Source organism: Streptococcus sp. Marseille-Q6504, from assembly GCF_965111625.1.
In genome coordinates this window covers 57,672-115,158 of sequence record NZ_CBCOON010000004.1, presented here as the reverse complement: position 1 = coordinate 115,158, position 57,487 = coordinate 57,672, and the positions used below count along the sequence as shown (strand labels likewise).

Below are 57,487 nucleotides of genomic sequence, written 5' to 3'. Positions count from 1 at the left end.
GAGGAATATTACAGCCGTTACTTGATAAAAAATATACTTATTGGCAATCTAATTTGATTGTAGGATCAATTTGGGGAATATGGCATCTGCCTTTATGGTTTATAGTTGGAGAAAGTCATCAAGGATTTCCTTTTATTCTATTTTTTATATATACATTATTTTTAAGTTTTGTTTTAGGGCTTCTTTACCGTCAAACGAAATCTGTGGGATACTGTCTATTATTTCATGCGTTCGCAAATTTGTTAAATCTCTATTTTGTGTTAAAAATTAATCTTATTTTTATTATCATTTTTATTGTTTATTTGATTTATACGATATTGGTTAGTAATAGAATTAGTAAGGAAAAGGATTTGTATTCAAAATAACTGGATATACTCTAGAAAATGAAGGTGATATTGTTCAAGGTAATAAAGTAGAAATAACGAACATTTATATGAAAGGTTTAGAGTAAACATGAGTCTCTTATTTAAAGAATTTAAAACCATTTGTTTCCATTTAAATCGAGTCGGAATTACACCGACACTGATGGGGTCTTTGGGATTGGAGTTTAGAACGAAAGAAAATTGGGGACCGTCTGACATTGACATTCATGTGCCTGGTGACCCTAGAGGTTGGGAAGCACCTGATTATCTCAGAATTTATGACTGGGACAAGATAATGAAAGTGATGAAAGACTTAGGCTACGTCTTAATAGATATTCATGAGCATGAATTCCAAAAGGATCGAGTGAGTGTTGAATTTGGAAGTATCGATTCCTTACTTGATTTTGCAGGAGTTTCGGAATCGGATATAGAGCTTATTCACATTGAAGACATCACTTTTCGTCTTCCAAGTCTGGAGCAGTATCTAAGTATTTACAAAGCTTCTTCTCAAGACTCCTATCGAAATGAACAAAATAACAATAAGGATTTTAAAAAGATCGAGTGGCTGGAAAAACATTTGTAAATTATCATATGAAAAGTAGTAAGTTGTAAGACTGGCTGCTATGTTATTTTTATTATCATTTTTATTATCATTTTTATTGGTTATATAATTTATACTATATTGGCGAGTACTAGAATTAGTAATGAAAAGGAAGTATTATCATGGGAATATTCGATGATTTTGAGTACAATGAAAAATGCAAAAATGAAGAAAAAGTAATTGAAGTACTTAAAAAGATTTTAAGAGCAATTCATCTAAATAATTATAGAGATATTATGGATTGTGTTGATGGTTCAGAAGCTGATGATGTAAGAGAGTTGCTTAAATATATTGACGATTCATTACAATTAAATGATTTTGATAAAATTGATGAATATGGTGTAGAATGTAATTTTCATCCGAATTATGAGTATTCTCAACTACAAGTTTATGAATTTAATGATCAAACTGGTTTTGCTGTTGAATATCAGATGACCTCTAATTCTGAATTAGTAGATTTAACCCTACAATTAGAATTTTTATACAATGAGGATGGTTACAAATTAACTTCCATAAATGTAGATCCTGGATAAACTATAGTTAAATATCTTTGTTATGAAATCTATGTGTATACTAAGGATAGATAATTAGGTTGTAAGTTGCTTAAATCTCGGTTGGTTTTTCAAATATTGGAAGGATTAATGATGTATCTATTAGAATTGTACCAAAACAATTATTCAAAGGATTTAGTCTTATTTGAGACTTTAGAAGAAGGACGAGCCTTTGTAGCGCAAATCCCGGGATATACTTTAGAAACAGAAGATGGGTTTGAAGTGGAGTATGTGAAACCCAAACAATTGCCGGATTATATGGAAATTGTCTTCAATGGAAATATTGTCCCTTTATCTAGATTTTCGTTTGACCCTGAGGAAAATGTTGAGATCATTTGGAAAGAGATTTCGAATCTGTCCCTTAAAAACGATAAAATGATCGAAGGAGCTACAAAAATCGATGCCTATGTCGTGAATAACGATGAAGTAAAAGCTTATGTCGAAGCATGGGAAGCAATCTTCCGCAAGGCAAAAGCATTCCTAGAAAACAAAGGATATGAAGTCGACAGAAGCTATTTCGGAAGTGAAGACGGCGAAGCGATTGTCTACAGAAAAAAAGGCGACCAAGATTGGCACTTTTTGTGTCACTTAGACCCGCTGTTTGTAGAGATTGAAGATATAGAGGGATATGTGAAAGAAGCGATGGAAGAAATGCAATAGTCAAATTAAATTTATTGTGAGTGAGTAGCTTTGCTGGTAAAAGAGTAAAGACCTTTTAAAGAAGAAAATCTTTTACGTCTTAAAGTAGCTTGGTGAGTTTAAACATAATTTCTAGTATAGCTAGTAGGGTTGGAGAAATAAAATGATTTGGGATAAAGAATATTTTTCAGACTTTCAAATTAATAGTTGTTTTATTGCTCAAGGTTTGATGGCTGGTGTACTTCCATTTTAGGCATAATAGAAAGGTTTAATAAATAGTGAAATCAAAAAAATTATTACTCATAAACGGAATTAGTGCCATAATTGGATTTTATGTGATAGTTTATGCCTCTTCTGATAGAGAGGGAGGAAAAATTTTCTATTTAATCTCTCGGTTTGTTGAAGTTCCTGATTTGAGAAATATGGTCTATTTCACTTGTTTTATATTGCTAATTTTGGCTTTTCTGGCATTTTTTCTCCATGATGAGAACTCAAAAGTCAATAATAAAACCTATCAGTTTCTGTTTACTGCATCCATTCTAGGATTTGTTCCTTTTTTTTCCTATTTTTCTAGTATATTAGCTTTAGTCTCAGGCGTTTTGTACCTGACAGACTATGTGACTTTATCTAAGAAAGATGTGTAGGAGTTAAACTATTGTCGCTTCAATCTTTTTAATGAGTTATTGAATGTGACCCTGCAAGCTTATAGATGGAGTTTCAATATCATAAATGATATAGTCAGTTACTAGAAATTTTGCAATATCTTTAAAGAGAATGATATATGAATAAAATAATGGTGATTATTAATCCAACATCTGGTGGTGAAAAAACCTTGGATTATGATGTGAGCATTCCACCTTCAGAGGTGCTTGCCTATGCTAAAGAACAGGAATACCAAACGGTCAAGATTTATCTGGAAGAAACTTAAGAAAAGGTAGTAGTATGTTTAATTTATTTAAGAAAGCAACACACAAAAAACTTGAAATCAATCTCCACAACAATTCAATGATTATTAACGGAACTAGCTTGTCTTTTCCTTTGTCATTGAAAGATATTGAAACTGTTTTGGGGAAGCCTAATCAGGTTGTCAAAAGAGAAAATAAGTTTATTAAATACATTTATGACAATATTGGTATTGTATTTGAACATTCTTTCTCGATTAAAAATCATTTAAAAAAATCTAAAACATACATTGATGAGGAACATTTGATTTCTACTGTTTTCCTCTACTATGGTGATGTTGTAAAATCTATGACTGGAGAGAAAGAATTGCCAAAGCAACCATGTCAAGCTGTGGTATTATCAGATGGAAAATCTCCTTATTTCTTTTCTGATAGGCATAGAGTAGGGGATTTTAACCTTATTTTATGGACTCCTTATGGAACTAATTTTAAAGGAATTGCAGAGACAATCACAGACACACTTTCTATTTCCTTCTTTCCAGAGATAAAACGTGAACGGGAAATTTACAAGTTAAAAGAAACTGATGAAGAAGTGCTTTCCTTTGAAAATATAAATTTGAAATTAGCCATTATCCAGGTTTTAATGTATGATTTAGAGGTTTTGAAACCTGTTTTTAATATTTTTGATTTTGCAGAGGAAGCCAGTGAGTTGAACATCGACACAGAAAGTATGGAGATTATTCAGCCAGCACTGGATTATATGATAAATCTTCCTATACCTAAGAAATATGCTGAACAAGTTCAAGAAATCGATATGGATGGAGGTAACGAGATTTATATGAATCTGATACCTCAGTGGGACGGTGAAGATGATAGTTTCGATCTAAATGAAGTTAGTCTTAAAGAACTGCAACAGTTTCCAAATCTGAAGAAAGCGACAATTATGACTAGTAATTTTGAACAAGTTAAGGATATTTTTAAGAGTCAAGGAATAAAAGTAGAACTACTATAAACGTCATTTTTAACTAGATTTAATAAGTTTTCTCAAGACGGAGTGTCAAAGGATACTAGTAGCAAGCATTCTACTCTACATGATTTTTAACATTGAAAACTTAAGAATTTTAAAATTTAATATTAAAGAATTATTAGGCGAGAGAACAATCTATTTAAATTCAGGACATCCAATTTTTAATTTTAAGAATTTAGTTATATAATGACATAGTATTAAAAAGCTATATTGAAACTTATTTTTTTATAGTTAGGTTGTAAGGAGAATAATAAATGAAAAAAATTATGGTAATCATCAATCCAACCTCTGGTGGCGAAAAAGCTTTGGATTATAAGGTGAAACTGGAGAATAAAGCTAGAGACTATTTTGAAGATGTGGAAATTAAAATTACGGAGAAAGCGCAAGATGCCACAAACTTTGCTGAAGAAGCTTCTCGTGAGCAATATGATGCTGTTCTTGTTTTTGGTGGAGATGGGACTGTCAATGAAGTAATCTCTGGTATCGCGGAAAAAGACTACATTCCTAAACTTGCGATCATCCCAGGAGGAACTGGAAATCTCATTACGAAACTATTAGAAATCAATCAAGATATTGATGGTGCCATTGACGAGCTTGATTTTAGTTCTACCAATAAGATTGATATCGGAAAATCAAATGGGCACTATTTCGGATACATTTTTAGTATTGGTTCATTACCAGAAGCTATCCACAACGTTGGGATAGAAGATAAAACGAAGTTTGGCGTGCTCGCCTATGCGATTAATACCATGAAGTCAGTGGTTACAGATCAAGCATTTAACATTACTGTTGAGACTGAAAATGGAAATTACATCGGCCCTGCCAGCCATGTCTTGGTTCTCCTTACCAATTATTTCGCTGACAAAAAAATCTTTGATGAAGACAAGGATGGTTATGCTAATATTTTGATTTTAAAAGATGCCTCAATCCTTACTAAATTGTCAGTTATCCCTGATTTATTAAAAGGGGATGTCGTCGTGAATGAGAATATCGAGTATATAAAAGCTCGTCATATAAAAATTTCTTCTGATTCTGAATTAGAAACAGATGTTGATGGTGACAAATCTGATGACCTACCAGTAGAAATCAAGGTGCTAGGTCAGCATATCGAAGTCTATTCTCAACCGAAAGAATAAGATTTTTAAACTTTGACAATTCTTTTTAACGATATTTTTTAATAAAGGAATGCCTATGAAATTTAAAAGATTAGCGACTATTGGTCTTTGCTCAACACTTCTTTTGACCTTAGTAGCTTGTAGTCAAACTCAAAAGACTTCTGATAGTACTGCTGAAACTTCAGTGACTCAATCACAGTCGAATCAACTTTCCTGGAAAGCAACTTATAGCAATTTGAACAATCAACCGAGCGAAGAAGAAGTTCGGAAATCCTTGGCTGCACATTTGGATAAAGATAGTGTCGATGCATTTTTCAACCTTGTAAATGATTACAACGCGACAGTCGGTTCAGTAGGCTTAACTGGAGATTTTTCTACATTTACCAAAACAGACTATGATGTTGAAAAGATAAGCAATCTTTGGACACCTAAAAAGGGTGATTTTGTCGGTACCAATTGTCGTATTAACAGTTATTGTTTATTAAAAAATTCTATCGAAATTCCTAAATTAGAGAAAGATGATTCTCTCTTGTTTGTCGATAATGATGCCATTGATAAAGGAAAGGTCTTTGGTGCAGAAGACAAGGATGCTTTTGATATTTTATTCTCAAGAGTCAAGACCGAAGCAACGACAGATGTCAAAGTTCATGCTGAAAAGATGGAAAAATTCCTTTCTCAATTCAAGTTTAATAAAAATGCAAGAATGCTCTCAGTAGTCGTCCATGATGACTTGGATGGTCAATCGCTCTTTATTGGCCATGTCGGGATACTTGTACCAAGCGAGGATGGCTATCTCTTTGTCGAAAAGCTGACCTTTGAAGAGCCTTATCAAGCCATCAAATTTGCGACCAAGGAAGATTGTTACAAATATCTAGATACAAAATACGAAAACTATACAGGAGAAGGTCTAGCTAAACCATTTATTATGGATAATGATAAGTGGGTTCAATTTTAAGGGAGTAGACATTATGGATGCATTGTTTGGACTGATAGTCATATTCCTAATTGGGGTATGGGCTGTTTGGGTTATCAAAGGAAACCAGCAGAGATCAAGAAAAAATGAAAGGTTTATTGGTTATATCAATCGATACGATGAAGATGGAGAACCCTACCAAGCAGAGATTTGGGAAGTCAATGAAGATGAGGAGTAGACATATGGAATTACAAGATTTTACGAAACAAGAACAAGAAATGATTAAAAAGGGATTAACTTTCTCTAAGCTGAACGATAAGGAAACTGCAGACAAAATTATCGCGCTGATTCCTCAAGAATATATTAAGCGTATCCCATTTTTTGTTAGAAAACATGCGATTACACGTACTGTTAAGAGAATATCTCTTGAGTATCCGGAATTATACGCTGTTGCTGAACAAGAAGGGCAACTTCCAGAAAAAGAAGCTCAAGAATTGCGACAAATTCTTACAGATATTTTCCAAGAGAAAATGAAAAAGCATAAAATCAATTAGGAGAGCCTAAACGCTCATCTATTTGATTATATGCTTACTAATGACTAAAGCTAACACTCCATCATTCCCACATGCTATGTTGGGCTCTGACTCCATAGCTATCAATCGAACCATCTGAATTGAACTTGGATTCAATACGGTAACTTTTCCAGAGGTCGTAATCTGCTGTTTGAATGGTTAGGATAAAGTTAGTATCTTTATCAGAGACGTTATAATCAGCTGGATTGACTTCAAAGATATCGATTAATTTTCGTGTTTGAAAGTCTTGGAGCTTGAGATTTGCTAGCTTGACATGATTGATGGAAATTTCTTCTAGTTGATTGTTATCCTTAGGTGTTCTGTAATAGGTGATGACACAATTCTTGAGTTGATCAGTATCTCTTCCCGTAGGAGTAAGGCTCATAAAGCCGTAGGACTGTTTATCCCGCTTGACTTCGAGAAGCTGACCGTAGTAGAAGTGGTTGTTTTTGGGATTGGTGATGGAACTCTCTGGATTTTTATCTTCGAAGCTAAAGCCTTGGTCCAAAAGCTCGGAAGCCTTGGTCTCACCGATAATGACAGTGGTATCTTGAATGGTTACTGAAACAGGTTGAGCTGGAAGTCCACTCATCATCATGCAAAACATAAAAACATAACTCGTTAAAAAAGCTGTCCCGATAAAAGCGTTGGTTGATGCATAGACATGACTGTTTTGAAAGTTTTTTCTTATAGCCAGTACAACAAATTTGCCAATACTTTTTAAAACCATACTAACAATTACGATAAAAAATTGTTTTTTCAAACATTCATAAATGGCTTGAGGAAAGCTATTACCATGATAGTAGAAGACAGACAATACGAGTAGATTTACGATTAAATAGATTAGCAAGAACCAATGAATCTCTTTAAGGGCATTAGCATCAGTGATTTCTTCATAGTCAACGTGAATTCTTCCTTGAACAGCATGGCCAAGTTTATAAATCCATTTGGGAATGTCTTTGCCTTTTTTAACCGCAACTACAAATCTAATATAGAGATAGATAGTAAAGCACAAGGATAGAAAGAAAAGAGCATAAAATCCTAAAACAATAGTGGTGAGCATGGCTACTTCCCCCGTTTTTCAATTGCTAGAGAACAATTTTGTTAGCTCCATTATAGCACTTTCTAGGGAAATAGAGCTAGAAATATCAGCAGTTTCCTTAAAGATAAAAAGATGAGAATTATTGCCATTTAAGCTTTACCGATTGTACTGATAGAAGGTGGTCCCTTCTTCTTGCTGGTTTTATTAGTTGGGAATTGGGAATTAAAGAGAAAGATAAGATTTGAGAGAGAACATAAAGGAGTAGAGAACCATGGGTAGAACGGTGATTATAGGTATTTTAATAGTTTATGCAATCTTTAATCTGCTACTCGGTCTGGGCTTTTATCTCTTTCTAAAAAAGAGGAAAGAGAATGGGCAGTCATTGTACGAAACTCCTGTAAATCAACAAACTCGAACAGAAAAACTGGGGCTAGGCGAGATTTTGGTCTACCTGTCCCTGATTGCAATTGCAGGGCTCTTTGCTTTTCAGACCTTAAATAAAGGTGGTGTTGGGAATTCTATTTTAGCTAAAATGATCCTCCTCCCAGCTATAATGGCTCTTTTCAATGCAAGAAAAAGGACTGGAAAGTCTTTACTTGCCCTCCTTATAACCTTTATGGTCTTTCTAGTAGGAGTTATGTTTCATATCACGATTGGTTTGCCACCTCAAGCACCGATTTTGCAAATTAATGAAAGTAAAATCATTTTAGCAGAAACAAAAGCAAGTGATCTGATGGAAGCTGGATTTGATATCTATGTCAGACAAGGTGATGGTGGTAGCGACTACGAAGACCTCCTGACAGATGGCAGTTTCCAGAAGTATTCGGGCAATAAAACAGTCACTATCGAAAAAGGCTTCAGACTTGATAGCAATGCTGTTCCTTACGCTCCCTATCTCCTGGCAAAAGATGGCATAGTACTGGGCAGTATTTCCTTTTACGGTGCTGAGGACCAGAATGTGGCTTTAGAAGATTCTAAGGTTATTCAGATTCGATTTAATAAGGACAGTATTGAAGAAGCAAAGAAACATTCTATCACTTTCAAGTTAGATGAACTCGACTTGACTAGTCGACTGGACCTTCCACTTGTTCAAGAAACTTTCAAAAAGCATCTATGGTCAATCCCCCCATCAAATACAAGTGATGTCACTCAATTGTGGTATGGATTACAGTGGTCAAGTAACAGCGACTCTCTATTTTGGAATGAGTATTATAGTCTTATCCGTCTAGATGAAAATTATTTGATGACTGATTTTGAACTAGCTGCCAAAGTAGCGCGTGATGAGTAAATACGATTTTGAATAGTTGAATTTGCTTATGCCTATCTAAAGGAATTAATCTATTTAGTTCCTTTTTTATTATTTAAAGGCAAATTTGAAATAGTTTTCAATTTTGGGGTATAGTAAAAATACGAACAAAAATGTAAATAATTTATAAAGTTCCCCCAAAATACTTTACAAACTTTTGTAAACATGATATAGTTATAAGGCTTAGAAAATGAGATGATGTTTTCTAGCAAATATAAACCCGAGTAAAAAATGCCTACGGACAGGCAGGGTTGAATGCCGAAGCGTGGTTGAAAAGCCGCATTATTGATAGGGTTAAAAGCCTACTTTTATAAGTTGATGTTAGGACATTAGTTCTAATTCGTATAGATTTGTTAGTGTGGTGAAAGCACACGTCATCTTGTGAAACGATCAATAAAGTACGTAATATTTGCTACTAGAGAGTTAGGAAACATCAGGAACAGACATACTCAAAAGAAACAAACATAAACACGTCAGTAGATTGTAGAGCAGGTGCCAACCTGCTCTTTTTTCATAAGTATCCTTTAGAACCTTGCATAAGGTGAAAATAACTATGATAAAGGAGTATGTCTCTAAAATGTTAAATCAAAACCAAGCTCCTATTTATGAGGGACTGGTCAAGTTACGAAAAAAAAGAATTGTACCTTTCGATGTACCAGGTCATAAGCGTGGCCGCGGGAATCCGGAATTAGTGGAACTTTTAGGGGAAAAATGCGTTGGTATTGATGTCAATTCTATGAAGCCCTTGGACAATCTAGGACATCCTATTTCGATTATTAGAGAAGCGGAAGAGCTAGCGGCAGAAGCTTTTGGTGCTGCTCATGCCTTTTTGATGATTGGTGGGACAACTTCATCCGTGCAGACCATGATTCTTTCTACCTGTAAATCAGGTGATAAAATCATCCTTCCTCGAAATGTCCATAAATCAGCTATTAATGCACTCGTTTTATGCGGTGCTATTCCTATCTATATCGAGATGAGTGTTGATCCAAAAATCGGTATTGCTTTGGGGCTTGAAAATGAGCGTGTGACGCGAGCTATTAAGGACCATCCGGACGCCAAGGCTATCCTAATAAACAATCCAACCTATTATGGGATTTGTTCAGATCTTAAGGGATTAACAGAGATGGCTCACGCCGCAGGAATGAAAGTCTTAGTAGATGAGGCGCACGGTGCTCATCTGCACTTTACAGATAAACTTCCTCTGTCTGCTATGGACGCAGGAGCAGATATGTCAGCTGTATCCATGCATAAGTCCGGTGGCAGCTTGACTCAAAGCTCGCTCCTTCTCGTTGGCAATCAGATGAATCCTGAGTACGTACGCCAGATTATTAATCTGACACAGTCAACATCAGCATCCTACTTGCTAATGGCTAGTCTAGATGTTTCTCGTAGAAACCTAGCCCTTCGTGGTAAGGAGTCCTTTGAGAAAGTTATTGAGCTATCTGAGTACGCACGTCGTGAAATCAATGCCATCGGTGGCTACTATGCCTATTCAAAAGAACTAGTAGATGGTGTCTCAGTTTGTGATTTTGATGTAACCAAGCTGTCAGTTTACACTCAGGGGATTGGTCTAACAGGTATTGAGGTTTATGACCTCTTACGAGATGAATATGACATTCAGATCGAGTTTGGTGATATCGGGAATATCTTGGCCTACATTTCAATTGGTGACCGTATCCAAGACATTGAACGCTTGGTCGGTGCTTTGGCTGATATCAAGAGACTATACTCACGAGATGGGAAGGACTTGATTGCTGGAGAATATATCCAACCAGAGTTGGTGCTATCTCCTCAGGAAGCCTTCTATGCAGAGAGAAGAAGTTTAACCTTAGACGAATCCGTTGGCCAGGTCTGTGGGGAATTTGTCATGTGCTATCCTCCAGGAATTCCAATTCTAGCGCCAGGTGAACGGATTACACGAGAAATTGTCGATTATATAAAATTCGCCAAAGAACGTGGTTGCTCCCTCCAAGGAACGGAAGATCCAGAGGTCAATCACATCAATGTTATTGAGAGAAAGGAGAACTAGATGGATTTATGGTTTTCTGAAGTTCATACTCCAGATGTCAAGTTAACAATGAGAACAGCCAAACAGCTTTATTCTGGTCAAAGTGAATGGCAGGATATCGAGGTTCTGGACACCCCAGCTTTTGGGAAAGTGTTAATTTTAAATGGGCATGTCTTGTTTTCAGATGCAGATGATTTTGTCTACAACGAAATGACAGTTCACGTTCCTATGGCTGTCCATCCAAATCCAAAGAAAGTCTTGGTTATTGGGGGTGGTGACGGTGGTGTTGCCCAAGTATTAACCCTCTATCCAGAATTGGAACAAATCGATATTGTAGAACCAGATGAGATGCTGGTTGAGGTTTGTCGAGAATACTTCCCAGATTTTGCTGCAGGACTTGATGACCCTCGTGTCACCATTTACTACCAAAATGGGCTTAGATTTTTGAGAAACTGTGAAGATGATTACGACATCATCATCAACGATGCGACAGATCCATTTGGCCATACGGAAGGGCTCTTTACCAAGGAATTTTACGGCAATAGCTATAGAGCCTTGAAAGAAGACGGAATCATGATTTATCAGCATGGTAGTCCTTTCTTTGACGAAGATGAGTCAGCATGCCGAAGCATGCACCGCAAGGTCAATCAAGCCTTTCCAATTAGCCGGGTTTACCAAGCACATATCCCAACTAGTCCTGCTGGCTATTGGTTGTTTGGATTTGCATCGAAAAAATATCACCCTGTCAAAGATTTTGACAAGGAAGGCTGGAAAAAACGCCAGTTATTTACGGAATATTACACTGCAAACTTACATGTGGGAGCCTTTATGTTGCCTAAGTATGTAGAAGACATTTTAGAAGAAGAGGAAGGAAAAAAATGAGTCGTTTATTAGTTATTGGATGTGGGGGAGTTGCCCAAGTTGCTATTTCAAAGATTTGCCAAGATAGCGAAACTTTTAAAGAAATTATGATTGCTAGCCGTACCAAGTCAAAATGCGATGACTTAAAGGCTAAATTAGAAGGCAAAACAAATACTAAGATTGAGACAGCTGCTCTTGATGCAGACAAGGTAGAAGAAGTGATTGCCTTGATTGAAAGCTACAAACCAGAAGCTGTTTTGAACGTAGCTTTGCCTTATCAAGACTTGACCATCATGGATGCTTGTTTGGCAACAGGTGTCCACTATATCGATACTGCCAACTATGAGGCTGAGGACACAGAAGATCCTGAATGGCGTGCTATTTATGAGAAACGTTGTAAGGAACTTGGTTTTACAGCCTACTTTGACTACTCATGGCAATGGGCTTATCAAGAAAAATTCAAGGAAGCAGGCCTAACAGCTCTTCTTGGTTCTGGTTTTGACCCAGGGGTAACCAGCGTCTTTTCAGCTTATGCACTCAAACATTACTTTGATGAAATCCACTATATCGATATTTTAGACTGTAATGGTGGTGACCACGGTTACCCATTTGCGACAAACTTTAACCCAGAAATCAATCTACGTGAGGTTTCTGCACCAGGTTCTTACTGGGAAGATGGAAAATGGGTAGAAGTCGAAGCTATGTCTATCAAACGTGAGTATGATTTCCCTCAAGTTGGTCAAAAAGACATGTATCTCCTCCACCATGAAGAAATCGAATCATTAGCAAAGAATATTCCAGGTGTTAAACGCATTCGTTTCTTTATGACTTTTGGCCAATCTTATCTAACGCACATGAAATGCTTGGAAAATGTTGGGCTTCTTCGTACAGATGCCATTAATTTTAACGGACAAGAAATTGTTCCAATCCAATTCTTGAAAGCCTTACTTCCAGATCCTGCAAGCCTTGGACCACGTACTGTCGGAAAAACAAATATCGGATGTATCTTTACAGGTATCAAAGATGGCGTTGAAAAGACAATCTACATCTACAATGTTTGCGACCATCAGGAATGCTATGCAGAGGTTGGTTCACAAGCCATTTCTTACACAACAGGTGTTCCAGCCATGATTGGAACAAAATTAGTGATGGATGACACTTGGAAACAACCAGGAGTTTATAACCTTGAAGAGTTGGATCCAGACCCATTCATGGAAGCTTTAAATAAATACGGTTTGCCATGGGTTGTGGTTGAAAATCCACAAATGGTGGACTAATGAAATTAGAACAAGTACCAACGCCTTCTTATATCATTGACTTAGGAAAATTAGAAGAGAATTGCCGCATTCTACTAGAGGTTCAGGAAAAGGCAGGTTGTAAGGTTTTGCTTGCTCAAAAGGCTTATTCTCTCTATAAAACCTATCCTTTAATTAGTCAATATTTGTCAGGTACGACAGCTAGTGGACTCTATGAAGCGAAGTTGGCTAGGGAAGAATTTCCAGGGGAAGTCCATGTATTTGCGCCTGCTTTCAAGGAATCAGATATGGAAGAGCTAATGCAAATATCGGATCATATTGATTTTAACTCAGAGAGACAACTTCGAAAGTATGGTCAACGTTGTCGTGAGGCTGGTATCAGTGTGGGTCTTCGCATCAATCCTCAATGTTCAACGCAGGGTGACCACGCGCTTTATGATCCTTGTGCTCCTGGCTCTCGTTTTGGAGTGACTTCAGACAAGATACCAAGTGATTTATTGGAGTTGGTTGACGGACTTCATTTTCATACTCTCTGTGAGCAAGGGGCAGATGATTTACAAACGACTTTGAAAGCAGTAGAAGACCAGTTTGGTGCCTATTTGCACCAAGTTAAATGGCTCAATATGGGTGGTGGTCATCATATTACGAGAGATGACTATGATGTGGACTTACTGATTTCTGAGATTAAACGCATTCGAGAAACCTATAACCTTGACGTCTACATTGAACCTGGAGAAGCCATTGCCCTTAATGCGGGTTATCTAGCAACAGAAGTCTTAGATATTGTTGAAAACGGGATTGAGACCTTGGTGCTAGACGCCTCGGCAAGCTGCCATATGCCAGATGTTCTTGAGATGCCTTATCGTCCCCCATTAAGAGATGGATTTGAAGCGCAAGAAAAACCTTATACTTATAGACTCTCTTCAAATACTTGCCTGACAGGGGATATCATTGGGGATTACAGCTTTGAAAAACCGATTGAAATTGGCGATCGCCTCTATTTTGAAGACATGGCTATTTACTCCTTTGTCAAAAACAATACCTTTAACGGCATTGGGCTTCCAAGTTTGTATCTCATGGATAAAGAGGGTGAGTGTAGTTTGATTAAAGCATTTGGCTACCAAGACTTTAAGGAGAGATTATCATGATGGACAGCCCAAAGAAATTAGGTTATCGTATGCCTGCAGAGTATGAGCCCCATCATGGAACTCTCATGATATGGCCGACTCGACCCGGATCTTGGCCTTTTCAAGGAAAAGCTGCAAAAAAAGCATTTACTCAGATCATCGAGACCATATCAGAAGGGGAAACAGTTTACCTTTTGGTGGAGCAAGACTATCTATCTGAAGCACAATCCTATCTTGGAGACAATGTTGTTTATCTAGATATTCAGACAAATGATGCCTGGGCACGTGATACTGGTCCGACAATTCTCCTCAATGATAAAAGAGAAAAATTAGCACTAGACTGGTCTTTCAATGCTTGGGGTGGTGATGTGGATGGTCTCTACCAAGACTATGAAGCAGATGACCAAGTAGCTAGTCGTTTTGCAAAAGTATTAGAGATGCCTGTTTATGATGCCAAACCTTTTGTACTAGAAGGCGGAGCTATTCACAGTGACGGTCAGGGAACGATTCTTGTTACAGAAAGCTGCTTGCTCAGTCCGGGTCGCAATCCTCACCTGACTAAAGAAGAGATTGAAAAGACCTTACTAGAGACCCTTGGTGCCGACAAAGTTATTTGGTTGCCTTACGGTATTTATCAAGATGAGACAAATGAACACGTCGACAATGTTGCTGCCTTTGTTGGTCCTGCAGAGCTTGTTTTAGCTTGGACAGACGACCAAGATGATCCTCAGTATGCCATGTCTGCAGCTGATTTAGCTCTCTTAGAGAAGGAAACTGATGCAAAAGGCCGTAGTTTCACTATTCATAAACTTCCAATCCCAGCTATTCATCAAGTAGTTACAGAGGAGGATTTGCCGGGCTATACTTATGAAGAAGGCGAAGAGGAGCGTTATGCAGGTGAAAGACTAGCAGCATCCTATGTGAATTTTTATATCGCCAATAAGTCTGTCTTGGTGCCACAATTTCAGGATGAAAACGACCAAGTTGCCTTGGATATTCTGAGCCAGTGTTTTCCAGACCGTGAAGTTGTCGGAATTCCTGCAAGAGATATTCTTTTAGGTGGTGGAAATATCCACTGTATTACCCAACAAATTCCAGAATAGGAGAAAAAGATGAAAAATGTAACGGTTGCAGCTATTCAGATGCAATGCGCTAAGGATGTGGAAACCAATATCCAAACAGCTGAGCGTTTAGTTCGCCAAGCTGCTGAGCAAGGAGCCCAGATCATTCTTTTACCAGAATTATTTGAACGTCCCTATTTCTGTCAGGAGCGTCAGTATGACTACTACCAGTATGCCCAGTCGGTGACAGAAAATACAGCTATTCAGCATTTTAAAGTAATTGCCAAAGAGCTAGAGGTGGTTTTACCTATTAGTTTCTATGAAAAAGATGGTAATGTCTTATACAATTCCATTGCTGTCATTGATGCGGATGGAGAAGTACTAGGAGTTTATCGGAAGACTCATATCCCAGATGACCATTATTATCAGGAAAAATTCTTTTTCACACCTGGAAACACAGGCTTCAAGGTCTGGGACACTCGCTATGCCAAGATTGGAATCGGAATCTGTTGGGATCAATGGTTCCCTGAAACTGCCCGTTGTCTTGCTCTAAATGGCGCAGAATTACTCTTTTATCCAACAGCTATTGGATCAGAGCCTATTTTGGATACAGATAGTTGTGGTCATTGGCAACGTACCATGCAAGGACATGCAGCAGCAAATATCGTCCCAGTTATCGCAGCCAATCGTTATGGTTTAGAAGAAGTCACTCCTTGCGAGGAAAATGGAGGACAAAGTTCCAGTCTTAACTTCTACGGTTCATCCTTTATGACGGATGAAACAGGAGCTATTTTAAGTCAAGCCGAACGACAAGATGAAGCAATCCTCTTAACCACTTATGACCTTGACAAGGGAGCAAATGAACGACTTAACTGGGGTCTCTTTAGAGATAGAAGACCAGATATGTATAAAGATATTGTCAGATGAAAAAGCCTATCGTAGGCTTTTTTCTATACATACTATAATAATTTTTTGATAATGTCCTAGGATTCTGATAAAATGGGGTATAAGAAGTTTTAAAATTTTAAATGACAGTTTTTTAAAATTAAAACATTTTGAGAGGTAAAATATGATTACAGGCGAATTAAAGAATAAGATTGATCAGCTTTGGGAAATGCTATGGACAGAGGGGAATGCGAATCCTTTGACCAACATTGAGCAATTGACTTATCTTTTATTTATGAAGGATTTGGACAGAGTTGAACTTGGACGAGAAAATGATGCTGAATTTCTAGGTATTCCCTATGAGGGAATTTTCCCAAAAGATAAACCCGAATATCGTTGGTCAACCTTTAAGAACTTAGGAGATGCCCAAGAAGTTTATCGTCTGATGTCACAAGAGATTTTTCCATTTATTAAGAATCTGAAGGGGGATACTGACGATACAGCTTTTTCACGTTATATGCGTGAAGCGATTTTTCAAATCAATAAACCTGCTACCTTACAAAAGGCGATAGCTGCTCTGGATGAGTTACCTACGGATATAAAAGATATTGGAGACATCTACGAGTATCTATTGTCAAAATTATCTCAGGCAGGGGCAAATGGTCAATTTCGTACTCCTCGTCATATCATTGATATGATGGTTGAGCTAATGCAACCGACAATTAAGGATATTATTTCAGATCCTGCCATGGGGTCTGCAGGATTTTTAGTTTCTGCAAGTCGCTACCTAGACCGAAGAAAAGAAGAGTGGCAAACAAATATTGACAGTGTAAAGCATTTCCACAATACTATGTTTCATGGGAATGATACGGATACGACAATGTTGAGACTTGGTGCTATGAACATGATGCTCCATGGGGTTGAAAATCCCCAAATTTGCTATCTAGACTCACTATCTCAAGATAATGAAGAAGCTGATAAATATACTCTAGTTTTAGCCAATCCACCTTTCAAAGGATCTCTTGATTATGATTCAACCTCTGGAGATTTGTTGGCTACGATTAAGACTAAGAAGACAGAGTTGCTTTTCCTTGCCCTTTTCTTACGCACTTTGAAGCCAGGTGGACGTGCAGCTGTTATTGTACCGGACGGTGTCCTATTTGGTTCCTCTAAAGCTCATAAAGGGATTCGTCAGGAAATCGTTGAGCATCATAAACTAGATGCAGTTATTTCGATGCCAAGTGGTGTTTTCAAGCCTTATGCAGGGGTTTCAACCGCTATCCTTATCTTCACTAAGACTGGAAATGGTGGAACGGATAAGGTTTGGTTTTACGATATGAAAGCAGACGGTCTGAGTTTAGATGATAAACGCCAGCCTATCAACGAAAATGATATTCCAGATATTATTCAACGATACCATCAATTAGAGAAAGAAACAGATCGTAAGAGAACAGACCAGTCCTTCCTTGTTCCAGTTGATGAGATTAAGGAAAATGATTTTGATTTGTCCATCAATAAATACAAAGAAATCGAGTATGAAAAAGTTGACTATGAACCAACAGAAGTCATCTTAAAGAAAATCAATGATCTAGAAAAAGAAATTCAAGCTGGCTTAGCAGAGTTAGAAGAATTACTAAAGTAGGGAGATGCATGTATGAAAAAAGTGAAGTTGGGGGAAGTTTGTGAGATTTTATCTGGTTACGCTTTTAAATCATCACAATTTAACGATAAAAAAATTGGGCTTCCCTTAATCCGAATTCGAGATGTAGAGAGAGGTTTTTCTGATACCTACTTTGAAGGAGCTTATCCAGAAGAATATTTGATTAAAAATGGAGATTTATTGATTACAATGGATGGCAGTTTTATATTGAAAAAATGGGAGGGGGATTTAGCGCTACTTAATCAACGTGTCTGTAAAATTAAAATTACGGATAAAAGTGTAGATGAAGGTTATTTAGCTTGGTTGATTCCGAAATTCTTGAAAGAAATTGAAGATAAGACCCCTTTTGTTACAGTAAAACATCTTTCAGTAGCTAAAATTAAAGATATCTCATTTGTTTTGCCTAATAAACTGGAACAAAAGTTAATTTCAAAAAGACTAAATACAATAAGTCAAATTTATGATTTTCGTAAAATTCAGTCAGAAGGATTAAACGAGCTCGTCAAATCCCGATTTAACGAGATGTTTGGGGATCCTGTTTTGAATGAAATGGGTTGGGAAAAGCATAGATTATCAAAATTAACATTAAAAATTGGTTCAGGTGCTACACCTAGAGGAGGAAGAGAAAGTTATGTCAACGAAGGGATAGCGCTCATTAGAAGTATGAATGTATATGATGGTAAGTTTATTTTCAAAGATTTAGCTTATTTAACTAATGTTCAGGCTGAAAAATTAAATAATGTAATTGTTGAATCTGACGATGTTTTGCTGAATATTACAGGTGCATCTGTATCTCGTTGTTGTATTGTTCCACAAATTATTTTGCCTGCGAGAGTTAATCAGCACGTTTCTATAATTCGTTGTAAAAAGCACTTATTATCACCAATATTTTTAAATCAACTTTTAATAACTTCCGAGTTTAAGAGTTTGCTACAGAAAATAGGAGAAAGTTCAGGTGCTACTCGTCAAGCGATAACAAAAAATCAGATTGAAGAATTAACCATCCCCCTCCCCCCTCTTTCCCTCCAAAACGAGTTCGCAGACTTTGTGGCTCAGGTTGACAAATCACAATTGGCAATTCAAAAATCACTAGAAGAACTGGAAACCTTGAAAAAATCTCTCATGCAAGAGTATTTTGGCTGATATTCTGTCATTGTAATTACGGTAATTATTTGTTATAATACTTCAAAGGAGGAAATCAGATGGTAGTAAAAACAAGAAAACAAGGAAATTCAATCACCATCACCATTCCAAGTGAATTCAATATTCCAAGTGGTGTAAAATACGAAGCAAAATTGTTACCAAGTGGTGAAATTATCTTTACTCCCGAAGAGTCTGGACATCAGATTTCTTATGTAACTGATGATGCCTTTGACTTAAATTTGGACAAAATTTTTGACGAATACGATGATGTTTTCAAAGCTTTGGTGGAAAAATGACAGTCTATCTGACAGAAAAGCAAATTGAAAAAATCAATGCTTTAGCAATTCAACGGTATTCACCTAATGAAAAAATTCAGACAGTTAGTCCTTCTGCCTTAAATATGATTGTCAATTTACCAGAGCAATTTGTCTTCGGTAAACCTCTTTATCCAACAATTTTTGATAAGGCAACAATACTATTTGTCCAATTGATCAAAAAGCATGTTTTTGCCAATGCTAATAAACGAACTGCTTTCTTCGTATTGGTGAAATTTCTACAGTTGAATGGCTATCTTTTTTCTGTAACAGTTGAGGAAGCGGTCGATATGTGTGTAACTATTGCAGTAGAATCCTTAACAGATGAAAGATTATCTAGCTACACCAAATGGATTTCTGAACATTCATTTAGAGTTAATGGCAAGAATTAAGTTTGGATGTTTAAATCCTATAAGAAAAAAATAGACAAACAGACAGTATTAGAATTCTGTAATTCAGAAAACTAATATTTTGAATATGTCAAACATTCAACCTTACTAAACAAGAAAAAGTAGCCGGCTAAGGCTACTTTTTAAAATTCTTTGTAAACATAAGTATTTTCGGGTTTGTCTACTTTGATGAAGGACTCGACTTCAAGGGTTGGGAGAACTTGGTTGAGTTCCTTGTGATAGTGATTCCTAATCTTACCTTTGACTTTCACCCAGGTGTTATTTTCGTAGTGATTAGTGTTTCCAGTGGTCAAAAGGCCAAAAACTCCTGAATCAGCGATACAGTGCATAATACCAAAGCGAAAAACAAATTGACTATTGGTATGATTTGGATCGTTGTAGATAAAGCCAATAAACTCGATTTCCTTGCCTTCAAATTCGTTTGGAAAATCATAGATAGCTTCCATGACCTCAAGATAATTTTCATCATTGATAACTATACTAGATTGAGCTAAGTATTTATCAGCACTCTTTCGAATAATATTTTCATGAGCTGTTTGTGAATAAAAGCGACTGGTATCCGGCTTAAGAAACTGACTGCTCGTTCCTTCACTTGCTTGGATTGCCTTGTCAGTTCCTTCCGACAAAGGGAAATAATATCCTTTTGCCGATACTGTTTGTGAATCCAGAGTGACGGTTGGAAAGGTAAATCCAACTAACAAGGGTAAACTTAAGAGGACAAAACTAGCAAGTTTGGCTGAAAAACTATGTAAGTGACTATGTTCTTTCAAACGCTTGAAGCAAATATAGGCTTGAACGATGGCTAGTAACAATGACAAAACCATGCTGATATAAGCCAGATAAGAGTAGTGGAGGTTTATATACTGATTGAGCTTACCTGATAGATGCAGATAAAGCGTTAAGATAAAATAGCCAAATAAGATAAAAAATCGAATCATAGCATCACCCCGACTAGATAAGAATAGACAAGAACAACAAGAGTTACAATTGTCATGAATTGCCAAATAAATCGCGTTTTAAGATAATTCTTCATCATGAGGAGGTTCTTGACATCAAGCATGGGACCTATAACCAGAAAGGCAAGCACTGGAGCAAATCCAAAACTAGAGAGAAGTGAAGATCCAATAAAGGCATCCGCTTCACTACAGAGGGATAGTAGGAAAGACAAGACCATCAGAAGAACAATCGCAAGTAGTGGTGTTGCGCTGATAGATGTCAGGATACGAGTTGGAATATAGACTTGGACTATACTTGCAAAAAGACAGCCAAAGACCAAGTAACGCCCCATATCAAAGAATTCATCAATAGCTTGAATGAATACCTGAAGGATTTTTTGACTTTTAGTCAAGTGAGAGAAATCATGCTCATGACAAGCCAATCTATTTTCTTTTTGGATAGGTCCCTTCCAGACAAAACCAAGGAAGATACCCAATATAGTAGCAACAAGAATCGCGCCCAAAGCTCTTAGGAGAACCATTTGAATTGAATGACCAAAGGCTGAATAAGTCGCAAAAAGTACGATAGGATTGATGATAGGAGCCGTTACTAGAAAAGGTACCGCTGTATAGCTAGGAACCTTCTTTTCTAAAAAGCGATTGATAATAGGAACGATTCCACACTCACAAGAGGGAAAGAGAAAACCGATGAAGCTACCAAAAAAGATTCTCCCCAGGCGATTTTTAGGGAGAAATTTATAAACCTTCTCAGGTGTGACATAGACTTCAATAGCACCAGAGATGATGCTACCGATTAAGACAAAGGGTAAAGCTTCAATGATAATTGAAAGAAAAATGGCGCCAGCTTGTAGCACACTAGAAGGTAAATTTTGAAAGAGTGTCATCTATTTTTTCTTTTCTGCCTTATCTTTCTTTTCTTTGTCATCTGGAAATGTTACTTGCTTTAAATCAGGTAGTTTAGCGAATTCTTCGAACATCTTATCTAAGTCATCAGTTTTTGTAAATTTAACAGCCATAAGGCATACCTCGATTCTTTTAGTTAACACTATTATACTATTATTTCTAAGAAATAGTTGGATTTTAAAATAAACATGGCTTTTATCTTTATAAAGTTGAAATAAAGCAACAAATTAATGAAAACAAGCTTTCTTCCTTATGGTATAATAGTTTCATGGATAAAAAATATGAAAAAATTTCCCAAGATTTGGGTGTAACTTTAAAGCAGATTGATACTGTCTTGTCTTTGACAGCAGAAGGAGCAACTATCCCCTTTATCGCCCGTTATCGGAAAGATATGACCGGAAGTCTAGATGAGGTAGCCATTAAAGCTATCATCGACCTCGATAAGAGTTTAACTGCTCTAAATGATCGAAAGGAAGCGGTCTTAGCAAAAATCAAAGAGCAAGGCAAGCTAACTAAGGAGTTAGAAGAAGCAATTCTATCAGCTGAAAAACTCGCAGATGTAGAAGAACTCTATCTTCCCTATAAGGAGAAACGTCGGACCAAGGCAACGATTGCGCGTGAGGCTGGACTTTTTCCACTTGCTCGCTTGATTTTACAAAATGTTTCTGACCTAGAAAAAGAAGCAGAAGCATTTGTCTGTGAAGGTTTCGAGACTCCTCAAGAAGCCTTGGCTGGGGCTGTAGACATCTTGGTTGAGGCACTATCCGAGGATGTTCATTTACGTTCAATGACCTATCAAGAGGTACTTAGACGCTCTAAGATTACTTCTCAAGTCAAAGATGAGAGTCTTGATGAAAAACAAGTCTTTCAGATCTATTACGATTTCTCAGAAACAGTTGCTAACATGCAAGGTTACCGTACGCTTGCCCTTAATCGTGGTGAGAAGCTAGGCATTTTGAAAATTAGCTTTGAGCATGCGACTGATCGGATTCTATCTTTCTTTAGTGTTCGTTTTAAAGTTAAGAATGCCTATATTGACGAAGTTATTCAGCAATCTGTTAAGAAAAAAGTATTACCAGCTATTGAGCGTCGAATTCGTACCGAACTAACAGAGAGGGCTGAAGAAGGAGCTATTCAACTCTTCTCAGAGAACCTTCGAAATCTTCTCCTTGTTGCACCTCTTAAAGGGCGCGTGGTACTTGGATTTGACCCAGCCTTTCGTACAGGTGCCAAACTAGCAGTCGTTGATGCTACTGGGAAGATGTTGACGACGCAAGTCATTTATCCAGTCAAACCAGCTTCAGCTCGCCAGATTGAAGAAGCAAAGAGAGATTTGGCAGATTTGATTGGCCAATATGGTGTTGAAATCATTGCTATCGGTAATGGTACTGCTAGTCGTGAGAGTGAAGCCTTTGTGGCGGAAGTTCTGAAGGATTTTCCAGAAGTCAGCTATGTCATTGTCAATGAGAGTGGGGCATCTGTCTACTCAGCTAGTGAACTAGCTCGTCAAGAGTTTCCAGAGTTAACCGTTGAGAAACGTTCTGCTATTTCTATTGCTCGTCGCTTGCAAGACCCACTTGCTGAGTTGGTTAAAATCGATCCCAAATCCATCGGTGTCGGTCAATATCAGCACGATGTTAGTCAAAAGAAACTGTCTGAAAGTCTTGACTTTGTAGTTGATACAGTCGTTAACCAAGTTGGTGTCAATGTCAATACAGCTAGTCCAGCCTTACTTTCGCACGTAGCTGGGCTTAACAAAACAATCTCTGAAAATATCGTGAAGTATCGTGAAGAAGAAGGTAAAATCACTTCACGCGCCCAAATCAAGAAAGTTCCTCGTTTAGGAGCAAAAGCCTTTGAACAGGCTGCAGGTTTCCTCCGTATCCCTGAAAGTAGCAATATCCTTGACAATACAGGTGTTCACCCAGAAAACTATGCTGCTGTTAAGGAACTCTTCAAATGTTTGGACATTAAAGACCTAAATGAAGAAGCACAAGCCAAACTCAAATCTATTTCAATCAAGGAAATGGCCCAAGAACTAGACCTCGGTCAAGAAACCCTTAAAGATATTATTGCAGATCTTTTAAAACCAGGACGTGATTTCCGTGATTCTTTTGATGCTCCAGTCCTTCGTCAGGATGTCTTGGATATCAAAGACTTAAAAGTTGGCCAGAAGCTTGAAGGCGTTGTTCGTAACGTCGTTGACTTCGGTGCCTTTGTTGACATTGGTATTCACGAGGATGGCCTGATTCATATCTCTCACATGAGCAAGAAATTCATCAAACATCCGAGTCAAGTCGTTTCAGTTGGTGATTTGGTAACCGTTTGGGTGAAGAAGATTGATGTCCAACGCGAAAAAGTAAATCTGTCGCTCCTTGCACCAGATGAATCTAACTAATTACGTTCGACAAGTTTCTTTAGAAGACTTTGGGAAACCTTTCAAACACCAAGCTCAATGGAATACACGCCTACGGTCGACAGGTGGGCGATTCTTTCCAAAGGATGGGCATTTGGATTTTAATCCCAAAGTCTATCAAGAACTTGGTTTAGAGGTTTTTCGGAAAATTGTCCGTCACGAACTCTGTCATTATCATCTATACTATGAGGGCAAGGGGTATAGACACAAAGATGTAGCCTTTAAGAAACTGTTAAAAGAAGTAGATGGACTCCGCTTTGTTCCACCCTTATCAAGTGTCAGTCAAACACCAGTTCTAGTCTATACTTGTCAGACTTGTAGTCAGACTTATCATCGAAAGCGACGAATTGATACCAAACGTTATCGTTGTGGTCTCTGTCGTGGCAAACTCATTTTGCAAAATCCGCCTAAGGACTGATGCGAGCAGTTTTTATTTCATGTTATACTTATTACAAGAATACCGAAAGAGGTACAAACTATGAATAAAAAATTTTACAAAATGAGACGAAATCGTATGATATCAGGAGTACTTGCTGGACTCTCTGATAAATGGAATCTTGATGTTACTCTTGTGCGCTTCATTTTTGCTATCTTTACAATCGCAAACTTCGGACTTGGAATCATCATCTACATCATCCTGGCCTCTATCTTGCCAACAAAAGAAGATATCGAAGCTGAAATGTACGGAACAGGACCACGTAAGATGAAAGAGGCTGAACCAATTAATGATAATGAAGGTTGGTTTTGGTAGTTTCTCTTAATTGTTTATGTTTGGATAATAAAAAAGATACCGTACGGTATCTTTTTTAAATACTAAACAACTGACCCAATAGATAGGTCACTCCCATGGTTAACAAACCGATACAAAGGTTACGAATCATAGCTGTTTTGGTTGGGGCTTTTCCGAGTTTGGCACTGGTGTAACCTGTAATCAATAAAGACATCGCAACGATAAAAACAGTAGCAGGTTTTCGATAGTCACTTGGAAAGATGGTAATGGAAAGCATTGGTGGTAAACTACCAAGAACAAAAGCGATGAAGCTAGATGCTGCAGCATGCCAAGGATTGGTAAACTCTTCATACTCGATTCCGTATTTTTCTTCAACTAAGGCTTTAAGTGGATTTTTAAGAAAAGCTTTATTGACTAAAAGTTGAGCTGAAGTTTCACACTCACCATTTTGAAGATAAGCAGCATAAAGAGATTTCTTTGCGGCCTCGATATCCTTATCCAAAAGTAATTGTTCACGGGCTACAGCGGCTTCTTCAGTGTCTTTTTGAGTGGATACTGAAACATATTCACCTCCAGCCATAGAGAAGGCACCCGCTAAGATGGCAGCCAAACCTGAAAGAAAGATTATCCAGATATTACTGGTTGCACTGGCAACCCCGATAACAACTCCAGCGATGGAAATGATCCCGTCATTGGCTCCGAGCACACCAGCACGTATAATATTTAAACGACCAGCGAAGTTTGAATCAATTTCATGTGTAATTTCTGACATAGTCTTCTCCTTTTTATCCATTATAAAGTATAGAAATAGCGAATACAAACTTTTTAAACTATCTGAAAAAAGTTTTTCAATTCTAATAAATGCCATAGCTGTTGCTTATGCTAATATATAACAAAGTTGTATTTGTAACTGACTGCCATAGATGATACAATTAATTTAATGAAATCTTTGGAGGTCTGATGATGACTCGTGAATTTAAATTTGAAACTCTTCAATTGCATGCAGGGCAAGTGGTAGATGCTACTACCAAGTCTCGTGCTGTCCCTATTTATCAAACAACATCTTTTGTATTTGAAGATACACAGGAGGGTGCAGACCTTTTTGCCCTTCAAAAAGCTGGAAATATCTATACTCGTATTACCAATCCAACAACTTCAGCCTTTGAAGAGCGTATTGCAGCGCTAGAAGGCGGAGTAGGTGCACTTGCCACAGCTTCAGGAATGGCAGCTCTTACTTATACTATTCTTGGACTTGCTCACGCAGGTGACCATGTTGTTGCAGCTTCAACTATCTACGGTGGGACCTTTAACCTTTTGAAAGAAACTCTTCCTCGTTACGGAATCACCACAACTTTTGTTGATATTGATAATCTAGAAGAAGTAGAGGCAGCGATTAAAGATAATACAAAACTTGTCTTGATTGAAACTTTGGGTAATCCGGTTATCAACATTCCTGATATCGAAAAAATTGCTGAAATTGCCCACAAACACCAAATTCCTTTAGTTTCTGATAATACTTTTGCAACACCATATCTCATTAATGTCTTTTCACACGGTGTAGATATTTCAGTTCACTCGGCAACTAAATTTATCGGTGGTCACGGTACAACTATTGGCGGTGTCATTGTTGATAGCGGTAAGTTTGACTGGGCTGCTTCAGGGAAATTCCCTCAATTCGTAAATGAAGATCCAAGCTACCATAATTTGAGCTATACTCGAGATGTAGGTGCTGCAGCCTTTATCGTTGCTGCTCGCGTGCAATTGCTTCGCGATATGGGAGCTGCCCTTTCACCATTTAACTCATTCTTGCTCCTACAAGGTCTTGAAACACTATCTCTTCGTGTTGAACGCCATGTTCAAAATGCTGAGAAAATCGTTGATTTCCTTGTGAACCATCCAAAAGTTGAAAAAGTCAATTATCCAAAATTAGCTGATAGCCCTTACCATGCCTTGGCGGAGAAATATTTACCAAAAGGTGTTGGTTCAATCTTTACCTTCCACGTTAAAGGCGGAGAAGCAGAAGCTCGTAAGGTGATTGATAGCTTAGAAATCTTTTCAAACCTTGCAAACGTAGCAGATGCCAAATCATTGGTCGTTCATCCAGCAACTACAACTCATTCTCAATTGTCTGACTCTGATCTAGAAGCAGCAGGAGTAACTAAAAATCAAATCCGTCTATCAATTGGACTAGAAAATGTCGATGATTTGATTGAAGATTTACGACTAGCTCTTGAAAAAATCTAAAAATAACTAGTTTTTATCAAATTAAGCATCCTTCTCACGAATAATAAAGTGAGGAGGATTTTTATGTATAGTATTTCATTTCAAGAAGATTCACTTTTACCAAGAGAGAGACTAGTCAGAGAAGGGGTAGAAGCACTCAGCAACCAAGAATTACTGGCAATATTACTAAGGACAGGCACAAAACAGGCCAATGTTTTTGAAATAGCACAGAAAATCTTAAATCAGCTGACATGTTTAACTGACCTCAAAAGAATGAGTCTACAGGAATTGCAGACTCTATCGGGTATTGGACGTGTTAAGGCTATCGAATTACAAGCCGTTATTGAATTAGGCTACCGTATCCATAAAAGGGAAACAGTGGAAATGGAGAGTATTCTTAGCAGTCGTATATTAGCTAAAAAGATGCAGTCTGAGCTTGGAGATAAAAAACAAGAGCACCTAGTGGCGCTCTATCTGAATACTCAAAATCAAATCATTCACCAGCAGACCATTTTTATCGGGTCTGCCACGAGAAGCATTGCTGAACCGAGAGAAATTCTCCACTATGCTTTGAAGCATATGGCAACATCTGTGATTCTAGTTCATAATCATCCATCAGGAGCAGTAGTTCCTAGCCCCAATGATGACCATGTTACGAAGCTTGTTAAAGAAGCCTGCGAATTAATGGGATTGATCTTATTGGACCATTTAATTGTCTCTCATTCTGATTATTTTAGTTACCGCGAGAAGACAGATATGATATAAAAAACCTGTATATAGTACAGGTTTTACAATTCATTGACGACATAGTCGAAAAGTGTTTTATCTTTGGGGCGATTTTCAAAGAGAAATTCAGGATGCCATTGAACACCAAGATAAGGGAAGCCGTCCGTAGTTGTTACAGCCTCGATAATACCATCTTTAGGATCATGTGCTACAACCTTAAGATTAGGAGCTAAATCTTTGATGCTCTGATGGTGGAAAGAATTGATATGAGAGATTTCTCCATAGATTTCTCTTAGAATAGTATCTGGTTCGGTGACAAGTCGCTGAGTGGTGTATTCAGCGGAAGTATCTTGCCAATGATCTTCGATATCTTGATAAAGAGACCCGCCCATGGCTACGTTAAAAAGTTGAGTACCACGACAGACAGAAAAAATTGGTTTCTTTTGCTTGATTGCTTCTTTAATGAGGGCTAACTCAAAAATATCACGTTGAAGGTGGTAATCGTCGCTATCAATAGTTTTTGGCTCACCATAGTATTTAGGGTCAACATTTTGTCCACCAGTTAAAATAAGTTTATCAATTAAACTAATGTAGTAACTGGCCATTTCTTCATCACCAATCGGTAGGATAATGGGGATACCTCCAGCTTCCTTAACTCCTTCAACAAAGCCTTTGGCAGCATAACTCATCATAAGCTCATCGTCTGGATGGGCTTTTTCGTTTCCTGTAATCCCAATAACTGGTTTTTTCATAAATCAATTCGCTTTCTAATCCTCTTTTCGCATGAAATAGAGGAGGGTTTGAAGTTCGCTAGTAAGATCGACATACTGAACAACTACGTCTTTAGGAAGATGTAGGTGAACAGGAGAAAAACTGAGGATACCTTTGATACCAGCATCAACCAAAAGTTCCGCAACTTCTTGAGATTTAACACTAGGAACAGTAAGAATAGCAGTTCTAACATCACTATCCTTAATTTTATCCTTTATTTGAGAGATTCCATAGATTGGAACACCGTCGGGTGTCTTGGTACCAACCTCAGGATGATCATCTAGGTCAAAAGCCATGATGATTTTCATTTTATTACGCTCATGAAAGCGGTAGTGGAGGAGGGCATGCCCCATATTTCCAATACCTACAAGCATAACATTGGTAATAGAATTATCATTTAAAAGATCAGCAAAAAAAGTCATGAGCTTTTTGACATCATAACCAAATCCACGTCTACCGAGTTCGCCAAAGTAAGAGAAGTCACGACGAACAGTGGCAGAATCAATTCCAATCGCTTCTGCAATTTGTTTGGAATTAGCTCTTTCAATTTTCTCGGCATTAAATCTTTTAAAAATACGGTAATAGAGAGAAAGTCTCTTTGCTGTTGCTTTAGGAATAGCAGACTGTTTTTCTTTCACAAAATCACAACCTTTCTATCTACTATTTTATAGAAAGCTTGTGAAAATTGCAACAATAACGAAAAAAAACTAAGAAAAAATCTTAGTTTATCTTCGTTTCGTGGTAAGTTCTTAAAAAGCGGTAGAGGTTACCTAGAAGCCCTTGATAGATTTCAACTCCTTCATGTGTTAATGAAGTAATATGAGTAGTATCTGGGAGAGTTACACAACCCGATAGAGAGAGCATAAGAGCTTCATAGTCTTCATATTCTTGCACACGCTCTACTTGATAGGAGTCCTTGTAAGTTAATCGAAACATAATGACCTTCTATCTTTCGCTTTTTGTAAATACGCCACGTTCAACTAGGCTATCCATCAAAAAGTAGAATTTCTCTTGGTGGATATGAGTTTCTTCTGATTTGAAGATATCAACTAAACGTAGACCAAATTTATCAGTGATATAGATTTTTACACCAGTTAAGTCTTTGTTGATGATAATCTTAAGTTGGAATCCTTCTCCGCTATTTGGAACTTTTTCAAGTAGTCGCGTTAATTCATAGTTACCAACTTTAGTTTCAAAAAAAGTATTATCTTTAAGCGTAAATTTTTTAACAGTTGGACTAAGTGTGTATTCGTAACGACAATTTTTAAGTTTAATCGTTTGTTCAAATGCCATTAAGTTTATCCTCCGATGATATTTTTAAGAGTTTTAGCAAGAGTTATCATTTCTTGTTCTGTATTTTGAGGTGAAATGCTGACGCGTACAGACTCGTGTAAGCGAGGAGATTCTTCACCGTAGAAGGCTTGAAGAACATGGCTGACCTGAACAACACCAGCTGTACAAGCAGAACCTGTTGAAATAGAAATACCTTCAAGGTCTAAACGAAGTAGTAGTAGATCGTTGCGTTGTCCCGGAAATCCGATATTTAGGACATAAGGGAGTTGCTCTTTACCTTGATTGAGATAATAGGTTGATCCAGCCATTTCAGTTAGAAAAACTTTCTGTAGTTTTTGAACTTTATTAAAATTAGCCTCTAGATGATCTATATCGTCCTTAAGAGCTGCAACCATACCTATAATTGCGGGAAGGTTTTCTGTCCCTGCTCTTTTTTTCTGTTCTTGATCTCCACCATGTAGATAAGGATCAAAATCTGTAGAAGCAGCGTATAGGAAACCGATACCCTTTGGACCGTGAAATTTATGAGCAGAAGCACTGAGGAAATCTATTCCTAGTTCTTCAGGAAGAATCTCTAGCTTCCCGACAGCTTGAACAGCATCTACATGATAAGCAGCTGAATGGACTTTTAAAATCTGACCAATTTCAGCGATTGGTAAAAGAGTACCTGTTTCATTGTTAACATACATAGTTGAAACGAGAATAGTATCATCACGCAGTGCATTCTTGACTTGGTCTGCCGTGATTTCTTGATTGTCGGGTTTTAAAATAGTCACTTCAAACCCAAAATTTTTCACCAGATACTCAATCGGTTCAAGCACAGCGTGATGCTCGATAGCAGTAGTAATAATGTGTTTTCCGCGATTTTGATGACGAAGACAGTAGCCGATAATAGCTGTATTATTACTTTCTGTACCACCAGAAGTGAAGAAAATGTGTTGGGGCTTTGTACCTAGTATACCTGCTAACTCTTGACGGGCTTCACGTAATAATTTTCCTGCTTGACGCCCATGACCATGAATGCTAGAAGGATTGCCATAAGTCTCCTGCATGACTTGAGTCATTGCTGAGATAGCTGCAGATGACATGGGTGTCGTAGCAGCATTATCTAAATAAATCAAAAACTCACCTAATTTCTATTTAAATTTAAATAGTGGACTAACTGGTTTTCTTTCATGAATACGAACCATGGCATCACCAATTAGTTCGCTTGCGGTAATATATTGTACATTCTTAGGTTTTTTACTTTCTGTCAATACAGAATCTGTAACCAAGACTTCCTTGATATTAGCTGCATCCAACAACTCTGCAGCACCGTTGACGAACAATCCATGGCTGGATACCGCGTAAATTTCAGTAGCACCATCGCGTTCCAAAATTTTAGCAGCTTCTGAGAAAGTACGGCCTGTATTAAGAATGTCATCGATTAAAATTGCTTTCTTACCTTCAACCTCTCCGATGATGTAACCTTGGCTACGTTCAGAATCATCTTGAGCATAGTCAATAATAGCAATCGGAGCATCAAGGTATTCAGCAAGGCTACGAGCACGTTTTACACCTGAGTTTTTAGGGCTGACAACAACCACATCTGGACCAGTTAAACCTTTATCAATGTAGTGTTTTGCAAATAGCGGAATTGTATAGAGGTTATCTACAGGAATATCAAAGAAACCTTGTACCTGAACAGCATGAAGGTCCAGTGTCAATACACGGCTAACCCCAGCTTTTACCAACATATTTGCAACAAGTTTAGCTGTAAGAGGTTCGCGAGAAGAAGCAATACGATCTTGACGAGCATAACCAAAATAAGGCATGACAACATTGATTGTATTTGCGCTAGCACGAACACAGGCATCAACTGTGATTAAAAGTTCCATCAAATGATTGCTAACAGGATAAGATGTAGACTGGATGATATAAACATCATACCCACGTACACTTTCTTCGATGTTAACTTGGATTTCACCATCTGAGAATTGACGAGAAGATAATTTCCCAAGTGGAACACCTGCAGCATCTGCAATCTTTTGAGCAATTTCATGATTGGATGAAAGTGAAAAAAGCTTCATATTTTTTGTATCTGACATTGATAAACCGTCCTCTATAAACTATGTGAATCAGCGAAAAAAACAAATTATAAGTAAAGTATTTTCTTTTGCAAATTCAATTATTTTTTATCTCTTCTATTTTATCAAAAAAAGAAGATTATTTCAGTATTTTTTCATATTTTCTATAAATCGGACTAATTTTGAAGGAGCTTTCTTGTAATGGATATCATTGGCTTGTAAAAACTCCTTAAAATCAAGACTTCCTTGGTCACCATTCTCAACTTCTAGCTCTAGTTCATAATCTACAATATTGAAGTAGCGGCTTTGGTCAAGCGCCATGAGTCCAATTGCTGTTTCTTTTTCGTAACGAACAGTAGTTAGGCAACCTAAAACCACCCAACCACTTGTTGAAAGTCTACGGCTAGTTAGTTCTTCTAGAATCATCCCCTGAGGGAGTTTACAATTTTCAAGACAATATTTAGCTTCCTCCAGAGTAAGGGCTTGATTGTATTCCATATTTCCGACTTCTTGAGGAATCTTAATAGTCAGTTCGGCGCTTGTATCGAAAGTACGAATGCGCATAGCAATTTTATGATGGTGAAGGTAAAAATCAGGCGTATCTAAGTAGTAATTTTTTTGTGTAACAGGAGTGACTTCTGAAAATTGAGTTAGCAATCGATCATATTCTTCTTCACTTAGAAGTGTTTTCATTTCTATTTCTAAATGTTTCATTTTTACAACCTTTTCTTTATATTTGAAAGCGATTTATGGTATAATAAGCATTGTATTTATTGTATATGATTTTCATGAGAAAATCAAAAACTAGATAAATGAAACTGCTTAAAGAATTGGATGCAATAGTTATATGATTACAGAATGGGAAGAATTTTTAGATCCTTACATTCAAGCTGTCGGAGAGCTGAAAATAAAACTCCGTGGAATCCGAAAACAATATAGAAAACAAAACCGACATTCTCCGATTGAGTTTGTCACGGGTCGGGTGAAACCGATTGAAAGTATCAAAGAAAAAATGGCACGCCGTGGAATTGCCTACGATACACTTGAACAAGATTTGCAAGATATTGCAGGGTTACGTGTCATGGTTCAATTTGTAGACGATGTGAAAGAGGTTGTTGCAATCCTTCGTAAAAGACAGGATATGAGAGTTGTTCAAGAACGTGATTATATCACACATCGCAAGGCATCAGGTTATCGTTCTTATCATGTGATTATTGAGTATACGGTTGATACCATTTATGGCGCAAAAACGATTCTAGTTGAGATTCAAATTCGTACCTTGGCTATGAACTTTTGGGCCACAATCGAACATTCCCTCAACTATAAATATCAGGGAGACTTCCCTGAAGAAATCAAAGAGAGGCTTGAGATTACTGCTAGAATTTCTCATCAGCTAGACGAAGAAATGAGTAAAATACGAGCTGATATACAGGAAGCACAAGCGCTCTTTGATCCTTTGCACAGAAAGTTAAATGACGGGGTAGGAAACAGTGACGATACCGATGAAGAATACAGGTAAACGAATTGACCTAATTGCCAACCGTAAACCTCAGAGTCAGAAAGTTCTATTCGAGTTAAAAGAACGACTGAAAAAGAATAATTTTATCCTTAATGATAAAAATCCAGATATTGTTGTCTCTATTGGTGGGGATGGCATGTTGCTGTCTGCCTTTCACAAGTATGAAAATCAACTGGATAAGGTTCGGTTTATTGGAGTTCACACTGGACACTTAGGCTTTTATACAGACTATCGGGATTTTGAGTTGGACCAATTGGTCACAAATTTACAGTTGGATAATGGAGCTCGTGTCTCTTATCCACTATTAAGTGTTAAAATCTTTCTCGAAAACGGAGAGGTTAAGTCTTTCCGAGCATTGAATGAAGCAAGCATTCGTCGTGCAGATCGTACAATGGTAGCAGATGTTATTATCAACCATGTACCCTTTGAACGTTTTCGTGGTGATGGTTTAACAGTTTCAACGCCGACTGGAAGTACTGCCTATAATAAATCACTCGGTGGAGCAGTCCTTCACCCAACCATAGAAGCGTTACAATTAGCTGAAATTGCAAGTTTAAACAATCGGATTTATCGAACGCTTGGTTCTTCTGTTATTGTTCCTAAAAAGGATAAGATTGAAATCATACCAACACGGAATGATTATCATACAATTTCAGTTGACAATAGTATCTATTCTTTCCGAAATATTGAGAGGATAGAGTACCAGATTGACCATCACAAAATTCATTTTGTAGCGACACCAAGTCATACCAGTTTTTGGAATCGTGTTAAAGATGCCTTTATTGGTGAGGTGCACGAATGAGGTTTCAGTTTATTGCCGACGAACATGTCAAGGTAAAAACCTTTTTGAAAAAACACGAAGTTTCTAAAGGTTTACTTGCTAAGATTAAGTTTCGAGGTGGTGATATTCGAGTGAATGGACATCCGCAGAATGCAACCTATCTTTTAGATATTGGAGATGAAGTTGTCATTGACATTCCTCCAGAGGAAGGTTTTGAAACCCTGGAAGCTATTAATTATCCTCTAAATATTCTGTTTGAAGATGATCATTTCTTAGTTATAAACAAACCTTTTGGAGTCGCGTCAATACCTAGCGTCAATCATTCCAATACGATTGCAAACTTTATAAAGGGTTACTATGTAAACCAAAATTATGAGAATCAACAAGTTCATATCGTGACTCGACTTGATCGAGATACTTCTGGTTTGATGCTTTTTGCTAAACATGGGTACGCACACGCCAGACTAGACAAGCAGTTGCAAAAAAAGGCAATTGAAAAGCGTTATTTCGCTCTAGTCAAAGGGGATGGGTATCTGGAGCCTCAAGGAGAAATCATTGCACCAATAGCTCGAGATGAGGATTCCATCATTACAAGGCGAGTAGCAAAGGGTGGGAAATATGCTCACACTTCCTATCAAATAGTAAAATCTTATGGGAATATTCATCTAGTCGATATTCGTCTTCACACGGGTAGAACTCATCAGATTCGAGTACATTTCTCACATATAGGGTTTCCATTACTGGGAGATGACCTTTATGGGGGAAGCCTAGATCATGGCATAGAACGCCAAGCTCTTCATTGTCATTACTTATCGTTCTATCATCCTTTCTTAGAAGAGCAGTTAGAGCTGGAATGCCCGCTGCCGGATGATTTCGACACACTTATAACACAGTTATCAAATAATAATTTATCTTAAAAGGAGTCAAAACTCATGGAAGTTTTTGAAAGTTTGAAAGCCAATCTAGTTGGTAAAAATGCACGCATCGTCTTACCTGAAGGTGAAGAACCACGTATCCTACAAGCAACCAAGCGTTTGGTAAAAGAAACAGAAGTTATCCCTGTACTATTAGGAAACCCTGATAAAATTAAAATCTACCTTGAAATTGAAGGAATTACAGAAGGTTACGAAGTTATTAATCCAGAACATTACCCACAATTTGAAGAAATGGTAGCTTCTCTTGTTGAACGTCGTAAAGGAAAAATGAGAGAAGAAGAAGCGAGAGAAGTACTCATCAATGATGTTAACTACTTTGGCGTTATGTTAGTTTATATGGGCTTAGTAGACGGTATGGTATCAGGTGCTATTCACTCAACAGCATCGACTGTTCGTCCAGCTCTTCAAATCATCAAGACTCGTCCAAATGTTAGCCGTACTTCAGGTGCCTTCCTCATGGTTCGTGGTACTGAGCGTTACTTGTTTGGTGACTGTGCGATCAACATCAATCCAGATGCTGATGCTTTAGCTGAAATTGCTATTAACTCAGCAATCACAGCTAAAATGTTTGGTATTGAACCTAAGATTGCTATGCTTAGCTATTCAACTAAAGGATCAGGTTTTGGTGAAAGTGTTGATAAGGTTGTTGAAGCAACTAGAATCGCACACGACTTGCGTCCAGACCTTGAAATTGATGGTGAATTACAATTCGATGCTGCCTTTGTTCCAGAAACTGCGGCTCTTAAAGCTCCTGGAAGCAACGTAGCTGGACAAGCTAACGTCTTCATCTTCCCTGGTATCGAAGCAGGTAACATTGGTTACAAGATGGCAGAACGTCTTGGTGGATTTGCTGCAGTTGGACCTGTTTTGCAAGGCCTTAACAAACCAGTAAATGACCTTTCACGTGGATGTAACTCTGACGATGTTTACAAACTAACTCTAATTACTGCAGCGCAAGCTATTCATCAATAAGAATTTTATCCCTCTTTTCCTCTTGGTAAAGGGGGATTACCCTTTTTTAAAGACACGATTCATCTGCAAAATTAGCCAAAATATGGTAAAATAGTCAGTAATCATCTATGTTTTATAAAATAAGTTTGTACGAAGAAAAGGAAATGAAATGGCAACTATTCAATGGTTTCCTGGCCATATGTCCAAAGCACGACGTCAGGTCCAGGAAAATTTAAAATTTGTTGATTTTGTGACAGTTTTAGTAGATGCACGCTTGCCCTTGTCTAGCCAAAATCCAATGCTGACTAAAATCATAGGGGACAAACCAAGGCTATTGATTCTAAACAAGGCAGACCTTGCAGACCCAGTATTGACAAAAGAGTGGCGTCAGCACTTTGAATCACAAGGCATTCAAACGCTTGCTATTAACTCCAAGGAACAAATAACGGTAAAAGTCGTGACTGATGCTGCTAAAAAGCTCATGGCAGATAAGATTGCTCGTCAAAAAGAACGTGGGATTCAAATCGAAACCTTGCGCACTATGATTATTGGAATTCCAAACGCAGGAAAATCAACTCTGATGAACCGTTTGGCTGGTAAGAAAATTGCTGTAGTTGGTAATAAACCAGGTGTGACAAAAGGTCAACAATGGCTTAAAACCAATAAGGATTTAGAAATTTTGGATACTCCAGGGATTCTTTGGCCAAAATTTGAAGATGAAACTGTTGCACTTAAACTTGCCCTTACGGGAGCAATCAAGGATCAGTTACTTCCAATGGATGAGGTAACGATTTTCGGTCTCAATTACTTTAAAACGCATTATCCTGAAAAGCTTCAAGAACGTTTCAAACAAATGAATCTGGACGATGAGGCTCCCGAGATTATCATGGATATGACGCGTATCCTTGGTTTCCGTGATGATTACGATCGTTTTTACAATCTCTTTGTTAAAGAAGTTCGTGATGGAAAACTTGGTAACTATACCTTAGATACATTGGATGATCTCAATGGCAACGATTAAAGAAATAAAAGAAGTATTAGCAAAGATAACTGATCTTGAAAGCCCCTTATTTAAGGAATTTGAAAAAGATTCTCGTTCAGGTGTCCAAAAGGAAATTGAAAAGCGAAAAAAGGCCATCCAAGCAGAAATTGATGAAAATCTTCGCTTAGAAGCCATGCTTCGCTATGAAAAAGAACTTTTCGTTCAAGGGATTAACCTAATTGCAGGTGTAGACGAGGTTGGACGTGGTCCGCTAGCTGGTCCAGTGGTGGCTGCTGCAGTGATTTTACCTCAAAATTGTAAAATTAAAGGTTTAAATGACAGCAAAAAAATTCCTAAGAAAAAACACGAAGAAATTTTTCAGGCGGTCAAAGAGAACGCCTTAGCAATCGGTATCGGGATTATGGACAATCAAGTCATTGATCAAGTCAATATCTACGAAGCGACGAAACTAGCCATGAGGGAAGCTATCTCTCAACTTGAACCTCAGCCAGAACATCTTTTGATTGATGCTATGAGGTTGGACTTGCCAATCACTCAGACATCCATCATCAAAGGGGATGCCAACTCCTTATCTATTGCAGCAGCATCGATTATAGCTAAAGTTACCAGAGATAAGATTATGACAAACTATGACCAAGAATTTCCAGGCTATGATTTTGCTCAAAATGCTGGCTATGGAACTGCTAAGCATCTAGAAGGAATTGAAAAGCACGGTGTCACACCTATTCATCGCACCAGTTTTGAACCGATTAAAACGATCGTTTCAGAAACTAGTAAAAGATAATTAGATAATTAAAGGAGAGAATTATGGAGGAACAATCGGAAATACTTAGTTCTAAGAAAGAATTTGCCTTCGCGTCCAGTACGATCTTAGCTCAAGTAGGGCGAGGTATTATTGTCGGATTAGTTGTAGGAATTATTGTCGGATCATTTCGATTTTTGATTGAAAAAGGCTTTCATATCGTTCAAGGATTTTATCAAGACCAAGAGAATCTGATACGGAATCTATTGATCATTTTATTGTTTTATATCCTCATTTGCTTACTTAGTGCCAAATTAACACGTTCAGAAAAAGATATTAAAGGTTCTGGTATTCCTCAAGTTGAAGCGGAGTTAAAAGGTCTCATGTCTCTCAATTGGTGGAGTGTCCTCTGGAAGAAATATATTCTTGGTATTTTAGCAATTGCTAGTGGACTCATGTTAGGGCGTGAAGGTCCCAGTATTCAGCTAGGTGCCGCTGGAGGAAAAGGAATTGCTAAATGGCTCAAGTCTAGCCCTGTTGAGGAGCGTTCTTTGATTGCTAGCGGAGCTGCGGCTGGTCTTGCTGCAGCCTTTAATGCACCGATTGCGGGGTTATTATTTGTAGTAGAAGAAGTCTATCACCATTTTTCACGATTTTTCTGGGTTTCTACCTTAGCTGCTAGTCTAGTAGCAAACTTCGTTTCTCTTCTCATCTTTGGCTTAACACCTGTGCTTGATATGCCTGATAATATTCCTCAAATGAGTCTTAGTCAATATTGGATTTATCTGGTTATGGGGATTTTTCTTGGAGTTTCTGGATATCTATATGAGAAAGCCGTTCTAAATGTCGGAAAAGTATATGATTGGATTGGTCAAAAGATTCATCTGGATAAGGCCTATTATCCTATTCTAGCCTTTCTCCTTATCATTCCAGTAGGAATCTTCCTACCACAAATACTTGGTGGCGGAAATCAAGTTGTTTTATCCTTAACAGAACACGATTTTAGTTTTAAGATTCTCTTCCTTTACTTCATCATTCGCTTTATCTGGAGCATGATCAGTTACGGAAGTGGACTTCCTGGTGGAATTTTCCTACCTATTTTAGCTTTAGGATCCTTACTTGGAGCTCTGGTCGGTGTTATTTGTGTCAATCTTGGCCTTGTTAGCCAGCAGCAATTCCCTATCTTTGTGATTCTTGGAATGAGTGGCTATTTTGGTGCTATCTCAAAAGCACCTTTGACAGCTATGATTCTTGTTACTGAGATGGTCGGTGATATACGTAATCTCATGCCTTTAGGTATGGTGACCCTAGTTGCCTATATTGTTATGGATCTGCTCAAAGGGGCGCCCGTCTATGAAGCCATGCTAGAAAAAATGTTACCTGAATCAGCAACTGATGATGGAGAAGTTACACTAATTGAAATTCCAGTATCAGACAAAATTGCTGGTAAGCAAGTACATGAACTCAATTTACCTCATAACGTACTCATCACAACCCAAGTACATAATGGGAAAAGTAAGACAGTTAATGGATCTACAAGGATGTATCTAGGTGATATGATTCATCTCGTGATTCCAAAAAGCGAGATTGGAAAAGTTAAAGAATTACTACTATAAAAACATAATTTAAGTTATGTAAATATTTAATTTTTTAGGATATTTTTTAAATAATTAAAGGGAGTTACTATGAGTAGAAACAAGGCTCTTGTAGTTTATTTGGTAGGAACTTTTAGCCAATTGTTATTAGTTTGTTTAGTTGTATTTTTCTTTAATCATTTCGCTATTCGTTCTAATCTAGTAAATATTCTCGGTGTAATGATTGGTGGTATCTCTACAGCCTTATGGGGTAGCATTGTTGCCATTTGCTATTATGAGATTGACTTAAAGAAAATAATAAAAGATTTTTTTAACATTCAGACCAGTTACAAACATTATTTATTAGCATTTTTTCTTATTATTCTTGATTTCTCTTTTCTATTTTTTGGAGGGGAAATCGTACAATTTATCTGGTATCTTCCTTTTCTGATGTTTTTTAAATTTATTGTATTTGGTGGGTTGGAAGAAATCGGTTGGAGATACGTATTTCAGCAAATTTTACAAGAAAAGTTACACTATTTTCAAGCGACATTTTTAACATTTATCATTTGGTCAATTTGGCATTTATTGTTCTTCTATATAGATGGATCCCTAATCAATCTTCAATTAGTACCTTTTTTATTTGGATTGTTGACAAATTCCTTCATTCTTTCAGCTCTTTATTTAAAAACAAAAAATCTCTGGATTTGTGTGATGACACATTCAATAATTAATGTGTTTTCTCAATTAACTATCAGTGACGATCATTACGAAATCTATCTAATCAAAATTTTTGTTATTGTAGCATCGTGTTTTCTAGCAAAGTCCAGCAAAGTTAAATATAAGACAAAACGTATTAATTAGTATTTAGAACAATTTTAAACATTAAAAGCGAGTTAAAAATCCAAACCAACAAAGTGGTTTGGATTTTCTTGATTTAAGAAAAAATTAAAAGTTTATGTAAAAGAGCCTTAGTAAGTATTAAACATTGCTAGAAAAACTAAAAGTTAATGTACATTTGAAAAGTTTTTAGTTTTCACTTAGATAAAGTACATATTACAGTAGATGGATAGCTTTTAAAATTTCCAGTATTCACTTAAATAAAGTACATAATTAAGAATAATTAGCTCTAAAAAATTTTTGGTTATAGGATTTTAAGTTATCTATTCCTAAATCCCCCCTATAACATCTTTCCGAAAAACTATAATTTTCTTGAAAAATATACCTAGCTATGCTATACTACTAGTATAGAAAGATTTGGAGAATAACATGAAACGCGAGATCTTATTAGAACGTATCGATAAACTCAAACAAGTCATGCCTTGGTACGTCTTAGAATATTACCAATCAAAACTGGCCGTTCCATACAGTTTTACGACCTTATACGAATACTTAAAGGAATACGATAGATTTTTCACCTGGGTCTTGGAATCTGGTATATCGGATGCTGACACCATGGCCAATATTCCCTTAGACGTTCTGGAGCACATGACCAAGAAAGACATGGAATCCTTTATTCTTTACTTACGTGAACGTCCTCTGCTCAATGCCAATACGACAAAAAACGGGGTTTCTCAAACAACCATTAATCGTACACTTTCTGCACTTTCTAGTCTTTATAAGTATTTGACTGAGGAAGTTGAAAATGAACAAGGTGAACCTTATTTCTATCGCAATGTCATGAAGAAGGTTGCAACCAAGAAAAAGAAAGAAACCTTGGCTGCGCGAGCTGAAAATATCAAGCAAAAGCTCTTTTTAGGTGATGAAACAGAGGGATTTTTGAATTATATAGATGAGGAATACCCTAAAACTCTCTCAAATCGAGCCTTATCGTCCTTTAAAAAGAATAAGGAGCGAGATTTAGCCATCATTGCACTCCTTCTCGCTTCTGGTGTTCGTCTCTCCGAAGCAGTTAACCTTGATCTTCGAGATCTCAATCTTAAGATGATGGTGATTGACGTCACTCGAAAAGGTGGAAAACGAGATTCAGTTAATGTTGCTGCCTTTGCTAAACCCTATTTAGAGCAATATCTAGCCATTCGCGATAAACGCTATAAGACAGAAAAAAAAGATACAGCTCTCTTTCTGACCTTGTATCGAGGGGTTCCAAACCGAATCGATGCTTCTAGTGTTGAAAAGATGGTAGCTAAGTATTCGGAAGACTTCAAAGTTCGGGTAACTCCCCACAAACTACGCCATACGCTTGCAACACGTCTCTATGATGCAACCAAATCACAGGTTTTGGTAAGTCACCAGCTGGGACATGCTAGCACACAAGTTACCGACTTGTATACCCATATCGTTAATGACGAACAGAAAAACGCCTTGGATAGTTTATAATACACATAATATAGATTATGTAATGTTTTAGTGTTAGAAAAAGAGCGTAGGATTTTTTATCGAATCTTACGCTCTTTTATTATTTCTATAAAAATTCGATCCAATAATTACGGTGTGGCTCAATAATGACTGGTTTTCCCCAGAATGATTTTAGATAGGCCAAATTTGCAGGGGTGACAGGTCTTTTTTCACCATTGAACTTCTCTGCACTCTCTTCCGTTAGAAAGCATTTAACTGCTTCATATGGTGTACCATCGCTCGCTATTCGATCAATTCCTAAATAAGCAATTTCATCACCGTTTTTTGGAATATCTGTAAATAGTTTACCAATAAAATAAACCGTCTTATCTTTCATTAATTCGTAAGCCTTACTATTTTCCAGTCTGTTATTCGCTGCAGCGTACATAATACAAAAACTGTCCACAATATCTTTCAAAGGCATTAATTCTTCTTTGCTGACTATAATTTCGTCGGGAGCAAGTCCACCAATGATTAAGCTTTTATAATGAGGTTGCTGGATGACATTATCTAATGCCATTCCTAATGGTAGTTGGACAGCTTGATAGCCCAATGGTTCTAACTCTTGTTTTTTCTGGTCAAGGTGTTCTTGTGTAATACTGATATTCAAATCATATGGACTTGAAGGTTGTTGCTTGCTAAAAAAAGCCACTACTATACGATCTAACTGTTCAAATAGACCAAGTTTTTCCACTGGAATTTTCATCATTGAATATAATCCCCTTTTTTGTTCAGATTTCCTCTTTATTCTACTCTCATTATTTTTGAATATCAAGTCCAAAATAAAAGATATCCATGTTAAATGGATATCTTTTACTTTATTCTACAACTGCCTCAGCAATTTCTTCTGCAGTAATTCCTGCGAAGTAACGACCTAGGTTAATGGTTTGAAGGGCCTTAAGAACATCTTCGCGTTCATATTTAACACCACGAAGGATATCTTCTACAGCTGCTACATCTTCGATACCGAAGAAGTCACCATAAATCTTGATATCTTGAATTTTTGACTCGATAACGTTAGCAAAGATTTCAACTTTACCGCTTGGGAATTTTGTGCCACGACGGACGTTATACTCTGGTGATTTACCATAGTTCCAGTCCCAAGTTCCAAACTTAGTTTCTTTGATGCGATTGATTTCAGCTAATTCTTCATCTGAGAATACATACTCAGTCATCTCAGGGTATTCTTTTTTCATGTATTCCAAGAGTAAATCACGGAATTCTTCAACAGTGATCTTTTCTGGCAATTCATCGATAATATTAGTTACTCGAGCACGGACTGATTTAACCCCTTTTGATTCAAACTTATCTTTAGACACTTTAAGTGCGTTAGCTAGGACAGACAAATCCACGTCAAAGAGAAGACAACCATGGTGCATGATACGGCCATTGATATAGGCTTGTGCATTTCCACAGAATTTCTTGCCGTCTATTTCTAAGTCGTTACGGCCTGTAAATTCAGCTTTAACACCAAGTTCAGCCAAAGTATTGATAACTGGAGTAGAGAAGCTCTTGAAGTCAAAGGCCTTGTTTTCATCTTCTTTTGAAATGATGGTATAGTTAAGGTTGTTCAAATCATGGTAAACAGCTCCACCACCACTGATTCGACGGACTACTTCAATTCCATTTTCACGAACATAGTCACGGTTAATTTCTTCGATGGTATTTTGGTGACGACCTACAATGATAGATGGTTTGTTGATCCAAAGAAGGAAGATTTGAGCTTCATCAAGAAGATGCTTAAAAGCGTACTCCTCTAAAGCAATATTAAAGGCAGTGTCGTTTGAATGATTGATAATGTATTTCATAAGATACCTTCTAATACGATAGAGACTGGAAAACAATTCCAGTCTAGTCTATCTATTTTTATTTTTTCTTAGGTGAATGGATAGCCATTCCAAGAACATCAGCAAATGCTTCGTACATAACTTCAGAGTATGTTGGGTGTCCGTGGATTGTCTTAAGCATTTCTTCAACAGTGATTTCCATTTCGATGATACTTGACGCTTCATTGATCAACTCTGCAGCTGCAGGACCAATGATGTGGACTCCAAGGATTTCGCCATATTTCTTGTCTGCAATGACTTTAACAAATCCTTGAGCTGCATCTGATGCAATGGCACGTCCGTTTGCAGCAAAGTTGAATTTACCGATTTGGACATCGTATTTTTCACGAGCTTGTTCTTCAGTCAAACCAACTGCTGCTACTTCTGGAAGTGTGTAAATAGCTGCAGGAGTCAAGTTCAATTTAGCAACATGGTGATTTCCTTTAAGGGCATTTTCAGCAGCTACTTCACCCATACGGAAGGCAGCGTGAGCCAACATCTTAGTACCGTTGATATCACCTGGTGCATAAATACCAGGAACAGAAGTTTCCATGTACTCGTTAACCTTGATACGACCACGGTCTAACTCAAACTCAACTTCTCCGATTCCTTCAAGATCTGGAACACGACCGATTGAAAGAAGGGCTTTATTTGCGATGATATCATCTTTTCCTTCAACTTTGATACGAAGTTTGCCATCTTCTTCGATGATTTCTTGAAGTTTAGTACCTGTCAAGATAGTCATACCTTTACGCTCAAGAATCAAACGAAGGTTCTTAGATACTTCCGCATCCATTGCTGGAACAATGCGATCCATCATTTCGATAACAGTAACTTTTGAACCAAATGTCATGAAGGCTTGACCAAGCTCAATACCGACAACTCCACCACCAATGATAACGAGACTTTCTGGTACTTCATTCATTTCAAGGATATCGTCACTAGTCATCACAAGTGATGATTCCATTCCAGGAACGTTAATCTTGCTTACTTTTGAACCACCAGCAAGAATGATTTTCTTAGTTTCAAGCAATTCAGAACCATTTACCAAGACATTCTTATCTTTAGTAATAGTACCGATACCTTTATGAACATCAACTCCATAGCTACGAAGAAGTCCTGCAACACCACCTACAAGGGTATTGACAACTTTAGATTTAGTTTCTAAAAGTTTTTCCATATCAACAGTGAAGTTAGGATTTTCAATCACGATACCACGATTTGCAGCATGACCGATATTCTCGATAATTTCGGCGTTGTGAAGGTAAGTTTTAGTTGGGATACATCCACGGTTTAAGCAAGTTCCACCAAGTTCAGATTTCTCAACAAGAGCAACCTTACCACCTAATTGAGCTGCTTTAATGGCAGAAACATAACCAGCAGGTCCACCACCAATAACAACGATATCATAAGCATCATCGCTCTTACCATCATCGTTCGAAGCACTTGCTGCAGGTGCTGGGCTAGCTTCTGGTGCAGCTGCTCCAGCTGTTGGGATATTTTCCCCTTCTTCACCAAGATAACCGATAACTTCAGTAACAGGAACAGTCTCGCCGTCCCCTTTCAGGATAGCGATCAAGTAACCGTCTTCTTCTGCTTCCAATTCCATGCTGACTTTGTCAGTCATGATTTCCAAAAGGATTTCTCCTTCTTTTACAAATTCTCCGACTTTTTTATTCCATTGGACGATTTGTCCTTCTGTCATATCCACGCCGGCTTTTGGCATAATTACTTCTAAGGCCATATCTTACTTCCTTTATCTATATTTCTAAAAATAAATTCTCTAAACCAACATTGAGATTGGGTTTTCAATTAAAGCTTTCAAGTCTTTCATAAACTTAGCACCAGCCATACCATCTACGACACGGTGGTCAATTGTTAAACCAAGACTCATAATTGGACGAATCACGATTTCACCATTTACTACAACCGGTTTTTCAACTGTTGAGCTAACACCGAGGATTGCTGAGTTCGGTTGGTTGATGATAGGACCAAATGATTGAACCCCAAACATTCCCAAGTTACTGATGGTGAAGGTTGAATTTTGCAATTCGCTAGGAGCTAGTTTACCATCCAAAGTACGTCCGATGACATCTTTAAATGCAACAACCAATTCAGACAAGGTCATCTTTTCAGCATTGTAGACAACTGGTGTCATCAATCCATTATCCATACCAACCGCCATCGCAAGGTTGACGTAGTTGTGGGTGATAATTGTCTTACCATCCTCTGTCAATGAAGCATTGATGTATGGGTGTTTCATCAGTGTCTTAACAACTGCGAGTGAAAGCAAATCTGTAACAGTGATTTTCTTGCCAGTTGCTTCCATGATTGGATCAAGCACTTTCTTACGAAGGGCTAGCATCTCAGACATATCTACATCGTAGTTTAGCGTGAAGGTTGGTGCAGTCAAGTAAGACTCAACCATACGTTGAGCAATAACCTTACGCATAGGAGTCATCGGAATACGCTCGATTTCCCCATAAGGAGTTACGTTATCTGGAATTTCTTCCACTTTTTCGATCTGAGAAGGTGACTTAATCGTATCGTTTTCAATATTTTCCGGAAGGAAAGCTAAAACATCCTTCTTCATAATCTTGCCACGATGACCAGTTCCTTGGATTTCCTGCCATGCAATGTTATGTTCAAGGGCAATTCGTTTTGCAAGTGGTGAAATGCGAACCACATTAGTGTCTTTAAATGTTTCCACGTCTTCTTTGTGGACACGACCGTTTGCGCCTGAGCCAGAAATATCGTAGAGATTAATTCCTAAATCATCCGCTAATTTTCTAGCTGCAGGAGTCGCTCTTAGCTTATCATCAGCCATGACCTCTCCTATTCTATACTAAGATATTAAGGACGAAGAGGGCAATGAAAAAATAGGAGATTGACGATGTGTTCGATGAACACAAGGAAATCTATCTTTTTTTCACAGACCTCCGTCCGAATTCAATTACATGATGTAAAGGGCGTTTAAAAGCGACCGAAAAATATGAAATCAACGTAGACTTCGATGAAGTCAAGGAGATTTATCTTTTTTTCCAAGCTTTTAGCCCATGCTCTAATCTAAGATATTAAGGACGTAGAGAACTTTGCATCTATTAGATACAAAGCTTCTCGTCTGATTGTTTTACATAATTTATTTTATGTACTATTGTTTGTTGTGAGTTTTACGGATTGCATCTTTGATGCTTTCAACAGTTGGAATCATTGCATTTTCAAGATTTTGTGCGTAAGGCATCGGTACATCCTCACCTGCACAACGGCGAATAGGTGCATCTAAATAATCGAATGCTTCTGATTCTGAGATAATAGCTGAGATTTCCCCAATAAAACCACTTGTCTTGTGGGCATCGTTGACAAGAACTACTTTTCCAGTCTTCTTAACTGAGTTAATGATGATGTCTTTATCAAGTGGAACCAAAGTACGTGGGTCTACTACTTCTACTGAGATGCCTTCTTCAGCCAATTCTTCAGCTGCTTGCATGACACGACGAAGCATTTTACCGTATGTTACTACCGTTACATCAGTTCCTTCGCGTTTAATTTCACCAACACCAAGCGGAATTGTATAGTCAGGATCTACTGGTACTTCACCTTTTTGGTTAAATTCTGATTTGTATTCAAGAATGATAACAGGATTATTGTCACGGATAGAAGACTTAAGAAGTCCCTTCATATCAGCTGGTGTACCTGGAGCTACAACCTTCAATCCTGGGATATGAGTGAACCATGATTCCAATGATTGTGAGTGTTGTGCTGCAGAACCTACTCCGTTACCAGCGGCACAGCGGATTGTAATTGGTACTTGACCTTTACCACCAAACATGTAACGAGTTTTAGCTGCTTGGTTGACGATATTATCCATGGCAATAACAGAAAAGTCCATGAAAGTCATGTCGACGATTGGACGAAGCCCAGTCATAGCTGCACCAGCAGCTGCTCCAGAAATAGCTGCTTCGGAAATCGGACAGTCACGAACACGTTCTGGCCCAAATTCTTCAAGCATACCTACAGATGTACCAAAGTCTCCACCAAAGACACCGACATCTTCACCCATCAAGAGTACATTTTCGTCGCGACGCATTTCCTCAGACATTGCAAGGATAATGGTATCGCGGAAAGACATTAATTTTGTTTCCATATTTCTCTACTTCTCCTTAGTCTGCGTAAATATCTTCAAAAGCTGATTCTAGTGGAGGGAATGGACTTTCTTCTGCAAACTTAACAGATGCTTCCACTGCTTCCTTGACCTGAGCCTGAATTTCTTCAAGTTCTTCTGCACTAGCAATTTTATTTTCAACAAGGTACTTGCGAAGGTTTTCGATTGGATCTTTTTCTTTCCACTCATCGACTTCTTCACGTGTACGATATTTACCAGGGTCTGATGATGAGTGACCAAGCCAACGGTAAGTTACACTTTCGATCAAGACAGGACCTTTACCAGAACGAACATGGTCAACTGCTTTCTTAAATCCTTCGTAGACATCGATAACATTGTTACCGTCTTCGATAAACATTCCAGGAATACCGTAAGCAGCACTACGCTCATGGATATGCTTGACATTTGTCATTTTCTTAATATCAGCAGAGATTCCATAACCGTTATTGATACAGTAGAAAATTACTGGAAGATTCCAAATTGAAGCCATATTAACAGCTTCGTGGAATACACCTTCATTCGTCGCTCCATCACCAAAGAAGCAGACAACGATTTTACCAGTGTTTTTCATTTGTTGAGTAAGGGCTGCACCTACTGCAATCCCCATACCACCACCTACGATACCGTTAGCACCAAGGTTCCCTGCATCAAGGTCGGCGATGTGCATTGATCCACCTTTACCTTTACAAGTTCCAGTATACTTACCAAGGATTTCAGCCATCATACCATTAAGGTCGATTCCTTTAGCAATGGCTTGTCCGTGACCACGGTGGTTCGATGTTATGAGGTCGTCTTCGTTTAGAGCTAACATAGCCCCAACGTTTGCAGCTTCCTCACCAACAGAAAAGTGCGTCATACCTGGCACTTTTCCTTTTTTTACTAATTGAGCAATTTTTAAATCCATACGACGAATTTCTTCCATCTTACGGAACATCTCAAGCAAAAGATTTTTATCTAAAGTTGACATAATCTTGCCTTTCTAAGTTTAATTTCTTATAGTTCTATTCTAACTTATAGGTTAACTAGAGTCAAAGATTATGCTTGATATTTTTTCACAAATTAAAAAAAGAAAAGTCAATGAAATCAAGACTTTTCTTTACGTAAAATGGCTATTTCACAAACTGATTTCCATGGATATTTTCAACAAATTATTTGAATCTTTTCATAATAACTTGTAAACGCCACTGATAGAGTAATCCGCTGACAACTAAACTTACGATAAGACCTATCCAATATGAATAAGCATCGAGATTTGTTGAATAATCTAGAAATAAACCAAGAGGTATAGCAACTCCCCAGTATCCAAGGAGACCAAGGTAGAAAGGGATGACAGTATCTTTGTAGCCTCGTAAAATACCTTGTAATGGTGCCGCAAATGTATCAGCTAGTTGGAAAAATAAGCTATAGGTCATAAAACTAGCCGTTAATTGAATGAACTCTGGATCATGACCATAGAGACTGGCAACATTTTCTCTAAAAATATACAGAAAAGAAAGTGTTAAAATTGCGAATACCATAGCTGATAGTCGTCCGATTTTTATGTATTTCTTAGCATCCTCTAGACGTTTAGCACCAACTTCGTAAGAAACAACAATAGCCATTGCTGTTGAAATGCTCATAGGAAAAGCGTACATGAGAGAAGAAAAATTCATGGCAGATTGATGACTAGCTATTATCAATGATGAAAACTTTGCCATAATCAATCCCACTGCTGAAAAAATAGCAACTTCTGCAAATACAGTTCCACCTATTGGTAATCCCAGTTTTATCGCTTCTTTTATTTTGTTCCTGTCTAAAGGTAGTCGGTTTTCTAAGTGTAGTTCTTTTAATTTTTCTTGTTTAAGAAGGACTAGTATAGATATACTCAACAAGGCCCAATAAGCCATAGAGGTCCCAAGGCCTGCCCCAGCTCCTCCCAACTCAGGAAAACCAAAGGCACCATAAATCAATAAATAGTTAAAACCACTATTTAGAGGGAGTAATAAAAGCATCAAATACATGGACAACCTTGTCAATCCAAGTGCATCCAGTAATGAACGGATAACACTAAAGAGTAAGAGAGGAATAATCCCTATTGCTAAAAACCATAGATAACGACCTGCTATATTTGCTACCGCCGCTTCTAATCCCATATTATTTAGAACTAGAGGAGCAACCAGAAAAACTAAAACAAATAGAAAAATGGATAAGCCAAGCGAAAGATAAAGAAACTGATAGAAATCAGAAGCCACTTCTTCTTTTTTCCCACGTCCTAAATGATGTCCAACTATAGGGACTAAGGCAGAAACAATACCTGTTAAAAAAGTAAAGAAAGGATTCCACAAGCTAGTAGCCATTGATACACCAGCTAAATCAATAGTATTATACTGGCCGGTCATGGTCGTATCAACAAAGGAAGCCGAATAATTTGCGAATTGATAAACCAAAATAGGGAAGAAAATCTTAAGAAATAAAATGAACTTGTCTTTAAAATGATGGGTTGGATACATACAGACTCTCTCTAAATTTAAATTTTATAGAGCAGTATTTCATCTAGTATTTATAGACAATCTGTCCATTACAAATAGTGTATTTTACCTGCCCTTTTAAAGTTTCACCGATAAATGGTGAATTAGCTGCTTTGGAAGCAAAATGGTTGTCTACAATTCGGTCAGCTTTATCATCAAAAATGGTAATATCAGCTGGACCATTTTCAGCCAAATAACCTGCTTCAAAATGATACAATTTGGCTGGGTTTACTGTCATTTTTTCTAACAACTCCATCAAGCTTAGCTCACCAGCTTCGACTAAGTAAGTTAAACCGAGCGACAATGAAGTTTCCAGTCCTGTCATGCCTGAAGGAGCTTTGGTGATATCCTCGACATTTTTTTCATCAGCATGGTGAGGCGCGTGATCAGTCGCAATCACGGAAATGACACCAGACTTGAGTCCTTCGATAACTGCACGACGGTCAGACTCCAAGCGAAGTGGTGGATTCATCTTAGCATTACTTCCCTTAGTCAAGAGAAGCGCTTCAGTCTTAGAGAAATGTTGCGGTGCTACTTCTGCAGTTACGTTTGCTCCCAAACCTTGAGCAAACTCTACTACTTTAACACTTTCTTCTTTAGATAAATGCTGAATATGAACATGAGCTTTTGTTGCATAGGCAATCATAACATCACGTGCAATCATAGCATACTCAGCAACTCCTGTTGCCCCACAGATATGGAAGTATTCTTTAGCAATGTTTTCATTGAAACCGAGAATTCCATTCAAGCCAGGATCTTCCTCGTGTAAGCTGATAAAGGTGTTGAGTTTTTTAGCCTCTTCCATAGCTTCCTTGACAACTTTACTGCTTTCAAGCGGAATGCCGTCATCAGAAAAACCTACAGCTCCAGCTTCTAAAAGAGCTTTAAAATCAGTTAAGTCTTGACCATTAAAGTTCTTGGTAATCGTTGCTACAGACTTAACATTAATTTTTTCCTTTGCCGCAGATTGAAGAACTTCCTGCAAAGTCTCAACATCGGAGATGATTGGATTAGTATTAGCCATCATAACGACAGTTGTAAATCCACCTGCAGCAGCTGCTAGTGCTCCTGTATGAATGTCTTCTTTATGAATTTGACCAGGTTCACGGAAATGAACATGGATATCCACCAAGCCAGGTGCAACTACAAGACCAGTTGCATCAATGACCTCTGCATCTTTCTCACTAATTTGTGGTGCAATTTTGACAATTTTACCGTCTTCAACCAAGACATCACACACTTGATCCAAACCAGACTTAGGATCCATTACTCGACCATTTTTAATTAGTAGCATCTGCTTTCTCCTTTATTCGTAGAAATCCACTTGGGTATCCATTAATTTATCACCATCATAAACAAACTTTGCTGAAAAGAATGGTTTATCTTCTAAAAGCCACTCTACGAAGGTGTGGTCTCCTTCCCAGGTTGGTTTGCTTAAAACCTCATCATAAGGAACCCATTCTAAAGTCCCTTCATTACAGTCAATTAAATCACCCTCAAACTCCGTCACCTTAAACACATAGGTGTACCAGTCTAAGTCTGGTGTGAACTCAGGAAAGGTTATTACACCTTTAAGAACCGGCTTAGCCTTCAATCCTGTTTCTTCTAAAATCTCGCGGGCAGCACATTCTTGTGGAGTTTCTCCACGCTCTAACTTTCCACCTACACCAATCCATTTTCCTTCATGGACATCATTAGGCTTTTTATTGCGATGAAGCATGAGCAGTTCTTTTCCATTATCAATGTAGCAAATTGTCGCTAACTGAGGCATATTCTCTCCTTATCTAAGCCAATCAATTGGCTCTTGTCCTGTTTTTTTTAAGAATGCATTGGCCTTGGAAAAAGGCTTGGAACCCCAAAATCCTCTGTAAACGGAAAGGGGACTCGGGTGAGCTGATTCAATAATCAGATGTTGAGGATTACTTACCAATATCTTTTTCTTACGTGCATAAGCACCCCAGAGGAGAAAGACTACAGGTCTATCAAGATTATTAACAACCTTAATTACAGCATCTGTAAAAGGCTCCCATATTTGACCAGCATGACCGTTGGCCTGTCCTGCCGGAACTGTAAGACAAGCATTGAGAAGTAAAACACCCTGCTCCGCCCAAGCTGTCAAATCATGGGATTTCTTAACCCCGATATCATCTGACAATTCTTTCAAGATATTTTGCAAGGACGGTGGCGCTGGAATAGCATCGGGTACAGAAAAACTCAAACCTTGAGCCTGACCAGGACCATGATAAGGATCCTGACCAAGAATCACCACTTTAACATCTTCAAGAGGAGTTGTCAAAAGAGCCTGAAAAACCTTATCCTTGGGCGGGTATACAGTTCCTTGAGCATAAACCTGTTCCATAAAGTGATTGATTTTCCCAAAATAACCTTCCGGTAGTTGCTCCTTAATCAAGGCGTGCCAAGATGAGTGTTGCATAGCTTTCTCTCCTTTACCGTATCCATCGAAAAGCACGTCTTAATTCATCCGTACCATTTTTAAAAAAGCATAAACCATGTGCAAGTATAATCTTATCAGGTTTCCAGTTTAACATACGGGAAAAGGAAGTTTTTGCTTCCCTTTGTCTTCCTATGAAAGTCATCCGATAATCGATAGGAGTTTGTCCATCAGGGGATGTTACACGAGCTAAACGATAGAATCTTCTGCGGATTGGACTAGCTATCTTTTCCGGTTCAAAATTCTCTATGAGGTCTGTCACAATCAGTGTTTTAGTTGATTTATGAAAAAATACCACCTCTTCAATGACTGAACTTCCCTTAAAAATGAGTTGTTCAATCTCATCAGACCATAAGTCAGGAGCCTTATCTGTTAAGGGAGCATCAAATACAACCTTGACTTTCTGACTTTTCGCTCTCTCTTCTACTCCTGGACTAGACCATGCTTGCGCATGAGGATATCTTTGTTTCCAATCTGCAATATAGGCGTAGTGAATCTTATTTGGTGATATCAGGTAAGCAACTTTGCCCAAAGCGTCCAGTTCAGTAAAAAGTTTTTCATTTGGAGCAATAGGAGAATGAATCCAAAGTTTGTCATCATTTAACTTAATCACCGTCATACGTGTCTGAAAAGGAAGTTTGAAGACCTTCATATCCATTTGTATCAAATCACCATCTACTATCCAGATATTTTGATCAACTTTCTTTAGTAAATACAATGGTTCATAAAGAGAAAGAGGTGGCCTAGACATCATTTACTACTCCTTCATTTTTACTGCCTCTATTATAGCAAAAAGTGGCTATGGAAACCACTTTTTACAGTTTATCTAAGAGTTCTAGCAGAGCCTGATAAGAGTCAACTTCGTAAGTCGGATGGGCTTGTGTGTGATTTTCGAGGTGATTAGGGTTATACCAGATGGTGCCAATGTCAGCATTATTTCCCCCTTGAATATCGGCGGTTAGAGAATCTCCAATCATCAGCGTATTTTGTTTACTAAATCCAGCAATCTGCTGACCGATTTTTTCATAGAATAGTGTATCAGGTTTTTGAGTTTGCAACTGCTCTGAGATAAAGACTTGGTTGAAATAGGGAGCAAGACCTGATTGAGCCAGACGACCTGTCTGAATTGTAGTTATCCCGTTGGTGGCAGCGTAGAGTTCATAACCACGATCAATAAGGCTATCTAAGAGTTCCATGGCCCCAGAAAATACCTGCCCCTGTTGAGCTAAAAAAAACTGATAACGTTCAGCTAAGTATACGCCATCCTTTTCAATTCCAAAATACGAAAACAATTTTGAAAATCGTGTATTAACTAATTCCTGTTTTCTAATCTTTTTAAGCTCCAAATCCTTCCAGAGAGACTTATTCATTGGAACGTAATAATCTTTATAGGCTTGAATATCGGTAACACCTTCTTCTTTTAGAAGTTGCGTTAAAGCTACATCCTCGGCAGTATCAAAATCAAGCAAGGTATGATCAAGGTCGAAGAGTAAAAATTTATAAATCATCTATTCATTGTCCTGTATTCAGTATTCTTTATATAATATACTTCAAAGTATAACACAAACAAAACTATTAACCAAGTGTGGTAATTTTAAGTTGACAAAATTGAACTAAAAAAATTAAATCTAAAAGCTCTAAAATTACTAGTTAAACTTAAAAAAAATATATTAAATTACTAAAATGTGACAGAAATAAAGGATATCATTTAAGCATAAATCTGATACTAATTTTCTCCTAATTTTATGAGAAATGCAACTGTTATTATATATTATTTGTCCGTTGAAAACATAACTTATATAATAATTCGAAAAACTTACATTTTCATAATAATTTGACACCTTAAACATTGATGTCCATGTTTTATTGTGATATAATTCACGTTATAGGGGAGTTTTAGTGTTAGACTAGGAGGAGGCTTGGTTAAGGTTTGTCTATAAAATTAACCTATATTATTAACTCGTCTTTCAGTTAATGATTGACACTACTTTATATTATATTTAGAAACTATCTTAAATTTATAAGAAGGATGTATATGATGAACAAAAAGAAAAAGTTTAGTATTTTCTCATTTTTGATCGTTGTATTGACGACTATTTTCGTATTTAGTTTGAATAAAACTTTTGCTGAAACTCCTGAGGTTTCAGTTTCTGGAAAATTTGTTGATACAATCCAAAATGTTAAAGTATCAAATAATGAAGGCGGAGAACTCAACTGGGACTTGCAACAGTGGGCAACCTTCCGAATCAACGCTGATTATAATTTGTCTGGAAAAAATGTTAAAGCAGGAGATTCAACTGTAGTTACTGTTCCAGATGCTTTGATGATTACTAATACTTCGTTCAAGATTCGTGATATCAATACAAATGAGATTATCGCAAATGCTGAAGTAAGCCCAGATAATAAATCCATTACAATTACCTATACGGATTATGTTGAAAAACACTCAGATACAAGCGGATCATTCTTCTTTTACGCTCGTATCGATTTCAAAAAACACCCACAAAAAGGTGAGGTTCCAGTAGAAATCACCATTAACAAAGAAACAAAAATTGCTGGTAAAGTTTCATTTACTGGTGTTGGTGATGGAAATCCTAGACTTTTAACAAAGACTAGTTGGGTAAACGCAGGGGACCAAAGGGAAATTCAATACACGATTTCTGTCAATCGTACAAAACAAAATATTAAGAATGTTACACTCGAAGATCACTTACAATTTACGAATGCTTCATACGTAAAAGATAGCATTAAAATTATTAAAGGTAAATTCTCTTATGATACTGGTGAGTGGGTATTCTCTGATAGAGTTGATGTAACAGACCAACATAAGATTACAATTAGCGAAGATGGTCAATCATTTGTTATCGATTTAGGTGATGTTACTGAAAATGACCAATATCGTATTGCTTATAATGTTCGTTTAAATTATGATCCAGCCGACGGAGAGGTCTTGAAAAATGAAGCAACTCTTAAAGGTCTAGGTATTGAAACCAAAAATGTAACGAATGCTGCTGCCGTTCAAATTGCTGGTGGTTCTGGTGTTGGTTATGTTTTCTCAATCAACATTCATAAAGTCGATGATGCTAACCAACCACTTAAAGGTGCTAAGTTTAGAGTCGTTCGTCAAGCTAATAATCAAGTCATTGGTGAGTTTGAATCAGATGAAAATGGTAATATTGCTGTTGGCAAACTGTTAAAAGATAAATATATCTTAACTGAAATTGAAGCCCCTTCAGGTCATATCATCAAAGAAGCCGATACTGTGGTTAATGTTGAAGATTTTGGAGCAGATCATTCAGTAACTAAAACAATTGTGAATCCAAAAGAAGAAACAACAACTACTACTACAACAACTACAACTACAACAACAACTGAAGAGCCTACAACTACTTCAACTACAACAACTACAACTGAAGAGCCTACAACTACTTCAACTACAACAACTACAACTGAAGAGCCTAAGACTACTTCAAGCACAACAACTACAACTGAAGAGCCTAAGACTACTTCAAGCACAACAACTACAACTGAAGAGCCTAAGACTACTTCAAGCACAACAACTACAACTGAAGAACCTAAGACTACTTCAAGCACAACAACAACAACTGAAGAGCCTAAGACTACTTCAACTACAACAACAACAACTGAAGAGCCTAAGACTACTTCAACTACAACAACTACAACAACCACTGGTGAAGAACCTAAATCTACAGTAACAACAACAAACGACAAACCAGGACTTCCTAATACTGGTGAAGGCAAAGGAACGTTAGTTACTATCATTGGTTTTGTAACTCTCATTTCATCAATCGGTGCCATTGCATTCTTACGTAAAAATGAAAAAGAATAAGGTTAAAGATTGATTAACTATATAAAGGACTATTTCAAAAATAGTCCTTTTTCATTTCCTCGACGAATGAATCATTGCTTACAAACATTGTTCAAAGTAAATGTTTAAATTTTTTCAGAGAATTTAATATAATTTTATAATTAAAACAGTTAAATACTTGAAGTTTTATTTATTTGTGATATAATTCACCTTATAGGATATTTTTTGATAATTGACTAGTAGGAGGTGCATTTTTAGTAGTGTTGTCTTGAAAAAGTAACCTATATAATTATGCATATATTTGTAAGTTTTAGTTTTAACATACAAATAAATGTAAAAATTTGGAGACAAATAGGAGAAGGAAATGAAAAAAAATAATCTAAGTAGACTTGCAAAAGTCTTCTTTCTTGTATTTTTACCCTTATTGTTCATAGTATTTTCGCAGTCTGATGTGGTAAAAGCTGGAGATGTCAGTAATAATATTAGCTCTCTGACTGTTTCATCAAATGAAATCACAGATGGTGGACAAACAACTGTTAAGTTTACATTTGACGAGCACGCACAAAAAATCCAACCAGGTGATACATTAAAAGTTAATTGGACTAGTTCTGGTACAGTCTATGGGGTAGGTTTTAAAAAGACTATTCCTCTAAACATCGACGGAACTTACGTTGGAGACATGGTCATTACTGATGGCTCTGCTACTGTTACTTTTAACGAAGCTATCAAAAACCTTCAAAACATCCGTGGTTGGGGTGAATTTGAGATTGAAGTTCATAATGATACAGCAACTGATAAAGAACATGTTGGTAAATTTACTATCATCAGTGGAGATAAGACAGTAGATCTAAGCGTTAAGAAAGAGGCGACTGGCGAAAACCACGCTCCATTCTACTTAAAAGCTGGGGATATGCACGCTAATGATCCTGAACACATTCTTTGGACATTGACAATCAACGCAATGAACTTAGAAGTGGACGGCGACGTTCGTGTGGAAGATGAAATC

Annotated in this window: 61 protein-coding genes (2 of these 61 only partly in view); 37 read left to right on the top strand and 24 right to left on the bottom strand. The window is 37.4% G+C overall.

The window, feature by feature from the left end; all coding sequences use genetic code 11:
* The 10 genes from ACWPUA_RS05650 to ACWPUA_RS05605 all read left to right on the top strand — a co-directional run.
* Positions 1-365, top strand: the 3' end of a protein-coding gene (locus ACWPUA_RS05650) for a CPBP family intramembrane glutamic endopeptidase (protein ID WP_454379715.1). The gene continues 388 nt to the left of window position 1, outside the view; 365 of the gene's 753 nt are visible here — the last part of the coding sequence; the start codon falls outside the window, past its left edge; its stop codon occupies positions 363-365.
* 88 nt (positions 366-453) lie between these two features.
* Positions 454-945, top strand: a complete 492-nt coding sequence (locus ACWPUA_RS05645) for a nucleotidyltransferase (protein ID WP_454379713.1) — start codon at positions 454-456, stop codon at positions 943-945.
* Positions 946-1,085: 140 nt separating this feature from the next.
* Entirely contained in the window at positions 1,086-1,496 is a 411-nt protein-coding gene (locus tag ACWPUA_RS05640; RefSeq protein ID WP_454379711.1) for a DUF7668 domain-containing protein, read from the top strand.
* Positions 1,497-1,607: 111 nt separating this feature from the next.
* Positions 1,608-2,174, top strand: coding sequence for a hypothetical protein (locus tag ACWPUA_RS05635; protein ID WP_454379798.1), 567 nt, complete (start codon positions 1,608-1,610; stop codon positions 2,172-2,174).
* A gap of 760 nt (positions 2,175-2,934) precedes the next feature.
* Positions 2,935-3,081, top strand: coding sequence for a hypothetical protein (locus ACWPUA_RS05630; protein WP_454379709.1), 147 nt, complete (start codon positions 2,935-2,937; stop codon positions 3,079-3,081).
* A 14-nt stretch (positions 3,082-3,095) separates the two neighbouring features.
* A complete protein-coding gene (locus tag ACWPUA_RS05625) occupies positions 3,096-4,067 on the top strand; it encodes a DUF6892 domain-containing protein (RefSeq protein ID WP_454379707.1) in 972 nt (323 codons plus the stop codon).
* 269 nt (positions 4,068-4,336) lie between these two features.
* Positions 4,337-5,218 carry a diacylglycerol/lipid kinase family protein gene (locus ACWPUA_RS05620; RefSeq protein ID WP_454379705.1) on the top strand — a complete coding sequence of 294 codons (882 nt, stop codon included), beginning with the start codon at positions 4,337-4,339 and terminating at the stop codon, positions 5,216-5,218.
* 55 nt (positions 5,219-5,273) lie between these two features.
* Complete coding sequence (locus ACWPUA_RS05615; protein WP_454379703.1) at positions 5,274-6,152, top strand: DUF4300 family protein; 879 nt, start codon at positions 5,274-5,276, stop codon at positions 6,150-6,152.
* A gap of 13 nt (positions 6,153-6,165) precedes the next feature.
* A complete protein-coding gene (locus ACWPUA_RS05610; protein ID WP_281137160.1) occupies positions 6,166-6,348 on the top strand; it encodes a hypothetical protein in 183 nt (60 codons plus the stop codon).
* 4 nt (positions 6,349-6,352) lie between these two features.
* Positions 6,353-6,664, top strand: coding sequence for a hypothetical protein (locus tag ACWPUA_RS05605; RefSeq protein WP_454379701.1), 312 nt, complete (start codon positions 6,353-6,355; stop codon positions 6,662-6,664).
* Between the two features lie 61 nt (positions 6,665-6,725).
* Here the strand turns inward: ACWPUA_RS05605 and ACWPUA_RS05600 are convergent, their stop codons facing one another.
* The gene (locus ACWPUA_RS05600; protein WP_454379699.1) at positions 6,726-7,745 is read right to left on the bottom strand and encodes a hypothetical protein; all 1,020 of its coding nucleotides are present in this window, start codon (positions 7,743-7,745) and stop codon (positions 6,726-6,728) included.
* A 250-nt stretch (positions 7,746-7,995) separates the two neighbouring features.
* On the opposite strand from ACWPUA_RS05600, the gene ACWPUA_RS05595 reads away from it, so the two are divergent.
* The 11 genes from ACWPUA_RS05595 (at position 7,996) to ACWPUA_RS05545 (ending at position 19,740) form a co-directional block, all read left to right on the top strand.
* Positions 7,996-9,012, top strand: coding sequence for a hypothetical protein (locus ACWPUA_RS05595; RefSeq protein WP_454379697.1), 1,017 nt, complete (start codon positions 7,996-7,998; stop codon positions 9,010-9,012).
* Positions 9,013-9,607: 595 nt separating this feature from the next.
* Positions 9,608-11,062, top strand: coding sequence for an aminotransferase class I/II-fold pyridoxal phosphate-dependent enzyme (locus ACWPUA_RS05590; RefSeq protein ID WP_454379695.1), 1,455 nt, complete (start codon positions 9,608-9,610; stop codon positions 11,060-11,062).
* Entirely contained in the window at positions 11,063-11,923 is an 861-nt protein-coding gene (gene speE, locus ACWPUA_RS05585) for a polyamine aminopropyltransferase (protein ID WP_084857435.1), read from the top strand. It begins immediately after the preceding gene.
* Positions 11,920-13,179: a saccharopine dehydrogenase family protein gene (locus ACWPUA_RS05580; protein WP_454379693.1), complete on the top strand. Its 1,260-nt coding sequence runs from the start codon at positions 11,920-11,922 to the stop codon at positions 13,177-13,179. Before speE ends, ACWPUA_RS05580 begins: the two co-directional genes overlap by 4 nt.
* Positions 13,179-14,306, top strand: coding sequence for a carboxynorspermidine decarboxylase (gene nspC / locus ACWPUA_RS05575; RefSeq protein WP_454379691.1), 1,128 nt, complete (start codon positions 13,179-13,181; stop codon positions 14,304-14,306). The genes ACWPUA_RS05580 and nspC overlap by 1 nt, the downstream gene beginning before the upstream one ends.
* Positions 14,303-15,388, top strand: coding sequence for an agmatine deiminase (gene aguA, locus ACWPUA_RS05570; protein WP_454379689.1), 1,086 nt, complete (start codon positions 14,303-14,305; stop codon positions 15,386-15,388). The genes nspC and aguA overlap by 4 nt, the downstream gene beginning before the upstream one ends.
* 9 nt (positions 15,389-15,397) lie before the next feature.
* Positions 15,398-16,273 (top strand): N-carbamoylputrescine amidase, encoded by an 876-nt coding sequence (gene aguB / locus ACWPUA_RS05565; protein WP_454379687.1) that lies wholly within the window; start codon positions 15,398-15,400, stop codon positions 16,271-16,273.
* Positions 16,274-16,415: 142 nt separating this feature from the next.
* Positions 16,416-17,873, top strand: coding sequence for a type I restriction-modification system subunit M (locus tag ACWPUA_RS05560; RefSeq protein WP_454379685.1), 1,458 nt, complete (start codon positions 16,416-16,418; stop codon positions 17,871-17,873).
* A gap of 12 nt (positions 17,874-17,885) precedes the next feature.
* Positions 17,886-19,034: a restriction endonuclease subunit S gene (locus tag ACWPUA_RS05555; protein WP_006152295.1), complete on the top strand. Its 1,149-nt coding sequence runs from the start codon at positions 17,886-17,888 to the stop codon at positions 19,032-19,034.
* 59 nt (positions 19,035-19,093) lie between these two features.
* Entirely contained in the window at positions 19,094-19,330 is a 237-nt protein-coding gene (locus ACWPUA_RS05550) for an AbrB/MazE/SpoVT family DNA-binding domain-containing protein (protein WP_006148508.1), read from the top strand.
* Positions 19,327-19,740 (top strand): type II toxin-antitoxin system death-on-curing family toxin, encoded by a 414-nt coding sequence (locus ACWPUA_RS05545; RefSeq protein ID WP_223333105.1) that lies wholly within the window; start codon positions 19,327-19,329, stop codon positions 19,738-19,740. Before ACWPUA_RS05550 ends, ACWPUA_RS05545 begins: the two co-directional genes overlap by 4 nt.
* Before the next feature lie 140 nt (positions 19,741-19,880).
* Here the strand turns inward: ACWPUA_RS05545 and ACWPUA_RS05540 are convergent, their stop codons facing one another.
* Genes ACWPUA_RS05540 through ACWPUA_RS05530 form a run of 3 tightly spaced genes read right to left on the bottom strand, consistent with a single transcriptional unit; the run spans position 19,881 to position 21,730 of the window.
* Positions 19,881-20,696 carry a TIGR03943 family putative permease subunit gene (locus tag ACWPUA_RS05540; protein WP_454379682.1) on the bottom strand — a complete coding sequence of 272 codons (816 nt, stop codon included), beginning with the start codon at positions 20,694-20,696 and terminating at the stop codon, positions 19,881-19,883.
* The gene (locus ACWPUA_RS05535) at positions 20,693-21,598 is read right to left on the bottom strand and encodes a permease (protein WP_454379680.1); all 906 of its coding nucleotides are present in this window, start codon (positions 21,596-21,598) and stop codon (positions 20,693-20,695) included. Before ACWPUA_RS05535 ends, ACWPUA_RS05540 begins: the two co-directional genes overlap by 4 nt.
* On the bottom strand, positions 21,599-21,730 hold the full coding sequence (locus ACWPUA_RS05530; protein ID WP_000268695.1) for an SPJ_0845 family protein: 132 nt from the start codon (positions 21,728-21,730) through the stop codon (positions 21,599-21,601). It lies immediately after the preceding gene.
* Between the two features lie 155 nt (positions 21,731-21,885).
* Here ACWPUA_RS05530 and ACWPUA_RS05525 point away from each other — a divergent pair, with 155 nt between their 5' ends.
* From ACWPUA_RS05525 to ACWPUA_RS05515, 3 genes are read left to right on the top strand one after another with little or no spacing between them, the layout of a single operon-like run.
* Entirely contained in the window at positions 21,886-24,015 is a 2,130-nt protein-coding gene (locus tag ACWPUA_RS05525; RefSeq protein WP_454379678.1) for a Tex family protein, read from the top strand.
* Positions 24,002-24,451 carry a SprT family protein gene (locus ACWPUA_RS05520; RefSeq protein WP_454379676.1) on the top strand — a complete coding sequence of 150 codons (450 nt, stop codon included), beginning with the start codon at positions 24,002-24,004 and terminating at the stop codon, positions 24,449-24,451. The genes ACWPUA_RS05525 and ACWPUA_RS05520 overlap by 14 nt, the downstream gene beginning before the upstream one ends.
* Positions 24,452-24,511: 60 nt before the next feature.
* Positions 24,512-24,784, top strand: coding sequence for a PspC domain-containing protein (locus ACWPUA_RS05515; RefSeq protein WP_454379674.1), 273 nt, complete (start codon positions 24,512-24,514; stop codon positions 24,782-24,784).
* Between the two features lie 55 nt (positions 24,785-24,839).
* Here ACWPUA_RS05515 and ACWPUA_RS05510 read toward each other — a convergent pair whose 3' ends face one another.
* Positions 24,840-25,535, bottom strand: coding sequence for a VIT1/CCC1 transporter family protein (locus ACWPUA_RS05510; protein ID WP_454379672.1), 696 nt, complete (start codon positions 25,533-25,535; stop codon positions 24,840-24,842).
* Positions 25,536-25,726: 191 nt separating this feature from the next.
* On the opposite strand from ACWPUA_RS05510, the gene ACWPUA_RS05505 reads away from it, so the two are divergent.
* On the top strand, positions 25,727-27,007 hold the full coding sequence (locus ACWPUA_RS05505; RefSeq protein ID WP_036754139.1) for an O-acetylhomoserine aminocarboxypropyltransferase/cysteine synthase family protein: 1,281 nt from the start codon (positions 25,727-25,729) through the stop codon (positions 27,005-27,007).
* 63 nt (positions 27,008-27,070) lie between these two features.
* The gene (radC, locus tag ACWPUA_RS05500; RefSeq protein WP_036754046.1) at positions 27,071-27,751 is read left to right on the top strand and encodes a RadC family protein; all 681 of its coding nucleotides are present in this window, start codon (positions 27,071-27,073) and stop codon (positions 27,749-27,751) included.
* 23 nt (positions 27,752-27,774) lie between these two features.
* Here the strand turns inward: radC and ACWPUA_RS05495 are convergent, their stop codons facing one another.
* From ACWPUA_RS05495 to ACWPUA_RS05465, 7 genes are all read right to left on the bottom strand, one after another.
* Complete coding sequence (locus tag ACWPUA_RS05495; RefSeq protein WP_036754043.1) at positions 27,775-28,464, bottom strand: gamma-glutamyl-gamma-aminobutyrate hydrolase family protein; 690 nt, start codon at positions 28,462-28,464, stop codon at positions 27,775-27,777.
* Positions 28,465-28,479: 15 nt separating this feature from the next.
* Positions 28,480-29,121 (bottom strand): redox-sensing transcriptional repressor Rex, encoded by a 642-nt coding sequence (locus ACWPUA_RS05490; protein WP_036754040.1) that lies wholly within the window; start codon positions 29,119-29,121, stop codon positions 28,480-28,482.
* 82 nt (positions 29,122-29,203) lie between these two features.
* Positions 29,204-29,419 (bottom strand): DUF4649 family protein, encoded by a 216-nt coding sequence (locus ACWPUA_RS05485; RefSeq protein ID WP_036754030.1) that lies wholly within the window; start codon positions 29,417-29,419, stop codon positions 29,204-29,206.
* A gap of 9 nt (positions 29,420-29,428) precedes the next feature.
* Positions 29,429-29,776 carry a DUF1831 domain-containing protein gene (locus tag ACWPUA_RS05480; protein ID WP_036754027.1) on the bottom strand — a complete coding sequence of 116 codons (348 nt, stop codon included), beginning with the start codon at positions 29,774-29,776 and terminating at the stop codon, positions 29,429-29,431.
* Between the two features lie 5 nt (positions 29,777-29,781).
* Positions 29,782-30,897: a cysteine desulfurase family protein gene (locus tag ACWPUA_RS05475; protein ID WP_036754024.1), complete on the bottom strand. Its 1,116-nt coding sequence runs from the start codon at positions 30,895-30,897 to the stop codon at positions 29,782-29,784.
* A gap of 15 nt (positions 30,898-30,912) precedes the next feature.
* Positions 30,913-31,863, bottom strand: coding sequence for a ribose-phosphate diphosphokinase (locus ACWPUA_RS05470; protein ID WP_004252940.1), 951 nt, complete (start codon positions 31,861-31,863; stop codon positions 30,913-30,915).
* A 123-nt stretch (positions 31,864-31,986) separates the two neighbouring features.
* Positions 31,987-32,556 carry a CYTH domain-containing protein gene (locus ACWPUA_RS05465; RefSeq protein WP_036754020.1) on the bottom strand — a complete coding sequence of 190 codons (570 nt, stop codon included), beginning with the start codon at positions 32,554-32,556 and terminating at the stop codon, positions 31,987-31,989.
* A gap of 133 nt (positions 32,557-32,689) precedes the next feature.
* Between ACWPUA_RS05465 and ACWPUA_RS05460 the strand changes: the two genes are divergently transcribed.
* From ACWPUA_RS05460 to xerS, 9 genes are all read left to right on the top strand, one after another.
* On the top strand, positions 32,690-33,361 hold the full coding sequence (locus tag ACWPUA_RS05460) for a GTP pyrophosphokinase (RefSeq protein ID WP_454379667.1): 672 nt from the start codon (positions 32,690-32,692) through the stop codon (positions 33,359-33,361).
* Positions 33,345-34,163 (top strand): NAD kinase, encoded by an 819-nt coding sequence (locus tag ACWPUA_RS05455; RefSeq protein ID WP_454379665.1) that lies wholly within the window; start codon positions 33,345-33,347, stop codon positions 34,161-34,163. The genes ACWPUA_RS05460 and ACWPUA_RS05455 overlap by 17 nt, the downstream gene beginning before the upstream one ends.
* Positions 34,160-35,059: an RluA family pseudouridine synthase gene (locus ACWPUA_RS05450; RefSeq protein WP_454379663.1), complete on the top strand. Its 900-nt coding sequence runs from the start codon at positions 34,160-34,162 to the stop codon at positions 35,057-35,059. Before ACWPUA_RS05455 ends, ACWPUA_RS05450 begins: the two co-directional genes overlap by 4 nt.
* 15 nt (positions 35,060-35,074) lie before the next feature.
* Positions 35,075-36,049, top strand: coding sequence for a phosphate acetyltransferase (gene pta, locus ACWPUA_RS05445; RefSeq protein ID WP_454379660.1), 975 nt, complete (start codon positions 35,075-35,077; stop codon positions 36,047-36,049).
* A 148-nt stretch (positions 36,050-36,197) separates the two neighbouring features.
* Positions 36,198-37,049, top strand: coding sequence for a ribosome biogenesis GTPase YlqF (ylqF, locus tag ACWPUA_RS05440; RefSeq protein WP_036754008.1), 852 nt, complete (start codon positions 36,198-36,200; stop codon positions 37,047-37,049).
* On the top strand, positions 37,036-37,815 hold the full coding sequence (locus ACWPUA_RS05435) for a ribonuclease HII (protein WP_454379658.1): 780 nt from the start codon (positions 37,036-37,038) through the stop codon (positions 37,813-37,815). The genes ylqF and ACWPUA_RS05435 overlap by 14 nt, the downstream gene beginning before the upstream one ends.
* A 23-nt stretch (positions 37,816-37,838) precedes the next feature.
* On the top strand, positions 37,839-39,389 hold the full coding sequence (locus tag ACWPUA_RS05430; RefSeq protein ID WP_454379657.1) for a chloride channel protein: 1,551 nt from the start codon (positions 37,839-37,841) through the stop codon (positions 39,387-39,389).
* A gap of 69 nt (positions 39,390-39,458) precedes the next feature.
* Positions 39,459-40,211, top strand: a complete 753-nt coding sequence (locus tag ACWPUA_RS05425) for a CPBP family intramembrane glutamic endopeptidase (protein ID WP_454379655.1) — start codon at positions 39,459-39,461, stop codon at positions 40,209-40,211.
* Between the two features lie 405 nt (positions 40,212-40,616).
* Positions 40,617-41,687 carry a tyrosine recombinase XerS gene (xerS, locus tag ACWPUA_RS05420; RefSeq protein WP_454379653.1) on the top strand — a complete coding sequence of 357 codons (1,071 nt, stop codon included), beginning with the start codon at positions 40,617-40,619 and terminating at the stop codon, positions 41,685-41,687.
* 85 nt (positions 41,688-41,772) lie between these two features.
* On the opposite strand, the gene ACWPUA_RS05415 is transcribed toward xerS, so the two are convergent.
* From ACWPUA_RS05415 to ACWPUA_RS05360, 12 genes are all read right to left on the bottom strand, one after another.
* The gene (locus ACWPUA_RS05415) at positions 41,773-42,414 is read right to left on the bottom strand and encodes a hypothetical protein (protein WP_454379651.1); all 642 of its coding nucleotides are present in this window, start codon (positions 42,412-42,414) and stop codon (positions 41,773-41,775) included.
* A 109-nt stretch (positions 42,415-42,523) separates the two neighbouring features.
* On the bottom strand, positions 42,524-43,513 hold the full coding sequence (locus ACWPUA_RS05410; RefSeq protein WP_454379649.1) for a lipoate--protein ligase: 990 nt from the start codon (positions 43,511-43,513) through the stop codon (positions 42,524-42,526).
* Positions 43,514-43,571: 58 nt separating this feature from the next.
* Entirely contained in the window at positions 43,572-45,275 is a 1,704-nt protein-coding gene (lpdA, locus tag ACWPUA_RS05405) for a dihydrolipoyl dehydrogenase (RefSeq protein ID WP_006151487.1), read from the bottom strand.
* A 39-nt stretch (positions 45,276-45,314) separates the two neighbouring features.
* Positions 45,315-46,358, bottom strand: coding sequence for a dihydrolipoamide acetyltransferase (locus tag ACWPUA_RS05400; RefSeq protein WP_454379646.1), 1,044 nt, complete (start codon positions 46,356-46,358; stop codon positions 45,315-45,317).
* Between the two features lie 324 nt (positions 46,359-46,682).
* Positions 46,683-47,675: an alpha-ketoacid dehydrogenase subunit beta gene (locus ACWPUA_RS05395; RefSeq protein ID WP_006152177.1), complete on the bottom strand. Its 993-nt coding sequence runs from the start codon at positions 47,673-47,675 to the stop codon at positions 46,683-46,685.
* Positions 47,676-47,691: 16 nt separating this feature from the next.
* On the bottom strand, positions 47,692-48,660 hold the full coding sequence (locus tag ACWPUA_RS05390; protein WP_036757432.1) for a thiamine pyrophosphate-dependent dehydrogenase E1 component subunit alpha: 969 nt from the start codon (positions 48,658-48,660) through the stop codon (positions 47,692-47,694).
* A 181-nt stretch (positions 48,661-48,841) separates the two neighbouring features.
* Positions 48,842-50,182, bottom strand: coding sequence for an MATE family efflux transporter (locus ACWPUA_RS05385; RefSeq protein ID WP_454379644.1), 1,341 nt, complete (start codon positions 50,180-50,182; stop codon positions 48,842-48,844).
* Positions 50,183-50,225: 43 nt separating this feature from the next.
* Complete coding sequence (locus ACWPUA_RS05380; RefSeq protein WP_368909822.1) at positions 50,226-51,494, bottom strand: dihydroorotase; 1,269 nt, start codon at positions 51,492-51,494, stop codon at positions 50,226-50,228.
* A 12-nt stretch (positions 51,495-51,506) separates the two neighbouring features.
* A complete protein-coding gene (locus tag ACWPUA_RS05375; RefSeq protein ID WP_368909823.1) occupies positions 51,507-51,971 on the bottom strand; it encodes an NUDIX hydrolase in 465 nt (154 codons plus the stop codon).
* A 9-nt stretch (positions 51,972-51,980) separates the two neighbouring features.
* Entirely contained in the window at positions 51,981-52,634 is a 654-nt protein-coding gene (locus ACWPUA_RS05370) for a uracil-DNA glycosylase (protein ID WP_454379641.1), read from the bottom strand.
* Positions 52,635-52,647: 13 nt separating this feature from the next.
* Positions 52,648-53,403, bottom strand: coding sequence for a DUF4336 domain-containing protein (locus tag ACWPUA_RS05365; protein WP_454379796.1), 756 nt, complete (start codon positions 53,401-53,403; stop codon positions 52,648-52,650).
* 64 nt (positions 53,404-53,467) lie between these two features.
* Positions 53,468-54,160: a YjjG family noncanonical pyrimidine nucleotidase gene (locus ACWPUA_RS05360; protein ID WP_454379639.1), complete on the bottom strand. Its 693-nt coding sequence runs from the start codon at positions 54,158-54,160 to the stop codon at positions 53,468-53,470.
* 530 nt (positions 54,161-54,690) lie between these two features.
* On the opposite strand from ACWPUA_RS05360, the gene ACWPUA_RS05355 reads away from it, so the two are divergent.
* On the top strand, positions 54,691-56,502 hold the full coding sequence (locus tag ACWPUA_RS05355; protein ID WP_454379637.1) for an Ig-like domain-containing protein: 1,812 nt from the start codon (positions 54,691-54,693) through the stop codon (positions 56,500-56,502).
* Positions 56,503-56,845: 343 nt separating this feature from the next.
* Positions 56,846-57,487: the 5' portion of an LPXTG cell wall anchor domain-containing protein gene (locus ACWPUA_RS05350; RefSeq protein ID WP_454379635.1), read on the top strand. It continues 1,110 nt past the right edge of the window; the window shows 642 of its 1,752 coding nt (coding positions 1-642); the start codon lies at positions 56,846-56,848; its stop codon lies beyond the right edge, outside the window.

Excerpts from the sequence above, each read along its gene's own strand:
- ACWPUA_RS05645 (WP_454379713.1), top strand. The coding sequence starts at position 454 with ATGAGTCTCTTATTTAAAGAATTTAAAACCATTTGTTTCCATTTAAAT.
- ACWPUA_RS05640 (WP_454379711.1), top strand. The coding sequence starts at position 1,086 with ATGGGAATATTCGATGATTTTGAGTACAATGAAAAATGCAAAAATGAA.
- ACWPUA_RS05635 (WP_454379798.1), top strand. The coding sequence starts at position 1,608 with ATGTATCTATTAGAATTGTACCAAAACAATTATTCAAAGGATTTAGTC.
- ACWPUA_RS05630 (WP_454379709.1), top strand. The coding sequence starts at position 2,935 with ATGAATAAAATAATGGTGATTATTAATCCAACATCTGGTGGTGAAAAA.
- ACWPUA_RS05625 (WP_454379707.1), top strand. The coding sequence starts at position 3,096 with ATGTTTAATTTATTTAAGAAAGCAACACACAAAAAACTTGAAATCAAT.
- ACWPUA_RS05620 (WP_454379705.1), top strand. The coding sequence starts at position 4,337 with ATGAAAAAAATTATGGTAATCATCAATCCAACCTCTGGTGGCGAAAAA.
- ACWPUA_RS05615 (WP_454379703.1), top strand. The coding sequence starts at position 5,274 with ATGAAATTTAAAAGATTAGCGACTATTGGTCTTTGCTCAACACTTCTT.
- ACWPUA_RS05610 (WP_281137160.1), top strand. The coding sequence starts at position 6,166 with ATGGATGCATTGTTTGGACTGATAGTCATATTCCTAATTGGGGTATGG.
- ACWPUA_RS05605 (WP_454379701.1), top strand. The coding sequence starts at position 6,353 with ATGGAATTACAAGATTTTACGAAACAAGAACAAGAAATGATTAAAAAG.
- ACWPUA_RS05600 (WP_454379699.1), bottom strand. The coding sequence starts at position 7,745 with ATGCTCACCACTATTGTTTTAGGATTTTATGCTCTTTTCTTTCTATCC.
- ACWPUA_RS05595 (WP_454379697.1), top strand. The coding sequence starts at position 7,996 with ATGGGTAGAACGGTGATTATAGGTATTTTAATAGTTTATGCAATCTTT.
- ACWPUA_RS05590 (WP_454379695.1), top strand. The coding sequence starts at position 9,608 with ATGTTAAATCAAAACCAAGCTCCTATTTATGAGGGACTGGTCAAGTTA.
- speE (WP_084857435.1), top strand. The coding sequence starts at position 11,063 with ATGGATTTATGGTTTTCTGAAGTTCATACTCCAGATGTCAAGTTAACA.
- ACWPUA_RS05580 (WP_454379693.1), top strand. The coding sequence starts at position 11,920 with ATGAGTCGTTTATTAGTTATTGGATGTGGGGGAGTTGCCCAAGTTGCT.
- nspC (WP_454379691.1), top strand. The coding sequence starts at position 13,179 with ATGAAATTAGAACAAGTACCAACGCCTTCTTATATCATTGACTTAGGA.
- aguA (WP_454379689.1), top strand. The coding sequence starts at position 14,303 with ATGATGGACAGCCCAAAGAAATTAGGTTATCGTATGCCTGCAGAGTAT.
- aguB (WP_454379687.1), top strand. The coding sequence starts at position 15,398 with ATGAAAAATGTAACGGTTGCAGCTATTCAGATGCAATGCGCTAAGGAT.
- ACWPUA_RS05560 (WP_454379685.1), top strand. The coding sequence starts at position 16,416 with ATGATTACAGGCGAATTAAAGAATAAGATTGATCAGCTTTGGGAAATG.
- ACWPUA_RS05555 (WP_006152295.1), top strand. The coding sequence starts at position 17,886 with ATGAAAAAAGTGAAGTTGGGGGAAGTTTGTGAGATTTTATCTGGTTAC.
- ACWPUA_RS05550 (WP_006148508.1), top strand. The coding sequence starts at position 19,094 with ATGGTAGTAAAAACAAGAAAACAAGGAAATTCAATCACCATCACCATT.
- ACWPUA_RS05545 (WP_223333105.1), top strand. The coding sequence starts at position 19,327 with ATGACAGTCTATCTGACAGAAAAGCAAATTGAAAAAATCAATGCTTTA.
- ACWPUA_RS05540 (WP_454379682.1), bottom strand. The coding sequence starts at position 20,696 with ATGATTCGATTTTTTATCTTATTTGGCTATTTTATCTTAACGCTTTAT.
- ACWPUA_RS05535 (WP_454379680.1), bottom strand. The coding sequence starts at position 21,598 with ATGACACTCTTTCAAAATTTACCTTCTAGTGTGCTACAAGCTGGCGCC.
- ACWPUA_RS05530 (WP_000268695.1), bottom strand. The coding sequence starts at position 21,730 with ATGGCTGTTAAATTTACAAAAACTGATGACTTAGATAAGATGTTCGAA.
- ACWPUA_RS05525 (WP_454379678.1), top strand. The coding sequence starts at position 21,886 with ATGGATAAAAAATATGAAAAAATTTCCCAAGATTTGGGTGTAACTTTA.
- ACWPUA_RS05520 (WP_454379676.1), top strand. The coding sequence starts at position 24,002 with ATGAATCTAACTAATTACGTTCGACAAGTTTCTTTAGAAGACTTTGGG.
- ACWPUA_RS05515 (WP_454379674.1), top strand. The coding sequence starts at position 24,512 with ATGAATAAAAAATTTTACAAAATGAGACGAAATCGTATGATATCAGGA.
- ACWPUA_RS05510 (WP_454379672.1), bottom strand. The coding sequence starts at position 25,535 with ATGTCAGAAATTACACATGAAATTGATTCAAACTTCGCTGGTCGTTTA.
- ACWPUA_RS05505 (WP_036754139.1), top strand. The coding sequence starts at position 25,727 with ATGACTCGTGAATTTAAATTTGAAACTCTTCAATTGCATGCAGGGCAA.
- radC (WP_036754046.1), top strand. The coding sequence starts at position 27,071 with ATGTATAGTATTTCATTTCAAGAAGATTCACTTTTACCAAGAGAGAGA.
- ACWPUA_RS05495 (WP_036754043.1), bottom strand. The coding sequence starts at position 28,464 with ATGAAAAAACCAGTTATTGGGATTACAGGAAACGAAAAAGCCCATCCA.
- ACWPUA_RS05485 (WP_036754030.1), bottom strand. The coding sequence starts at position 29,419 with ATGTTTCGATTAACTTACAAGGACTCCTATCAAGTAGAGCGTGTGCAA.
- ACWPUA_RS05480 (WP_036754027.1), bottom strand. The coding sequence starts at position 29,776 with ATGGCATTTGAACAAACGATTAAACTTAAAAATTGTCGTTACGAATAC.
- ACWPUA_RS05470 (WP_004252940.1), bottom strand. The coding sequence starts at position 31,863 with ATGTCAGATACAAAAAATATGAAGCTTTTTTCACTTTCATCCAATCAT.
- ACWPUA_RS05465 (WP_036754020.1), bottom strand. The coding sequence starts at position 32,556 with ATGAAACATTTAGAAATAGAAATGAAAACACTTCTAAGTGAAGAAGAA.
- ACWPUA_RS05460 (WP_454379667.1), top strand. The coding sequence starts at position 32,690 with ATGATTACAGAATGGGAAGAATTTTTAGATCCTTACATTCAAGCTGTC.
- ACWPUA_RS05455 (WP_454379665.1), top strand. The coding sequence starts at position 33,345 with ATGAAGAATACAGGTAAACGAATTGACCTAATTGCCAACCGTAAACCT.
- ACWPUA_RS05450 (WP_454379663.1), top strand. The coding sequence starts at position 34,160 with ATGAGGTTTCAGTTTATTGCCGACGAACATGTCAAGGTAAAAACCTTT.
- pta (WP_454379660.1), top strand. The coding sequence starts at position 35,075 with ATGGAAGTTTTTGAAAGTTTGAAAGCCAATCTAGTTGGTAAAAATGCA.
- ylqF (WP_036754008.1), top strand. The coding sequence starts at position 36,198 with ATGGCAACTATTCAATGGTTTCCTGGCCATATGTCCAAAGCACGACGT.
- ACWPUA_RS05435 (WP_454379658.1), top strand. The coding sequence starts at position 37,036 with ATGGCAACGATTAAAGAAATAAAAGAAGTATTAGCAAAGATAACTGAT.
- ACWPUA_RS05430 (WP_454379657.1), top strand. The coding sequence starts at position 37,839 with ATGGAGGAACAATCGGAAATACTTAGTTCTAAGAAAGAATTTGCCTTC.
- ACWPUA_RS05425 (WP_454379655.1), top strand. The coding sequence starts at position 39,459 with ATGAGTAGAAACAAGGCTCTTGTAGTTTATTTGGTAGGAACTTTTAGC.
- xerS (WP_454379653.1), top strand. The coding sequence starts at position 40,617 with ATGAAACGCGAGATCTTATTAGAACGTATCGATAAACTCAAACAAGTC.
- ACWPUA_RS05415 (WP_454379651.1), bottom strand. The coding sequence starts at position 42,414 with ATGATGAAAATTCCAGTGGAAAAACTTGGTCTATTTGAACAGTTAGAT.
- ACWPUA_RS05410 (WP_454379649.1), bottom strand. The coding sequence starts at position 43,513 with ATGAAATACATTATCAATCATTCAAACGACACTGCCTTTAATATTGCT.
- lpdA (WP_006151487.1), bottom strand. The coding sequence starts at position 45,275 with ATGGCCTTAGAAGTAATTATGCCAAAAGCCGGCGTGGATATGACAGAA.
- ACWPUA_RS05400 (WP_454379646.1), bottom strand. The coding sequence starts at position 46,358 with ATGGCTGATGATAAGCTAAGAGCGACTCCTGCAGCTAGAAAATTAGCG.
- ACWPUA_RS05395 (WP_006152177.1), bottom strand. The coding sequence starts at position 47,675 with ATGGAAACAAAATTAATGTCTTTCCGCGATACCATTATCCTTGCAATG.
- ACWPUA_RS05390 (WP_036757432.1), bottom strand. The coding sequence starts at position 48,660 with ATGTCAACTTTAGATAAAAATCTTTTGCTTGAGATGTTCCGTAAGATG.
- ACWPUA_RS05385 (WP_454379644.1), bottom strand. The coding sequence starts at position 50,182 with ATGTATCCAACCCATCATTTTAAAGACAAGTTCATTTTATTTCTTAAG.
- ACWPUA_RS05380 (WP_368909822.1), bottom strand. The coding sequence starts at position 51,494 with ATGCTACTAATTAAAAATGGTCGAGTAATGGATCCTAAGTCTGGTTTG.
- ACWPUA_RS05375 (WP_368909823.1), bottom strand. The coding sequence starts at position 51,971 with ATGCCTCAGTTAGCGACAATTTGCTACATTGATAATGGAAAAGAACTG.
- ACWPUA_RS05370 (WP_454379641.1), bottom strand. The coding sequence starts at position 52,634 with ATGCAACACTCATCTTGGCACGCCTTGATTAAGGAGCAACTACCGGAA.
- ACWPUA_RS05365 (WP_454379796.1), bottom strand. The coding sequence starts at position 53,403 with ATGTCTAGGCCACCTCTTTCTCTTTATGAACCATTGTATTTACTAAAG.
- ACWPUA_RS05360 (WP_454379639.1), bottom strand. The coding sequence starts at position 54,160 with ATGATTTATAAATTTTTACTCTTCGACCTTGATCATACCTTGCTTGAT.
- ACWPUA_RS05355 (WP_454379637.1), top strand. The coding sequence starts at position 54,691 with ATGAACAAAAAGAAAAAGTTTAGTATTTTCTCATTTTTGATCGTTGTA.